This window comes from Arthrobacter agilis, assembly GCF_006494655.1.
Classification (GTDB): domain Bacteria; phylum Actinomycetota; class Actinomycetes; order Actinomycetales; family Micrococcaceae; genus Arthrobacter_D; species Arthrobacter_D agilis.
This window is the reverse complement of the sequence record NZ_VHIM01000005.1, coordinates 1-56,946: the sequence shown is the minus strand read 5'-3', so window position 1 is coordinate 56,946 and position 56,946 is coordinate 1. Positions and strand designations below refer to the sequence as shown.

The following is a 56,946-nucleotide window of genomic DNA, read 5'->3' as shown; positions in this document are numbered from 1 at the left end:
CGACGCCGCCCGCAGGGTGGGTGCCTCGCTCGTCTACACGAGCGCACCGAAGGCGTCGACGTCGGCGCTCGTCCTCGCACCCGAGCACAAGGCCACCGAGGGGCTGCTCGAGGGCTCGGGCCTTACCTACACCGTGCTGCGCAACAACTGGTACACGGAGAACTACGACGACACCATCCGCCAGGCCACGGCCACCGGCACCATCCTGACGAGCGCCGGGAGCGGCCGGGTGGCCAGCGCCACGCGGCGCGACTACGCCGAGGCCGCCGCCGTCGTCCTGCTGTCCGACGAGTACGCGGGCGAGATCCTCGAGCTCGGCGGCGATGAACCGTGGTCGGTCGACGAGCTCGCGACGGCCGTTGCCGACGTCTACGGGAACAACGTCACGGTGAACCAGGTCTCCACCGACGAGCACGTGGCCGCGCTCAAGGGCTTCGGACTCGACGAGGACACGGCGGGGTTCGTTGCCGCCATCGACGCGAACATCTCCGACGGCCTCCTCGCCGAGAGCGACGGAACCCTGTCGCGCATCATCGGCCGCCCGACCACACCGCTCACGCAGTACGTCGGCGAGCTGCTCGGGCAGTAGCGACGGCGGCCCGAAGGAGGACGACGTGCCGAGCGACCAGGACCTCACGGTGGGACAGCTCGCCGCGCGCAGCGGCATGACGGTCTCGGCCCTGCACTTCTACGAGCGGCAGGGCCTCATCCGTAGCGAGCGCACGTCGGGCAACCAGCGCCGGTACGACCGCTCGGTCCTCCGCCGCGTCGCCGTCATCCGGGCGGCCCAGCGCGCAGGGATCCCGCTCGCGACCGTCGCGACGGCCTTCGGGGAACTGCCGACGGACGGCGTTCCCGACCAGGAGGACTGGCAGCGGCTCTCGGCGGCCTGGCGGCAGGAGATCGAGCAGAGGATCGCCCAGCTGGAGCATCTGCGTGACCGCCTGGGCGGCTGCATCGGCTGCGGTTGCCTGTCGCTGGCCACCTGCGGTTTCGTCAACCCGAACGACGACGCCGGGCGCCGGGGTGTTCCGTCAACCCTCCTCGAGCCGTGATCGCCAGATTTGACCTCAACCAATGTTGAGGTTCTAGCGTGGAGCATATGACAGCTTCGATGGACCACGTGGTGCCGACCGCCGACCTCTTCAAGGACGCCTTCCGCGCCCACCCGGCGGGGATCGCGGTCATCACAGCCCTCGGCGCCGGGGGCCCGGTGGGACTGACGGCGTCCTCGGTCACCTCGGTCTCGGCCGATCCACCGGTCCTCGCGTTCTCGGTCTCGACGGCGTCGGCGTCCGCAGCCGTCCTGGTCGATGCCGGGACGCTGGTCGTCCACCTGCTCGGAGCCGACCAGCTCGGCATCGCCCGGCTTTTCGCGACGCGCGGCGCGGACCGCTTCGGGCCCGCCACGGCCTGGCATGCCCTGCCCACCGGCGAACCGCTGCTGACGGAGGCCCCCTGGGCGCTGCGCTGCCACATCCTGCACCGCCTGCCCGTGGGCGGCTCGATGATCCTTGCCGCGGAGGTGCTGTCCATCGAGCAGGCAGGGGACGACGCCGGGATCGCGCCGCTCGTCTACCACAACCGTTCCTACCATCGGCTGGATGATCAGTCGCTGATGGACTGATCCATCGCACGACCACCGGAACACCACCCAGCACCACCACCAGGAGGATGACGTGAGCGAATACGTACTGCCGGATCTTGACTACGACTACGCGGCCCTGGAGCCGCACATCTCGGGCCGGATCATGGAGCTGCATCACTCCAAGCACCAGGCCACCTACGTCAAGGGCGCCAATGACGCCCTGGCGCAGCTCGCCGAGGCCCGGGAGAAGGGGTCGTTCGCGACCATCCCGAAGCTCTCCAAGGACCTCGCGTTCCATGTGGGTGGTGTGGTCAACCACAGCATCTTCTGGAAGAACATGTCTCCCGAGGGCGGCGACAAGCCCGAGGGTGAGCTCGCGGCGGCCCTGGCGGATGCGTTCGGGTCCTTCGACGCGTTCCAGGCCCACTTCACGGCGGCGGCGACGTCCCTGCAGGGCTCCGGGTGGGCTGTGCTGGCGTACGAGCCGCTGGGGAAGAACATCGTGATCGAGCAGCTCTACGACCAGCAGGGCAACGTGCCTGTGGGGACCATTCCGCTGCTGATGCTGGACATGTGGGAGCACGCCTTCTACCTGGACTACGTGAACGTGAAGCCCGACTACGTCAAGGCGTGGTGGAAGCTGGTGAACTGGGCCGATGTCCAGTCCCGCTTCCAGGCGGCGACCAGCGGGGCCAGCACCCTCATCACCCCCGGCCACTAGCACCACCGCCGCACACCGGCAGCACTGATCGAGGCCCGTCCACCTGCTGGTGGGCGGGCCTTCATGCGCGGCACCGCGATGCCCGGCCCGGATGGCGATACTGCAGACCGGAGGCTCTGCAAATAGTTGCCTCCGCAACCAACGGCGTAGACTGGACCGTCATCGATGAGCAGGAGGGTACGTTGCGCGGAGTCATGAGGCGGCTGGGCTCCTTCACCGCCGTCGGCACCGTGGCGTTCATCGTGGACATCTCGGTCTTCAACATCCTGTCCTCCGGTTTCGGGGTGGGGCCCATCACCTCGAAGGTGGTGTCCGTGATCCTGGCCACCGGCGTCTCGTGGGTCGGCAGCCGCTACCTCACCTTCCGGCAGTTCGGCGGCCGGCCCAAGCACCAGGAAGCCATCCTGTTCGGGCTCACCAATCTCGTGGGCCTCGGGATCGCCGCCGCCTGCCTCGTGGTCTCGCACTACATCCTGGGGCTGACCAGCCCCCTCGCGAACAACATCTCGGCCAATGTGGTCGGCGTGCTTCTCGGGAACGTCTTCCGCTATGTCGCCTACCGGTACTTCGTCTTCCGCCCGGGAGGGGTGGGCGAAGACCTCCGCCCCGCGTAAGATGTCCAGAGGATCGTCAGGCTACTTCGCACTGATCCGTCGCCACCCTGCTTCCCGCCGAAAAGACCCCGCCATGCGCGCCTCCCACGCCCTCACAGCCCTGGCCCTCAGCGGCGGACTCCTGCTCCCGACAGCGGCCGCCGCCGTCGCGCAGCCCACCGAACCCGCCCTCCGGACGGGCGGACCGGCAGTGCCCCCGCCCGCCGCGGCGCTGAAGGACCCGGGGCAACCGGTCGCCCCGCCGGTACAATCCCCGGCGCCGGTCACCGACCCGACTCCACCCGTCGATCCTGCCGTCCCGGTCGTACCCGACCCCGCAGTCCCGCCGGTCGTACCCGACCCCGCACCCGCACCGTCGGATTCCACGAGCCCGGTGCCCGCCCCGTCGGCGTCGCCTGCCGCCCCGGAGGCGGACTCCGAGCCGGCCCCGAGCGACACCGTGCCCTCGCCCTCGCCCTCCCCCTCCGGTGACGCCGAGTCGACCCCGGCGCCGTCACCCTCGGAGACGTCCCCGGCCGGCCCGGCACCCGCGAGGGGCGCCGGCGGAGCCGCCCCGGCGGTCGACGGCGCCGGTATCGGCGGCCAGGGCGCGGGAAGCCGCGGCTCCGGAGGCACCGGCATCCCCGGTCCGAGGTCCATCGACACGAGTTCCGACACCAGCGCGGTGACGCCGTCCCCGGCCGCGACGACGTCGTCGTCACCCGGACCCGTCGCGGAGATCGAGGCCAGCGCCGGCACGAGCAACGGCACCGCGGTGCGGTACGTCGCCGCGGGCGTGCTCAGCCTCGTGGCCGTCGCGCTGGCGCTGGCCATCGCCGTCGTCGCGCAGCCCCGCCGGTCCCGCCGCACGCACTAGGGGCGTTCCGCCCACTGATCCGGCGCCCGTGCCGGAGCATTTGGTCCTCCGGGCCGGCACCGGCACATCCCCTCGTCGGCCCGCGTAGTACCGCACGGAAGTCGAGTGTCGGCCGTGATTTTCGGGTAGTCCAGAGCCCGATTCGAGAAGTCCCCACCTGCAAGAGTTGAGTTCGACCTGGTTTTACTTCCTGCGCGCCGTGGCGCACGAACAGTGCTGGTCCACGGAGGCCCAGGTGCCGTCCGCAGTGCTGCCGCTCCTCATCAGGTCATCTCATCCGCACTACGCACGAGGAACACTCTTGACCACGAAAATCTTCCGGCGCAGGAGCCACACGGCCCTCGCCCTCACGTCGAGCGCCCTCGCTCTCGCCGTCACCATCGGCGCGGGCCTCCCGGCCGTCGCAGCACCGCCCACCGACTCACCCTCCCGCTCGGAGAACAACAACGGCGCCGGCCGCGGCGCCCAGCAGGACGCCCGCGAGAAAGCCCTGCGGAACGGTTCCGGCAGGAAGACCACCGTCGCTCCCGTCGACGGTGCCTGGATGAACACCAAGCTCTCCTCCGATGAGCGCGCAGACCTCCTCCTGGGGCAGATGACGCTCGAGGAGAAGGTGTCCCGCCTGCACGGCGAGTTCAGCGGCGAGACCGCGTTCTACATCGCACCCCTGGAGCGCCTCGGCATCCCCGCGCTGCTCCTCACCGATGCCGGAGCCGGTGTCCGCGTCACGAACCAGGCGACCAACGGCGGTATGGCCACGGCCCTCCCGGCACCGCTCGCGCTCGGCGCCACCTGGGACACGGACCTCGCCGCGAAGTACGGCGACATCCTCGGAGCGGAGACGCGCGCCTCGGGCCAGAACGGGCTGCTCGGCCCGACGGGTGACCTCGTCCGCGACGCCCGCTGGGGCCGCGCGTTCGAGAGTCTCGGCGAGGATCCCCGCCTGACCTCGAAGCTCCTCGCTGCCGAGGTCGAGGCCGTCCAGGCGCACGACGTCGTCGCCACCGTCAAGCACCCAGCTGCGTACGCGCAGGAAGAGTCCCGCCTGAACGGCGGCAATGTCGAGGTCAGCGAACGCGCGCTCCGCGAGGTGTACCTCGCGCCCATCGAGGCCGCCATCAAGGCCGGCGTCGGTTCCGCCATGTGCTCCTTCAACAAGGTCAACAACGTCTACGCCTGCGAGAGCTCCGAGGTCTTCGAGATCCTCAAGGAGGACTACGGCTTCAAGGGCTTCATCCAGACCGACTACGCAGCGAACCACAGCACCGTCGACGCCGCCAATGCCGGCCTCGACGTCGAATTCCCCGCCGCAGCGTTCTTCGGTCAGCCGCTCATCGACGCCGTCAACCGCGGCGAGGTCAGCATGGCCACCATCGACGACAAGGTGCACCGCATCCTGCGCACCATGTTCGAGTTCGGCAGCTTCGACACCCCGGTCGCGGTCACCCCGATCGACACGGCGGCAGGCATGGCCGTGGCGCAGGAAGTGTCCGAGCAGTCGGTCGTCCTGCTCAAGAACCAGGCCGCGGCCGGATCGGCATCGAAGGCACTGCCGCTCGACACCTCCGCCCTCTCCTCGGTCGCCGTGATCGGCCCGGAAGCCGACGCCCTCGCGACCGGAGGCGGCAGCTCGGTGGTCAAGCCCACGAACGTCTCCACGCCGCTGGACGCCATCACGGCGCGAGCCGGTGACGGCATCGAGGTCACCTACGCGGAGGGCACCGATCCCGTGGGCCCGGCCCACTCCCTCAGCGGAGCAGCCGTGCCGTCCTCCGTACTCGCTCCCGCGGGTCAGCCGACGGCCACCGGCATCACGGCCGAGTACTGGTTCAACGGCGCCGACACGGCGGGCACGCCCACCGTCACCCGCGTCGAGGACCAGATCGCCATGAGTGCCGGGTTCCTCGCCCTCGACGGACTGTACGGCTCGAACGTGCCGAAGATCCCGGGCTACCCGTTCGGCGGACCGCTGACCGCACGCTGGTCCGGCACCATCACGGCACCTGCCACCGGCGAGTACACCCTCTCGCTGACCGGCTTCGGCACCGCACGCCTGTTCCTCGACGGTGAAGAGGTCATCGATGCCTCCGACCCCCACGCAGTCCGGACGGACTCCAGCCTCGCCCTGCAACTCGAGGCAGGCGAAGCCCACGACCTGCGCGTCGAGTACGCCAACAACGGGAGCGATCCCGACCAGGAATCCGCTGCCGATCTCGTGATGACCTGGGAGCACCCCGAGGACGTCGTGACGCCGGCGGTGGCCGATGCCGTCGCCGCGGCCAAGGCGTCGGATGTCGCCGTCGTCTTCGCCCGTGACTACGTGGGCGAAGGCCGCGACAAGAACACGCTGACCCTGGCCAACGAGCAGGACGACCTCATCGAGGCCGTCTCCGCCGCGAACCCGCGCACCGTCGTCGTCCTGAACACCACCGGCTCGGTGAACATGCCGTGGCTGGGCGGTGTCCCGTCCGTCGTCGCCGGCTGGTACGGCGGACAGGAGCAGGGCGCTGCGATCGCCCGCGTGCTCTTCGGCGACGTCAACCCCTCGGGCAAGCTCCCCGTGACGTTCGCGACCGATGACGCCTCGACGCCGACCGCGGACCCCGCCCTCTTCCCGGGCCTGAACCGCTCGACGGTCTTCGCCGACGACGTCAACATCGGTTACCGCGGGTTCCTCGCCGCGGGTATCACCCCGCAGTTCTCCTTCGGTCACGGCCTGAGCTACACCGACTTCGGGTACTCGAAGCTCAAGGTGAGCTCCTCGGGCAAGCCCGTGAAGAACGGCGGCACGGCGAACGTCAAGGTGACCGTCGACGTCGCCAACACCGGCGCCCGTGCCGGTAAGGAGACCGTGCAGGTCTACGTCGGTGCGCTCCCGACGACGGCGGTCGCCACGCCGTCACGGCAGCTCGCCGGTTTCGCGAAGGTGGACATCGCGGCGGGCAAGACCGCCAAGGTCTCGGTCGACCTCGACCCGCGCGCCTTCTCCTACTGGGACTCGGAGACCGACGCCTGGGTGACGCCGACCGGTGACGTGCCGGTCTACGTCGGGACGTCCTCCGCGGACGCCACCCTGAAGGGGACCGTCACCATCCGCTGATCGCCCTCGTGGAACACAGGAAGAGCCGGGACATCCGTCCCGGCTCTTCCTGTGTCGCTATGAAGGGTCAGCGGACCTGGAGGGTCAGCATGCCCTTCGAGTTGGACTGCACGACCTCGATCTTCGTTCCCGAACCGGCGACGACGACGGACCCCTGCGGATTCGTGGCGTCGTAGTAGGCGTTCGGGTTCGTGTCATCGAACACCGGCACGCCCGGCCGTGACGGCGCGGTGAGCGTCGTCATGCCGGCAGCGGTCTCGCGGTGCAGGGACAGCACATCCGTAGCCTGTTTGCCGAAGGTCGCATCGAAGCTCTGGATACGGTTGCGCACCACGGTGCCGTCGGACCAGGTGAGCGCCGCGGGATGGGCATCCACGGGCAGGGCAAGGCCCGCACCGGGGTGCTGGCGCGTGTTGTTGTTGCGCTGGGCCGTGTTCCAGTAGGTGATGCTCAGGCCGTCCTGGTACGGGTAGTGCTCCACCGTGTCCGGCGCCGTGGCCGCCCAGCCGAAGTTGTACGGGCCCTCGGCGAGTGTGGCGTCGTACCCGGCGTAGACCCGGTTCTCGGCGATGTAGAAACGGTTGTTCCCCGCGGCGTCCTTCGGCAGGTTCACGACGACGGCCTGCGGCGCCTTCGTGGCGTGGAAGGACGGGCCGATCTTGTGGGTCGACTTCACGCCGGCGGTGGCGACGTCGTAATCCAGCCAGCCGAGCTGCAGCTTCTCCCAGGCACCCATGTGGTTGGGCTTGGTGCCGATCGCACCGTCTCCGTGGCCGAGCCACGAGCCCGAGCTCATGAGGGTCCAGAAGCCTGTGCCGTTCTCGCCGCCGCTCGTGTCGTACAGGTCGGGCAGTCCCAGATCGTGCCCGTACTCGTGGGCGAAGACGCCCAGGCCGCCGTTCTCGGGCTCCGTGGTGTAATCACGGATCCAGACCTTCGAGTCGCCGATCTTGATGCCACCGTAGGGGTTCGCTGCGGGTCCGGAGGTCCCGCGACCCGCCTGGCCCACGGCCCAGCGGTGCGACCAGATGGCCGACGACGCCGCGCCTGCCTCCTCGCCCTCGCCCGCGTGGATCGCCTGGAAGTGGTCGATGTACCCGTCGGGCTCGTTGAAGTCGCCGTCGTTGTCGTAGTCGTAGCGGTCCCACTGGTCGAACGTGGCCAGGTAGGCGTCGATCTCGGCGGCTGTCTTGCCCGCGGCGATCTGGGAGTCGTACCAGGCGTCCGCGGTGTCCTGTACGAAGCGGGTCATGTCCGCCTGGCTCTCGGTCTCGCCGTAGCTGGCCGACGAGTACGGGACGGTCACCCAGTCGCTGACGTCACCGTCCACCGTGTAGCGGCCGCTCGACATCTCCTCGTAGACACCCTTGAGTGACTCGTCCTCCTCGCTGAAGAACATGTCGAGGTAGTGGTCGCGGTCGAAGGTGTCGGACCAGTAGGTGGAGTTGTCCACGGCCCGGTTCGGTTCCTGGATGGTGTTGTGCGTGGGGCCGGCAGGGGCGGTGGGGAAGCGGGGGTCCGGCGTGGTTCCGAAGTCGACGAGGAAGGACAGGATCTGGTCGCTGTCCTGCAGGCCGTACTGGGCCCACTGGCCCGGAGCCACCTTGACCGCCTTGGAGCCGTTGCGGTCCTCGACCTTCGCCTCGCCGGAGATCACCTGCTCCACGGCCTGCTGGTTGAGGTCGCGGCGTTCCTCTGCGGCGGGATCCGAGCGGTCGTCGAGTGTGGCCGCTGCACCGTCGGCGCCCGGCGAGGCAGTCAGGGAGGATGCGGTCGGGTCGGCGGTCGGCGAGTCCGCCGCCGTGCCGGGGGTGGCCTGCGCGCTCACGGGGGCGAGCACGACGGCGCTGGTCACGGCGAGCGCCAGAGCGCACCGCAGCCCCCGGGTCCGAGAGGTGAATTTCAAGGGGTCTCCTTCGTCAAAATGTCCCAGCTGAGGTGGTACCTGCCCAGGTCAGACGCCTGGGCCGACGAACATGTTGCCTAGGTCACACGTTCTGCAGGGGACGTTAGCACCGGGCTGGGACATTGTGGGAGCCCGTCGCGGCCGGAGAGCCGGCAATCGGTGCGACTCTGGCGCACGGAGGAGCCGCGGTCTATAGTGCGCCGCTCACACGAACCCTGCCAGCACCCCGGCAGCCTCGCCGAGCGCCTCCGAGCGCGTGGTCGCATGGACGGAGAGACGGATGCGGCTGTCCCCATGGCGGGTCGCGGTGATGCCGGCGGCCGCCAGCGCCGCGTGTGCCTCCTCCGCGCGTCCCCGCACCCCGGCGACCACGATCCCTGCCCGCTCGGCGCGGTCCCGGGGCGAGAGGACGGGCACCCCGGCGTCGTCGAGCTGCGTGATCAGCGCCTGTGCATGCGTCGAGACGAGGCCCTCGATCGCTGCCACGCCCACGGACTCCATCAGTTCGAGGGCCTCGGCGAAGGCGCCGGTGGCGTAGGGCGAGAGGTTGGAGATGGAGAAGCGCCCCGCACCGGGCAGGGGTGCATGCTCCTCGCCGTCGTACCGGTAGGCATCGGCGACACCCGTCCAGCCGGTCAGCACGGGCTCGAGCCGCGCCAGGGCCTGCTCCGACATCGCGATCCCGGCCACTCCCCACGCGCCCCGCACCCACTTCTGTGCACCGGAGATCAGGACGTCCGCCGGCGCCCACGCCGCGTCGACGACGCCGAAGGCCTGGATGCCGTCGACCACGAGGAGCCGATCCGGGCCGATCACCTCACGAATGCCGGCGAGGTCAGCCCGGTAGCCGGTGCGGAAGTCGACTGCGCTCACGCTCACGGCCACGGTGTCGTCCCCGAGCGAGCGGGCGACGGCGTCCGGCGTCATCTGCGTGCCGGGCTCGCCGATCAGGGCGATCCGGGCGCGCCCGGCCTCGGCCGTCCGCAGCCAGGGGTAGTGGTTGGAGGGGAACTCCCCGGCGCCGACCAGCACCGTACCCCGGGCAAGTCCGAAGGCCACCTGGAACAGCCCCAGGGACGTACTCCCGGTCAACCCCACCCGGTCGAGGGGAAAGCCGGTGAGTCGCGAGAAGGCGGACCTGGCCCGCAGCTCCTCGCCCTGCAGGTGGGCCATCGCGTCGGAGGAGGCATGCCCGGCCGTGTGCAGGAGGTCCGCCAGCCGGTCCGCGACCCTGCTCGACGGCGGCCCGAAGCTGGCGAAGTTCAGGTAGCCGGGAGGCTCGGAGAAGGCGCTCTGGTAGCTGGCGAAAGCGGCGGTGTCATCGGTCCCCGTAGTGTCCATGCCGCCCACCTTACGGTCCGGGCGCCAGCGCCTGGGCGCCCGATTCCGGCGGACGGCCGCACCACGCCCCACCGGTGTGATGCATCGTACGTGCCGTTTATTTTGAGTTACTCATAATAAGAATTAGCCTGATAGGACGGCAGGTCGCGGTACGACGCCTGGTTCACCACCTTCCGCGCCCGACCGCCGCCAACGAACTTCACCGCTTCCGAGTGGTGCCACCGACCGAAGGATGCCTCCATGACGATCATCGATCGCCCCACCATCACCCGACGCCCCACCACCTCCCCACAGCCCGGACGAACCACTGGGGCCGACGCCGCACGACGGTCGGCGGGCACCTACGTGACCACCCCGACGCCACGGCCGGACACCGAGGGCGCCTACGTGACGAGCTCCGCCGACGAACGCGCCGGACGCGTCAGCGCGCTCCGCCGCGGCACCTATGTGTCCACCGCGACGTTCGCCCCTCAGCTCGGCGGGTACTACACCTACTCCGGCTGACGCCCGGCAGGCGGTCGGCCCATCAGCATCGCCAGAGCCTCATCGGAGCGTCGCTGCGCCTCGAGATCATGGGCGCCGCCGCTGACGAGCAGTTCGTCCGCGCCGGTCCGGTGCTGCAGGTCCGCCAGGCCCCGTTCCACCTCCAGCGCAGTCCCGTGGATCGATGAGGCGAGCGACGCCTCCACGAGATCGGCCTCCCGCTTGGTAAGCGGGAGGCCGGTCTCAGCCTCGAGCGGCGGGAACGAGCCTTTCGTCCGCGAGGCAGCCAGTGCACGTGCTTCCGGCATCAGCAGGTGGCGGGCGTCCGCCGCCGTTGCCGCCACCGCGACGTTCAGGGAGGCGACCACGTACGGCCGCTCCCACCAGCGGGAGGGACGGAAGTCGGCGCGATAGCGCTCCAGCGCGCCGTCGGGATCCTGCAGCAGCACGGGCCCGCCGACGACGACGGCGAGCCCGGCGCGCGCCGCGGCCGCCAGGCCGCGCCCCGTGGCCAGCACGAACACCGGCGTCGTGCCGCGGTCCTGCGGGCGGGCCGTGACAGGCGCGGAGCCGTCGAGGAACGCGAGCAGGTCGGCGAGGTCCCGGTCGAAGCGCCGGGCATCCTCGTGCCCTGTCCGCAGGGCCGCCCGGACGGCCTGCGTGAACCCGAGGGAGCGGCCCAGGCCGAGGTCGAAGCGCCCTTCGGACAGCGCCGCCAGGGTTGCCGCCTGCTCGGCGACCACGAGGGGCTGATGGTTCGGGAGCATGATGCCTCCGGTCCCCACGCGGATCGTCGTCGTCCGCGCTGCCACCGCCGCGGCCAGCACGGCGGGCGCGGACCCGGCGATGCCCGGGACCCCGTGGTGCTCAGCAACCCAGAACCGACGGTAACCGAGCCGTTCGGCCTGCTCGGCGCGCCCCAGGACGTGCTCGAGGGTCTGCGCCTCGCTCGAGCCGCTCCGCGACTGGGCGCGGTCGAGGATGGACACGGCGGCGAAGGGAAGGGGCATGCCTGCGGGAACCGTCTGCGCGGCCGTCCCATTCCTCGACGAGGATCTCGCCCTCCTGCCGGCCTGACCGGGGCCCCGGCCGCAGGGACCCGCTCGCCGGAGCGATAGTGACGGTGGCACGCGGCAGGATGGGCCCTTGCCCCCGGCCGCGTTTCCGAGCCGGAGGTCCGTCGCCGAAAGGATTCCCGCCATGATGGGCGCCCACCATGCCGCCTGCGGCGCCGCCGCCTGGATCGCCGTCACGACACGCGTCGACCTGCACGCCGGGCCGCACCTCCCCGTCCTTCCGGAGACCGTGACCCTCGGTCTCGGGCTGCTGGAGGTGAGCCCGGTGGGGGTGGTCACCGGCGCGCTTGTCACCGCGGGGGCAGCCCTGCTGCCCGACGCCGATCATCGCAGCGCCACGATTGCCCACTCCCTTCCGCCGCTGTCCAATGTCTTCTGCTCGGCGGTCGGTGCGGTCTCCGGCGGACACCGCAAGGGAACGCACTCGTTGCTCGGGGTCATCGCCTTCGTCGGATGCGCGTTCGTCGCCGGACTGTGGACGGTGGAGACACAGCAGTTCGGCACCGTCTATCCGGGGGCGGGGCTGCTGACCGTGCTGCTCGTCTCCTTCGCCGCGAAGGCGCTGAAGATCATTCCCGACAACCTGCGCAAATCCCCGTGGGCCGTCGGCCTCACCGCCGGCGCGTTCATCACGGCCTTCGCCCCGGAGGAGCAGTTCTGGTTCCCGCTGGCCGTGGGGATCGGCGTCGTGGTCCACATCCTCGGCGATCTGCTGACCACGGGTGGCTGCAACCCGGTGTATCCGCTGCGCATCAGGCGCCCGCGCCGTCTCGCCGGGGTCCCGATCCTCGCGCAGGTCTGGCGGCCCAACGGCAACCTCGCCCTGCCGCTGCTGGGGAACGCGGGCTCCCTGCGCGAGTGGTGCCTCCTGGTTCCCGTCTCCCTCTACGCCGTCGGCGGCCTCGCCTGGGCGGTGGCCCGTTTCGACGACGGCGGCGGGGCGCTCCTGCGCGCCGCCGGGCTTCCCTGACCCATCGGTCGACAGGCCCCGAAAACAGCTGGAAACACGACCGGGCTACGCTCGGGTGCACGACCGGAACCGGAGGAGCCATGGAACGCAACGGACTGTTCTTCGACCCCCTGCAGGGCGAGGGATCGACACATCTCGACGCGCCACCGCAGGGGACTATGCCCCCACGGGAGGGGTCGGAGGCGCGGGCCGAGGCCGAACCCTCGCGCCACGCCACGGTACGACGCGACCGGCCGGCTCCGGAGGAGCTCGGGGCACAGCGACGGCGGGAACTCGACCGGGTCCAGGAGGACCTGCGGCTGATGGCGCAGGGGCGTCCCCCGGCGGGGGTGCGCCGCCGCGCCGCTGATCGTCGCGGCTAGCAGCCGTCCGGTCCGCAGGCCGGACCGTCGGCCGAGGGCGTCAGCGACACCAGCGGGTGGGCCTCCTGCCACGCCTGGTCGAGGGCCTGACGGAACAGCTCGGAGGGCTGGGCCCCCGAGATACCGTACTTCCGGTCGATGACGAAGAACGGGACGCCCTGCACACCGATCGTGCGGGCTTCCTCGATGTCCCGGCGCACATCGTCGGCGAACCGGTCCCCTGCCACGGTTGCCCGGATCTCCTCCTCGTCCAGTCCGATCCCGGTGCCGAGGGAGACGAGGATGTCGACGTCGGACGTGTCGAGGCCCTGCTCGAAGTGGGCCGACATGATGGCCTCCTTGGCCGCGCCACCCCGCCCGTGGGAGGACGCCAGGTGCAGGAAGCGGTGCGCTGTGAAACTGTTGCCCACCACGATGCGGTCGAAGTCGAAGTCGAGCCCTTCGCCCGCCGCCTGCTGGGCGAGGTGTTCCCACATCTGGCGGACCTGGTCCGGATCGATGCCCTTGCGCTCGGCGAGGTACTGCTGCTCCGTGCCGTCGTAGTGGTCCGGAAGGCCCGGATCCAGCTGATAGCTCTTCCACGTCACCTCGACGCCGTCCTTGTGCGGGAAGTCCGCGAGGGCTTTCTCGAAGCGGCGCTTGCCCACGAAACACCACGGGCACTTCACATCTGACCAGATCTCAATCTTCATGTCCGGCACAACGGCGGTGGGCTCGGGCCCTATTCCCTGGGGAACAGGGCCCGGGACCGTGCGGCTACCGCCGGTTGAGCAGATTGCGGATCATGCCGCCTGCCTTGCCGGAGGGCATCGGCGTGCCGCGCCGCCCGCCGGATGCACCTCCGGTGCGGCCCGTCGTCGTGCCCCTGCCGGATCGGCCGAGGTAGCGGCTGGCCGCGTTCTTGACCATGCTGCTGATTCCCATGGGATCTCCTTCGATCGTCCTGTTCGCACCCGGAAGATCAGGTGGCTTAGTAGTTTACCCGTCGGCGGTTCCGGGGACCAGCGCCCAGGTGCCCGGAACCGCCGGCCGCTGCGGGCGTACGGTGGACGGATGAGCGTACCTCTCCAGTCCAGGGTCACCTTCGATGGTCGCTTCGCGCGGGAGCTTCCCGAACTGGCGGTCGCGTGGCAGGCGGACGCCGCCCCCGCGCCGCGCCTCCTCGCCCTCAACGAGTCGCTCGCGGAGCACCTCGGCTTCGACGTCGCGTTCCTCCGCTCCGCCGAGGGGCTCGCCTTCCTCACGGGCAACGCCGTACCCGAGGGTGCGACGCCGGTGGCGCAGGCCTACTCCGGCCACCAGTTCGGCAGCTTCAACCCGCGCCTCGGCGACGGCCGCGCGCTGCTCCTCGGCGAGATCACCGACGCCGACGGGAACGTCCGCGACGTCCACCTGAAAGGCTCCGGCCGCACGCCGTTCGCCCGCGGTGGTGACGGGCTCGCCGTCGTCGGGCCCATGCTCCGCGAGTACGTCATCAGCGAGGCCATGGAAGCCCTGGGCATCCCCACCACGCGGTCCCTCGCCGTCGTCGCCACGGGGCGCGACGTACAGCGCGAGACCGTGCTGCCCGGTGCGCTCCTCACCCGCGTCGCCCGCAGCCACCTGCGCGTCGGCAGTTTCCAGTACGCCGCGGCGAGCGGCGACCAGGACCTCCTCCGGCGGCTCGCCGGCCACGCCATCGACCGCCACTACCCGTCCGCGGTCGACGCCGACAACCCGTATCTCGCGCTCTTCTCATCGGTCGTGACGGCGCAGGCCACCCTCGTGGCGCAGTGGATGCTCACAGGTTTCATCCACGGCGTGATGAACACGGACAACATGACCATCTCCGGCGAGACCATCGACTACGGGCCCTGCGCCTTCATGGACGTGTTCGACTACGCCGCCGTCTACAGCTCCATCGACCACGCGGGACGCTACGCCTACGCCAACCAGCCCCTGATCGCCGAGTGGAACCTCGCGCGCCTCGCCGAAGCTCTTCTCCCGCTCATCGGCGAGGACCAGGACGCAGCGGTGGCGGCCGCCGTCGCCGCCCTCGAGGAGTTCCGCCCCCGGTACAGCGGTGTGTGGCTCGCCGGGATGAAGGCCAAGCTCGGACTGCCCGACGGGGTCGCCGACGGGGTCGCGTCCCCGCTCGCCAACGACGTGCTCACCCTGCTGCAGGAGAACCATGTGGACTACTCCACCTTCTTCCGGGGACTCTCCTCGGCGGCCCGCGGTGACGCGCGGCCCGCCCGGGACAGGGTGCTCGACGTCGCCGCGTTCGACGCCTGGGCGGAACGCTGGCTCGCGCTGCACCCCGATGCCGACGCGATGGACGCCGTGAACCCGGTCTACATCCCGCGGAACCATCTGGTCGAGGAAGCGCTCGGGTCCGCGACCGGCGGCGACCTCGAGCCGCTGGACCGGCTCGTCGACGTGCTGCGCCGACCGTTCGACGAACGCCCCGGGCTCGAGCGCTATGCGGCCGGACCGCCGGAGGACTTCGGCGCGTACACCACCTACTGCGGCACGTGAGCGAGGCGGGAGGCCGGGCCGGCTAGCCATCCATCAGCAGGCTGAGTAGCGTTGAAGGCCCTTGGGGAGGGTCCGGCCGTCGTGGCGTCCCACCCCTGAGACGACCTGACAGGACCTGACACAGGAGGTGGCCGCCCGCATGGCATCCGCAGAGAACACCCCGGAGGACGGGACCTACACCGTCCCGCAGACCGAGACCCCCGAGGGGCGGAAGACCATCCGGAAGGCCATCGGCGCATCCGCCGTCGGCAACGCCACCGAGTGGTTCGACTACGGCGTCTACGCCGTCGTCGTCGGTTACATCACCGCGAACTTCTTTCCCGGCGGCGACGAGGGCTCGGGGACCATCTGGGCTCTCGCCACCTTCGCGGTCTCCTTCCTCGTCCGACCGCTGGGGGGATTCGTCTGGGGCCCCCTCGGGGACCGGTTGGGGCGGCGGAAGGTCCTGGCCCTCACCATCATGCTGATGGCCGGGGCCACCTTCTGCATCGGGCTGCTGCCCACCTTCAGCCAGATCGGCTACTGGGCCCCGGCGCTGCTGGTGTTCCTGCGCCTGGTGCAGGGCTTCTCCACGGGCGGCGAGTACGGCGGCGCGGCCACCTTCATGGCGGAGTACTCCCCCGACAGGAAGCGGGGCTTCTTCGGGAGCTTCCTCGAATTCGGCACGATCTTCGGATTCGCGCTCGGCACCGCAATCACCCTCTTCCTGCAGCTCATCCTCGGCGAGCAGACCATGAACGAGTGGGGTTGGCGCCTGCCGTTCCTCATCGCGGGGCCCATGGGCCTGATCGGCCTCTACCTACGCTCCAAGCTCGAGGACACGCCGGTCTTCCGTGAGTTCGAGGACGACGCCGAGGCCCAGGGTGCCGGTTCGAAGCTGAAGGACCTCGTCTCGCAGTACTGGCGTCCCATGCTCGCCATGGCCGGGCTCGTGATCGCCCTGAACGTGGCCAACTACACCCTGCTCAGCTACATGCCCACCTACCTCGAGACACGGATCGGCCTGAGCGCGGACGGTTCCCTGACGCTGATCCTCGTCGGGCAGCTCGTCATGATGTGCCTCATCCCGTTCGCGGGCAGGCTCTCCGACAGGGTGGGCCGCAAGCCCATGTGGTGGACCTCCATGGGCGGGCTGTTCGTCGCGGCCATCCCGATGTACCTGCTGATGGGCACCGGGTTCGTCGGTGCGCTGATCGGGTTCGCGGTCCTCGGGGTGCTGTACGTCCTGCAGCTGGCCACCATCTCCGCGACCTTCCCCGCCATGTTCCCCACCCAGGTGCGGTTCGCGGGATTCGCGATCACCTACAACCTGGCGACGGCGGTCTTCGGCGGCACGGCCCCGCTTGTGAACGACGCCCTGATCGCCGCCACGGGCAACCTCCTGGTGCCGGCGTTCTACATGATGGCGGCCTGCCTGGTCGGGATGGCGGCTCTGCCGTTCGCGCGGGAGACCGCAGGCGAATCCATCCGGGGCACCGATCTGCCCGGGGAGCCCACCGCTGCGGAGCGCGCAACCAGCCGCTGAGACCCGCTGGTGAACGACGCCTCGGTGTTCCGCGTCAGGATGCCGCGTTGATCTCCAGCTCCGCCTCCACTGCCAGGTTCCGCAGCAGGCGCAGGTCGAGCGTGGAGAGGGTGCGCGGCGCCGTGTCGAGGATGCACATGCTGCCGATGAACCATCCGCCCGGACCGCGCAGCGGCACGCCGGCGTAGAAGCGGATGAAGGGAGCCTGCACCACGAAGGCATTGGACCGGAACCGGGGATGCTCAAGGGTGTCGGTGACGATCAGGTCGGTCTCACCCTCGATGGCCACCGAGCAGAAGGAGGCGTCCCGGGGGATGACGCGGGTCAGCGATCCCATCACCGACTTCAGGTACTGGTGGTCATCCGCCACGAGGGAGATGCTCGCCGCGCTCACCCCGAAGAGCGCACGGGCGCGGCGCGTGAGCCGGTCGAAGCGTTCCTCGTCCCCCGACTCCATCAGCCCGGTTCGGTCGAGTGAGCGGAGCCGCTGGAGTTCCGCCTCCCGCAGGGGGCGCGGGAGGCGGCGGTTCCCGGCCCGTGCGGGTGCCGTGAGCAGTGCCATGTCGTGTCCCCCTCGCGCTGTCGGTCGTGCGGATCGTGCCCCTTCAATGATCGCTCGGCTGTGTGGCAGTCATCCTGCTTTTCATGCACCATCAGCACAGGATTGGGGCAGGATTTCATGCTGGGGGCCGCCGCTGCCGTGCCGACGGTCGGGACGCCGTCCCGCGGCGTCTCACGCCGGCGCCTCGCGCCGTGAGCAGACGCGCGCGGACGTGGGCTCGTGCAGCTAGCGGATTCCGGCCCGACGGCGGCGGTCGTGATCAGACCGCAGGTCGCGGTTGAGGCGACGGTCGCCGTGGTACAGGATCGCTTCCCAGTCCGCCTCGGCCGCCGTCTTCGGGATGACCTTCGACTCCTCGACCTTCTTCACCCGTGGCGCAACGTACAGCCAGTTCAGGACGCCGAGCCACATGTCCACCACCGAGTTGCTGATGCCGATGTAGGCGCGGATGGCTCCTGCCGCGAGCATCGCATTCAGCCCGGCGAAGACGGCGTTGCCCCAGTTCTGCACCATCACGTCCCGTGCGAGGGTCAGCAGCGAGAACGCCACGATCAGATACGGGATCAGGACGTACAGTCCGGGAGCCGCCGTGCGGTCCTTCACCTTGGGCGTCCGGACGAACGGGATCTTCTCCCCCGTGAAGGCCTGCTGGATGGACTTCAGCACCCCGGCGAGGTTGACCGGCAGCAGCACCAGGTTGAAGCCGTAGATCCGGAAGATGTCCGAGAAGCGGTGCCCGCAGTCGCGGAGGTCGCTGCCCATCGCCAGGAAGTACGGCGCGGCGGCGAGGAAGACCACGGGGCTCAGCAGCCTGCTGTCGTAGGGGTAGGCGAGGAGGAACAGCAGCCCGAAGCTGGCCCAGGCGATGGATGCCATGTAGTTGACCCGCAGCAGCACCTCCCGGAACAGCACCTGCTCGCGCAGGTGGCGCCGTCGTCGTAGCTGGTTCCACAGTTTCGGCAGGATCAGCAGGCCGCCGTTGGCCCAGCGCCGGCGCTGGACCACGAGGGAGCCGAAGTCCGGCGGCGTGGCGCTGTAGCTCAGGCGCTCCGGGTAGTTCATGAGCGTCCAGCCGTGCGTCCCGAGATCCACGCTCGATTCGGTGTCCTCGATGACGGTGCGGTCCTGGATGTAGGTCTTGATCTCGAAGCCGCCCACGTTCTCGACCTCGACGATGTCCTCCACCGCCGTCTTCCGGATGACGGCGTTGGCACCCACCCAGAACGTGGCGCCGTAGTAGGTCATGCCCTGGTGCAGGATGTGCTGGATGTCCGTGGACGCCCCGGCCACGCGTTCGATGCGCGTCGGCGCTCCACGGAAGGACGAGTACGGGGTCTGCGTGACCGCGATGCGCTCGTTGCCGGGCGATTCCAGGAGGTGCACGAGCCGCACGCAGTAGTCGCGCAGCAGCAGGGAATCGGCGTCGAGCGTGAGCAGGTAGGTGGAGTCGGGGACGTCCAGGACGTCGTCGCCGTCGGCCGTCTCGCCGTCGGCCAAGGGGCGCAGCACCGTGCCGGTGGCGACCTGCTCCTTCCGCCAGCGCTGGCCCATGAGGGAGATGTAGGCGTTGAGGTTCATGGCCTTGTTCGCCTCGTGGGAGAGGGACGCGTACGCCTTGCGCTCGAAGGTCTCGAGCCGTGTGTTGAAGATGCGGACCAGCCGCACGTACAGCTCCCGCACGCGGTCCGGTTCCGGGCACTGCTCCTGGACCAGTGCGGCGTCGAGCGCGTACATGGTCAGGCGCAGCTCACGGGCCAGCCCCATGATGACCAGATCCACGAAGAACTCGTCCACGTGGTCCTCCACGCGTTCCGTGTCCGCCATGTCCTCGAGCCAGACCGCGGCCGACTCGTAGGCCGCGATGAGCGGGGGAAGATCGGCGCACGACGGCGGGGCGTCCGCGCCACGCCCGGCGAGCGCCTCCTCGAACGCGGCCAGCGCGGCGGTGGCGCGGGTGGACGGCTCGAGCAGGGCCGACTCGATCTCGAGGCTCAGGGCGCGCGTGGCATCGAGGCGCTGCCGGATCACGGGATCCTTCGGGTGCGGTGGATCATCCAGGAGCAGCACCACGCGGATGTTGGGGAACTCCTGCAGCGCCGCGGACCACAGGGTGGCGCGGACCACGGCGGGCTCCTCCGCGTAGGAGGGGACCAGGACCGTGATGGCCTCGTGGTGGTCGGCGAAGTGGCGGTCCAGCTCACCGCGCGGCACCCGGCGGTGGTCCCGGAACCGGTAGAGCGCCCCCTGGCGGGCCAGCAGGTACATCAGCGCCGAGAAGGTCAGGAACGTGACGACGATCAGGTACGACGTCGCCTCGAGCTGGAACCGGAAGCCGGCGTTGGGGTTGTTGGCGAACTCCCGCACGATCGTCGTGATGATGTAGGTCAGCCAGGCGAGCACCGTCGTGACGATGGCGATCCGGCCCAGGGCGATCTTCCGTGACGACGGCGTCGGGTGCACGATCGAGAGCGGTTCCGACCTCCGCTCCGCCCCCCACTGGCGACGACGCGCCGGGCCGGTGCCGGCGGGGCTCTCCGCGGTCAGGACGTTCCCCGATCGGGCACCCTGCGCGGAGGTCGATGCGGAGTCCTCCGTCGCAGGCGACGGACGATCGGAGCGGTTGCCGTCGGACGACGGCACAGTGGTGCGGTTCTTGGACATATCTACCCCAGCAGTTGGCGGAGGACGCCCGTGAGCATCCATCCGTGAGACCCGATTGTGCCCACTACGCCCTGCGTCCGACATGATGCAGCCGCGCGAACCGTATGTGACGCCGATAACAGTATCATTTAAGGTTCAAGCAGCTGAGCGCCCTTCTCACGCGCTGTTCCCTCGACTGCTGTCACGATGATCTGGGGTTCCTGTGTCTACTCGTTTTCCCGGCCGGAGGCTGTCCTTCGTCCGCCTGTCCCTGCTGTCCGCCGTTGTCGCAGCCGTCGCGATCGGCGGCCTCTCCGGCTTCAACCGCTGGGAGGACGCCCGCGTCGCCGAGAGCACGGGGGCGTTCTTCGCCGGGTACGTGGACGTGACCGCGACGCCGTCGTACGCCTTCGAGGATCCCGCCGTGAAGACGGGCGGCAGCGTGGTGCTGTCCTTCATCGTCGCGGCGAAGACCGACCCGTGCGAGCCCTCCTGGGGAACCTACTACGGGCTGGACGAGGCCGAGGCGGCACTCGATCTGGACCGCCGCGTGGCACGCATGGCGCAGAACGGCGGCGAGGTCATCGTGTCCTTCGGCGGGCTCCTCAACGACGAACTCGCCACCTCCTGCACCGATCCGGAGGACCTGGCGGACGCGTACGCCGACGTCATCGACCGGTACGAGCTCTCCACCGTGGACCTCGACATCGAGGGAGAGAACCTGCGCGACACCGCCGCCGGGAAGCGCCGCGCCGAGGCGATGGCGACGCTGCAGGCCGAGCGCGCCGATTCCGACACTCCGCTCAACGTGTGGCTGACACTTCCCGTGGCCCCCACCGGGATGACCGCCGAGGGCACTGCAGCCGTCGCGCAGTTCCTCGAGGCCGGCGTCGACCTCGCCGGGGTGAACGTCATGACCATGGACTACGGTGCCAGCCGGCCCGAGGGGACGGACATGCTGACGGCCTCGCAGAACGCCGCCGACGCCACGCACCGCCAGTTGCAGGTGCTGTACCAGCGGGCGGGCATCGAGATCGGCCCGCAGGCCGCCTGGCGGAAGATCGGCCTCACGCCGATGATCGGGCAGAACGACGTCAAGGGCGAGGTGTTCACGCTCGACGACGCCAAGGCCTTCAACACCTTCGCGACCGAGCGCGGGGCCGGCCGGATGTCCCTGTGGTCGCTGAACCGCGACGGCACCTGCAGCGAGAACTACGCGGACACCACCGTGGTCTCGGACGCCTGCAGCGGCATCGACCAGCAGGGGCTGCTGTTCGCGCCCCTGCTCGGCGAGGGCTTCGACGGCCGCGCCGCGACGCTCTCCGACGAACCCGTGGTCGAGGAGACACCGGAGGCCCTCGTCGAGGACGATCCGAAGACGAGCCCCTACCCGATCTGGTCCGACGTCGGCACCTACCGCGAGGACGACCGCGTGGTGTGGCAGGGCAACGTGTACGTCGCGAAGTACTGGACGCAGGGCGATCTGCCGAACGATCCGGTGCTGCAGGCGGAGGAGACACCGTGGACGCTCCTCGGCCCGGTGCTGCCGAACGAGCGGCCCGTCCCCGCGGTCACCGCGCCGGCCGGCCTGTACCCGGTATGGGATGCGAAGGCGGTCTACGAGCGCGGCGACCGCATCCTCGTCGACGGCAAGGTGTTCGAGGCGAAGTGGTGGAGCCAGAGCGACAGCCCCGAGGCCGCCGTCCAGGGCTCCGACGCCTCACCCTGGCAGAAGCTCGACGACGCCGCCGTGCTGAAAATCGTCGAGCAGGAATCGGAGGAGGGCTGACACGGGCCTGCCGCGTCGCCTCCCGTACGGGTGGCGGCGCGGCAGGCCCGGGCACGGTTCGATGGAGGGGCCTAGCTGGTCGCGTCCTCCAGCAGCTCCGTCAGGGACGTGAGGGGTACGGGCCTCGGCCGGGCCGCCGTACTCCGCACCGGGACCGAGGCTCCCTGCTCGGCCGAGCGCAGGAGGGACTCCATGACGTCGAGCACGTGAAAGGCGAGCGTCCCGTTGGCGCGGTGCTCCTCACCGGGTGACGCCAGCGCCATGTCCGCGAGCCCGTATCCCCTGCCGGCGTCGATATAGCCCGCCGAGCTGGGGACGGCGTCCCACCCGACCTCCCGGTTCCCCAGAGCGCAGATCGACACCTCGCCCTCGAAGTAGTTGGGGTCCGGGACGGTGAGGCTTGCGAGTTCCCCGTGGATCTCGATGTTCGAGGATCTCGTCTGCACGGCGTCGAAGCTCATGATCAGCGTGGAGAGCGCACCGGACTCGTGCACCAGCACACCCGTGACGTGGGTGTCGATCGTGACGGGCACGGTCTCGCCCTCCCGCGGACCGCTGCCGATGGTCCGCTCCGCGCGCGTGTGGCTCGCCGCGCCGATCACCGAGGAGACCGGTCCCAGCAGGGTGACCAGGGCGCTCACGTAGTAGGGGCCCATGTCCAGGAGCGGTCCGCCCCCGGGAACGTAGTAGAAGTCCGGGTTGGGGTGCCACCGTTCGTGCCCCGGCGTCACCATGGTGGCGCTCGCCGAGATGGGCCGGCCGATCATGCCGGTGTCGATGGCGTGGCGGGCCGTCTGGATCCCCGTCCCCAGCACGGTGTCGGGCGCGCAGCCCACCCGGACGCCGGCTTTCTCCGCGGCGTCGAGGACGGTGCGGGCCTCGTCGGTGGTCATGGCGAGGGGCTTCTCCCCGTACACGTTCTTGCCCGCCGCGATGGCCCGCAGCGCGATCTCCGCGTGCGCCGCCGGGATGGTCAGGTTCAGGACCGTGTCCACCTCCGGATCCGCCAGCAGCTCGTCGACGGTCAGTGCCCGCACACCCTCCTGCTCGGCGGCCACCGCCTCCGCGCGGGCGAGATCGAGATCGGCCACCGCCCGGAGGGTCACGGACGGCAGGTGGGGCAGGGTCTTCAGGTACTGGGCCACGATCGCTCCGCAGCCGATGATTCCGATGTTCAGCGGCTCGCCCACAGCAAACCCCTTTCGATGATGGTGCGGACGTTCGGGTCATCGAGGATCTCGACGCGGTGTCCCGGGGTCGAGACGAAGATCCGTCCCTCACCCCACTGGCGGGTCCAGATGGCCGGGGAGGTCACCGGCCGGTTCCAGGGGTCCCACTCGCGGACGGCCTGGGTGGTGGTCGCGAGGACGTCGATGTAGTCGTCCGCGAGCACCCAGTACTGTTCTGTCACCAGGTCGAAATCGCCGATCCCGCGGGTGATCGGATGCTCGGCCGCGGCCGGCAGCATCGTGACGCGGTACGGCACGTAGTTGTCGGACTGCTCCCCCGTCCGCTCGTCCGGGTGCTTGCCCGGATGGCACGCGAACTGCCCGCCGATCAGGTGCAGGTAGTCGGACTCGTTGCGGTAGGAATCGGCGATGCCGCCGTGCCAGCCCGCCAGTCCCGTGCCCGCTTCGATGGCGGAGCGGAGGCCGGCGAACTCGTCCTTCTCGATGGTGTTCATGGTGTTGCACTGGAGGATCAGGTCCACGGACGCCATGTAGTCGGCGTCCGCGTAGATCTTCGGGGACTCCTCGACGCGGACGCTGTATCCGTTGTCGCGGAGGAACGGGATGAAACGGTCCGTCGCCTCGATGGGCTGGTGTCCGTCCCACCCGCCTCGGACGACGAGGGCTTCCTTCGTGGTCATGGTGCCTCTTTCCTGGGGGTGGAATCGTTGGTCGGGGGTGCTGAGGAGAACGCGGCGTCGAAGGACGCCGCGGGCGGCGCGATGGTCGACAGGTGCCGCACGAGGGCCAGCGCCCGGGGCGCGCCCGTCAGCCGGTCCATCCCGGCGTCCTCCCACTCGATACTCGTGGGGCCGGCATAGCCGATGGAGTTCAGCATGCGGAAGATCGGCTCCCACGGCACGTCGCCGTGCCCGGCGGTGACGAAGTCCCAGCCGCGGCGCGGATCGCCCCACGCGAGGTGCGAGCCGAGGCGGCCGTTCCTGCCGTTCAGGTTCCGCACCGATTCCTTCACGTGGACGTGGAAGATGTGCGGCGCGAAGTCCTGCAGGAACATCACCGGGTCGAGGTCCTGCCACATGAAGTGGGACGGATCGAAGTTCAGGCCGAAGCCGGGGCGGTCCCGCATCACCTCCAGGGTGCGCTGCGCCGTCCAGTAGTCGTAGGCGATCTCGGAGGGGTGCACCTCGAGCGCGAACCGGACCCCTTCGGCATCGAACACGTCCATGATCGGATTCCACCGCGCGGCGAAGTCCTCGTACCCACGCGTGATCATGTCCTCGGAGGCCGGCGGGAACATCGCCACGTACTTCCAGATGGAGGAGCCGGTGAAGCCCGTGACCGTCGTCGCGCCGAGCCTGGCCGCCGCCCGTGCGGCATCCTTCACGACGTCGGCGGCCCGCTGCCGGACACCCTCGGCGTCGCCGTCGCCCCAGACCTCGGGCGCGAGGATTCCCTGGTGGCGCTCGTCGATCGGGTCGTCGCAGACGACCTGGCCGGTGAGGTGGATCGCGATGGCATGGACCGCGAGGTCGTTCTCCGCGAGGATGCGGAGCCGGTCCTGGACGTAGGCGTCGTCATGGGCGGCCCGAACCGGGTCCAGGTGGTCGCCCCAGCAGGCGATCTCGAGTCCGTCGTACCCCCACTCCCCTGCCAGGCGTGCCACCTCCTCGAACGGGAGGTCCGCCCACTGGCCGGTGAACAGCGTCACGGGGCGGGCTGCGATGCCGCCTCCACCGTTGATGGCGTCAGACATGCTGCCACCCCGCGTCCTCCGCGGAACTGCGCTCGACGGCGCGCAGGACCTTCTGCACCTGCAGCGCGTCCTCGAAGGAGGGCGACGGCGTCCGCGCGTCGGCGATCGCCTGGACGAGATCCACCACCTGGTGCGTGAAGCCGTGCTCGTACCCGAGGCCGTGCCCCGCGGGCCACCAGTTGCCGGTGTAGGGGTGCACGGGTTCGGTCACGTTGATGGTGCTGAAGCCGGCCGTCTCCTGCGGCTGGGTGCCGTCGTAGAACTCGAGCGAGTTCATGTGCTCGAAGTCGAAGGCGAGCGAGCCGAGCGTCCCGTTGACCTCCAGCCGCATGGAGTTCTTCCTGCCGAGCGCGAAGCGGGTGGCCTCGAAGGCCCCGATCGCGCCGCCGTCGAACCGCGCGCTGAAGATCGCAGCGTCGTCCACCGTGACCTGCCCCATCCCGGAGTCGGCGGCGCCCGACCCGCCCAGCCCCGACCGCGCGCCGCTCAGCGGACGCTCGTGGACGAAGGTGTTCAGCAGCCCGGACACCCCGGAGATCTGGAGCCCGGTGACGTACTGCGCCGCGTCGATGCTGTGCGCACCGATGTCACCGAGTGCGCCGGAGCCGGACTTCTCGCGGTCGAGCCGCCACGTCATGGGCGAGGTCTCGTCCGAGAGCCAGTCCTGCAGGTACTGGGCACGCACGTGCCGGACGGTCCCGAGGCGCCCCTGCTCGACGAGCCGGCGTGCCAGCGTCAGGGCCGGGGTGCGGCGGTAGGAGAAGCCGCACATCGCGAACACGCCCCTCGCCTCGGCCTCCCGGGCGGCCGCCGTCATCCGCTCGGCCTCCTCGACCGAGTTGGCGAGCGGCTTCTCGCAGAGCACGTGCTTCCCGGCCTCGAGGGCCGCGATCGCGATCTCGGCGTGAGTATTCCCCGGAGTGCAGATGTCGATCAGGTCGACGTCGTCGCGTTCGATCAGTGCTCGCCAGTCCGTTTCGGTATCCCGCCAGCCGAAGGTGTCGGCCGCCGTCTTCACGGCGGCCGCATCGCGCCCGGCGAGGACGGCGAGCTCCGGCTGGAGCGGCAGGTCGAAGAAGCGTGGAGCGGTGCGCCACGCGTGGGAGTGCATGGCACCCATGAAGGCGTAGCCGACCATCCCGACGCGCAGGGCGGCTGGTGACGTGGAGGTCATGAAGCGGGACCTTCCTTTCGTTCTACTTGTTGAAGCCCGCGGTGAGGCCGCTGACGAGCTGGCGGCGTGCCAGCGCGTAGAGGACCACCAGGGGGAGGGTGGAGAGGACGACGGCGGCGAGCACCGCCGGGATGTTGACCGTGAACTCGTCCTGGAAGGCCCAGAGCGAGAGCGGGAGGACCCGCTTGTCGGGGCTCTGGGTGAGGATCAGCGGGAAGAGGAAGCCGTTCCACACGTTCAGGGCGTTGTAGATGGCGATGGTGACCACCGCCGGCCGGACCAGGGGCAGCGCCAGGCGCCACATCATGGTGAACTCCGAGCAGCCGTCCAGCCGCATCGATTCGAACAGCTCCCGGGGGACGTCCCGCAGGAAGTTGGACAGGATCAGCACGGAGATGGGGATGGCGAAGGCGATCGACGGCAGGATCAGCGCCAGCAGGGTGTCGTACAGGCTGGCCCTGGTGATCATGAAGTAGATCGGGATGATGGTCGCCTGCAGCGGGATGGCGAGTCCCAGCAGGAACAGCGTGTGGGCCGACGCGATGATCCGGCCACGGCCCCTCACCACGGCGTACGCCGCCATGAAGGACACGGCCACCGCGGGGATCACGCTCCCGAGGGTCACGATCACACTGTTCACGAAGTACTGGACGAAGTCAGCTTCCAGAACGGTCCGGTAGTTCGCCAGCGTCGGGTCCGTGGGCGGTGCCAGCGGATTCGAGCCGAAGAATCCCGACTGGTTCTTCAGGCTCGTGATGACCACGTAGTAGACGGGAAGGATGATGAGGACGAGCCAGACCCACCCGCCCAGGCCGCCGAGGACGTTGGGGGTCTGCCGTCCCGATCCCTTGCCCGCTGCCTGCTCCTGCCGGGCACCCCCGGTACCGCGGGACGTTCCGGTTTCCGTGACCAAGGCCATGGCTATGCTCCTTCCAACTGGCTTGCGCTGCGGTTCCTGCCGCCGAGCCGCTGCAGGATGAGGGCCAGGCCCAGCCCGATCACCACGAGGATCACCCCGAGGGCACTTGCCGCGCCCATGTCATTGGCCCGGAAGCCCGTGAGGTACATGTGCAGCGGGAGGAGCCTGGTCGCGTAGCCGGGGCCGCCTGCCGTGAGGATGAAGATCAGGTCGAAGTAGGCCAGCGAGCCCAGCACCATCAGGGTGGAGGACGTGATGATGGTGTATTTGAGCTGGGGCAGCGTGATGTGGAAGAACTGCTGCATCCGGCCGGCGCCGTCGATCTGCGCCGCCTCGTAGAACGAGGCCGGGATCTGCCGCACGCCACCCTGGTAGATGAGCGTGTGGAAGGGCACGAACTGCCAGGCGATCACGAAGATGACCACGAAGAGCACCAGATCGGGATTGCCCAGCCAGTTCTGCGCCAGCGCCGGGATGCCGAGGCCCGGACCCATCCCGAAGTTGGGATCCAGCAGCGCCTTGAAGGCGATCGCCACGGCGGCGGAGGAGAGCAGCAGCGGCACGAAGTACAGCACCGCCAGCACCGCCCGGTACCGCTGGCCTCCTGCTGTGAAGACTCCCAGCAGGAGGCTGATCGGTACCTGGACCAGGAGCGAGAACACCATGATCTTCAGCGTGACGACGAGCGCGTTCATCGTCACGCTGTCCGTGAGCGCGGTCTGCCAGCTCTCGAGCCCGGCCCAGGTGATGGCGCCGAGGCCGTTCCAGTTGGTGAAGCTGAGGAAGACCACCCCGAGGAGGGGCACGACGGCGAAGGTCACGAAGAAGACGAGGGCCGGCACCACCATCCAGGCCGAGGGGCCTTCGGTGCGCGCCCCCCGAGCCTTCATCATGGGTTTGGGCTTCAGGACGGTACTCATTCGCCGAGGGTTGCGTTCATGTTCTCGGCGAACTGCTCGGGCGTGATCTGGCCGATGAAGATCTGGTCGAGGTTGGCCAGCATCGCGTCGCCCTGGGCGGGGCTCAGCGCCTGGTCCCAGGAGAGCTGGAAGCTGGGCGCGTCCTGGGCCAGGCCGTAGACGAACTCCACGAAGTCCTTGTCCTCGGAGGCCGCGAGCTGGTCCTCGATGCCGTTGACGGCGGGGACGGCGCCGGAATCGATCATGGCCTGCGTGTACTCCTCGCTGAAGAGTCCGTCCTTCAGGTAGTTCAGCGCCGCGTCCCTCTGCTCGTCGGTGGCATCGGTGGACAGCGACCACATGTTCGCCGGGTTCCCGACGACGTTCTCGGGATCGCCCTCGCCACCCTCCACGGCGGGGAAGGGGACGAACCCGACGGCGTCCGACTCGACGAACTCCGGGGCGTCGTTCTTGAGGTTCTGGTAGACCCAGCCGCCGTGGAGCATCATCGCCGCACGGTCCGTGTAGAGCAGCGCGCTGTCGGCTCCGGCGTCGGCCGCGATCGAGGAGAAGCCGTTCACGAACCCGTCGGCGTCCACCAGTTCCTGGATCTTGGTGAGTGCCTCGATGACCGCGGGATCGGACCAGGCGTCCTCCTCGCCGTCGAGGATGGACTGGAAGACCTCGGGACCGCCGATCCTGTCCACGAGGTAGGAGAGCCACATCAGGTTGGGCCACTTGGACTGCCCGGCGAGCGCGAAGGGCGCTATCCCGGCGTCGTTGAACTGCGGCACCAGGGCCATGAGCTCCTCCCAGGTCTCGGGGGGCTCGGCGCCGATCTGCTCGAAGAGCTCCTTGTTGTAGTAGAGCACCACGGGCTGCATGTTGTTGTTCGGCAGGGCGTAGGTCTTCCCGTCGATCACGCCGTTCTCGAGGACGGAGGGGATGTAGCGGTCCTTCACGTCGGGGTTGTCCGCGAGGAACTGGTCCAGCTCGCTGACGTGGCCGGCGTCCACGTAGGACTTCAGGACCCCGCCGCCCCAGCCGTAGATGAACGTGGGCCCCTCGCCGGCGCCGACGGCGGTGCGGACCTTGGTCTTGTAGGCGTCGTTCGCGAAGAATTCCTGGTTGATCGAGTCGTCCGGGTTCTCCTCGTTCCAGCGCTCGACGGACGAGCGGAAGATGTCCTCGCTGCTGCCCGTCAGGGCCCACATCGAGGGGGATTCCGTGTTGGCCGTGGGATCCGACGGTCCACTGGAACCGCAGGCGGATAGGCTGAGCGCCAGGGTGATGGCGGAGGCTGCGGAGATGAGGCTGGTTCTGGTTCGCATGGTCATCAGTTCTTCCGTTACGTCGACTCAGCCGGAGCAGGACGGCTGGCTGAGGTGGGCAGGTCAACTCCGCGGCTACGCGGTCGCTGACCGCCACGCTGCGGAAGGTGTTCGAAAAGTTTTCGATAACAACAAACTAACAAGAGTAAAGTAACCTGCATCACACCGGGAGGTCAATGCTGCGCAGTACCGGTCGGATAACGAACATGCTGCAGCAGGTCAGGCCAACCCGGCGCGGAAGAACGTATTGCTGGGCCATCAGGACTGCGGAAGGATGTCGAAACATTGTCGGAGACGGAGATACGGGCGCGGGCCACCCTCGCGTCGGTCGCAGCCCTGGCCGGAGTGTCCATCCCCACGGTCTCGAAGGTGATCAACGCGCGGGAGGATGTTGCGCCGGCCACCCGGAAGCGTGTCCTGGACGCACTTCGGCAGTCCGACTACCGGCCGCCCGGCCAGCGCCATGCCCTGGCGCCGTCGCCCTCCACCCTGATCGACGTCGCCGTGGACAGCGTGACCACGGCGTACTACGCCGAGGTCATGGACGGCATCCTCGAGAGCGCCGAGGGCAGCGGTGCGGAGATCGTCCTGTCGAAGACCGGACACACGCATCTCCCGGCGGTCGAGCGCGCAGAGAAGATGCAGGCGCAGGGGCGCCGCGGGCTGCTGCTCGTCACCTCCCGCTGGACACCCCGGGAGATCAGGGAGGTGAAGCAGCGCGGCATCGCCGTCGTCGTGATCGATCCCATCAATCCGCCCGGCCCGGGGGTGGCGAGCGTGGGCGCCACCAACTGGTCCGGCGGGAAGGCGGCCACCGAACATCTCCTCGGACTGGGACACACGCGCATCGCCTTCATCGGTGGGCCCGCCAGCGCGGAGTGCAGCCAGGACCGCGAGCACGGCTACGTCGCTGCGCTCCTCGAGCGGGGCCTCGGGGTGTCGGAGGACTACGTCCTGGCCGGCACGTTCGACTCCGAGACGGGGCGGCGGGGCCTGGATCGGCTCCTGGGCCTGGCCGAGCCGCCCCAGGCCATCTTCGCCTCCTCCGACAGCATCGCGGTGGGGGTGCTCGCCGAGGCCCACGCACGCGGCGTGGCAGTGCCGCGTGACTTGAGCGTAGTGGGCTTCGACGGCACCTACCCGAGCGAGCAGACGTCCCCCCAGCTCACCACCGTGGCACAGCCGCTCCGCGACATGGGCCGGACGGCGGTCCGCGCACTCCTGCGCGAGATCGGCGGCGAGAAACCAGATTCCATGCGGGTCGAGCTCGCCACCCACCTCATCGTCCGTTCCTCGACCGCCCCGCCGTCGGGCGCTGCTTCCTGACGCGGCGCCGTGACGACGCCGCTTCCTGACGCCGCGACGCGACGCAACGCGACGCGACGCGACGACGCTGCTTCCTGACGACGTCGCGACGTCGCCGTGACGGGCCGCCTGCGCGTCAGGCCTCCGGGAGCTTCGCCTTCAGGATCTCGCGGATGTAGTCGCGGTTCATGGCGGTGACACTCAGGCCGTCTCCGCCGTAGTGCTCCACGCACATGGGTCCGTCGAAGCCGCTCTCCACCGCCATGCCGATGGCCTCGCGGTAATTGATGAAGCCGAGGGCCAGCGGGGCCGGCGCCGAGGCATAGGAGCCCGTCGCGGGGTCGTAGTCCCGGAAGTAGTTCTTGAGCTGCCAGTAGTTGGTGTGCGGCAGCATCTTGGTCAGCATCTCCCGCCAGTCCTCCACCTCTCGATGCAGCCGCACGATGTTGCCGATGTCGGGGCAGAGCCCCACGTTGGGCAGGTCCACGGCGGTGACCAGCTGCACGGAGCTGTCCGCCGTGCCGAGGAACGTGCCCTCGTACATCTCCAGGGAGATGCTGACGCCCCGCGCTGCGGCGTACTCGCCGAGGTCGCGGAACCGGGTGGCTGCCTTGTCCCGGTTCTCCTGGGTATCGGCGTCCTCCGCGCCCTCTGCCAGCCAGAACCAGGTGGCCTCCTTCTGCGCGTCCGTGAACGGATCGTGGAGCCCGAGGCAGACCATCGGTGCTTCGAGATCGGCGGCTGCGTCGATGGTCCGCTTCGTGTAGGCGATGTTGCGCTGCGCCTGGTCCTCGTCCGGGGTGATCACGCTCTTGCGGGTGACGGCGATGTCGCTGAAGGCGAGATCGTAGGAGCGGGCCACCGCCAGCAGGTCCTTGCGGCCGTCGCTGTCGAGGTCCGCCGGGCGCACCCAGGAGTCGGTGAGGTCCACGTGGTCGAACCCCGCGGAGCGCACTTCGCGGAGGGTCTGCTTCCAGGCCTCGGCGCCCGCCGTCGTGCGGTCCCGTCCGTCGGCGGTGACGCCGGTGAAATTGAGCAGGGCGGCGCCGATCGGCCAGGTCTCGGGTGTGGGGGTCATGGTGTTCTCCTCGGGGTCGGTGGCGGGAGGGCCGTAGTGGGGTGCGGGCGGTGGAGGACGCGGCGGGCGTCGGGCGACCGGCGTCTCAGGCTGCGAGTGCGTAGACGATCCAGGCCAGGGCGAAGGCCATGAACCCGATCGCCGTGGCGATGACGCTCCAGGTCTTCAGGGTGGTCAGCGTGTCGAAGCCGCAGAACTTCCCGATCAGCCAGAAACCGGAATCGTTGACGTGCGAGAACGTGATGGAGCCCGCGGAGATCGCGACCACGATGGCCGCCAGCGCGATGCCCGAGAGACCAAGCTCCACCACGGCCGGCGCCATGATGGACCCGGCAGTGGTGGCAGCGACCGTCGCCGAACCCTGCGCCACCCGGAAGGCGACGGCGACGAGGAAGCCGGCGAGGATCACGGGCAGCCCCATGGCGTTGAGGCCTCCTGCGATCGTGGAGCCGATGCCGGTCTCCGTGAGGACACGACCGAAGGCGCCACCGGCACCGGTGATGAGGATGATCGAGCACACGGGAGCCAGGGAGTTGTCCACCAGGTCCTCGAGGGCGCCTCCCACCTTGCCGCTCCCCCGACGGGGCCGGATGTAGAGCAGGAACATCGCGAACAGCGTCGCGATGAGCAGGGCAACCGGCGTGTTGCCGATCAGCCGGGAGATCTGGAAGAGCCCGTTCTCCGCGTCGACCGCTCCGTCCGCCTCGAGGGTGGTGAACAGGGTGTTGAAGAAGATGAGGACCAGGGGCAGCAGCAGAACGAAGATGATGGTCCAGAAACCCGGTCGGGGCGTGTCCTCGTCGAGGTTCGCCTGGCCCAGCAGGTTCGGCACGGGCATGTTCGGGTAGCGCTTGGCGATGATCAGGCTCAGCCGATACCCGGCGAGGTACCAGGTGGGCAGCCCCACCAGGAGGGCGATCAGCACCACCATGCCGACATCGGCGCCCATCACGGTGGCGGCCGCCGTCGGGCCCGGGTGGGGCGGCGTCAGCGCGTGCATCATCAGGAAGGCGCCGATGGACGGCAGGACGTACAGCATGAAGGATCCGCCGAGACGGCGGGCGACCGTGTAGATGATGGGCAGCATCACGATGAAGCCCGCATCGAGGAAGATCGGGAAGGCGTAGAAGAGCGAGGCGACGGCCAGCGCGAGCGGTGCGCGTTTCTCGCCGAACCGGCGGAGCATGGCGTCCGCGAGCACCTGCGCGCCACCGGAGATCTCGACGAGCCGGCCGAGCACCGCGCCGAATCCGACGAGCAGGGCCACGTTGCCCACGGTGGTACTGAAACCTGCGATCACCACGCCGATCACGTCACCCACCCCGATACCTGCGGCGAGCGCCGTGAGGACGCTGATGATGATCAGGGCGAAGAACGCGTGGACGCGCAGCTTGATGATGAGCAGCAGGAGGGCGGCGATCGCCAGGACGGCGATCAGCAGGAGCGCCCAGGTGGGCCGCTCCGCGAGCACGAGGGCGTCGGCCGTGGCCGCCGGCACATGGATCTGCATAATGTGAGCACCTTTGATCGCATCGGTGGGCCAGCGCAGCGGGTGCGGAAGCCCTTCTCCGGAGGGGAATGGGCACCACCCTATAGGATATTGGCGACCGCGACAGGAAAATCGTCCCGTCGTCGGGAGCGGCGGACTTTCGGTTGACACCCCCTGCGCGTGGCGTAGATCCTATAGGAATACGGTTCACGTTTTGCCCGCCCTTTGAGGCACGGGCACGAGGTCACCAGACCCCCACAGCACATCAGAGGAGATGCGGCTCATGGCCCAACGTTCAGTGGCAGTTGTCGGTTCGGGATACATGGGTGGAGGCATCGCGCAGGTGCTGGCCCTCGGCGGCGCGCAGGTGGCCCTCGCCGACGTGTCGCAGGAGATCGCCGAGAAGAACCTCGAACGCCTGCTCGGCGAGGCGGAGCGCTTCGTTGCCGACGGGTTGTTTCCCGAGGACGCCGTGCAGCGGCTCCGTGACAACCTGCGGGCAGCCCCGAGCATCGAGGACGCCGTCGCTGATGCCTCCTACATCGAGGAGGCCGTGCCGGAGGTCATCGACATCAAGCACAGCACCCTGCGCCGCATCAGTGACGCAGCGCCCGCCGACGCGGTGATCGGCTCCAACACCTCCACCATCCTCATCGCGACACTGGCCGAGGCGGTCGAGAACCCGGGGCGGTTCCTCGGCGTGCACTTCTCCAACCCCGCGCCCTTCATCCCCGGCGTCGAGGTCATCCCGCACGCCGGAACGACATCGGAGACCATCGAGGTGGCGCGCGGGATCGTGGAGCTGACGGGCAAGAAGGCCGCCGTCGTCAAGGACGTGACCGGGTTCGTCCTCAACCGCCTCCAGTACGCGCTGTTCCACGAGGCGGCGCAGGTCGTCGAGGAGGGCATCGCCTCGGCGGAGGACGTGGACACCCTCGTGCGGACCACGTTCGGCTTCCGCCTGCCGTTCTTCGGCCCCTTCGCCATCGCCGACATGGCCGGGCTGGACGTCTACGCCTTCTGCTACGCGTCCCTGCAGACCTCCTTTCCCGAGCGCTTCGCCACGCCGCAGATCCTCCAGGACCTCGTGGACGCCGGGAAGCTGGGCACCAAGTCGGGCGAAGGGTTCCTCGACATCCCGGCCGAGCGGACGGACGAGCTCGTGGCGTACCGCAACAAGGCCTACGTCGCGATGGCCGGACTGCTCAAGGATCTCGGTCCCAGCCCCGTGGAGGAGTCCACAGCGGAGGACGGCCTGGGCTCGACCACCAGCTGAGGCCGCCCCGCCCGACGCCCCCGATCAGACCACGCCTGGAGAGCCGGACCCATGACCTACCTTGTGAATGATCCCGAGCAGTTCGCCACCGACGCCCTGCGGGGCTACGCCGCGGCGCATCCCGAGCACGTGGTGCTGGCGCACGGCGGGGTGGTGCGCTCCACCGAGACCCCGCAGGGCCAGCCGGCCCTGGTGATCGGTGGCGGTTCGGGGCACTACCCGGCCTTCGCGGGGTGGATCGGCCCGGGTATGGGCCACGGGGCGCCGTGCGGCAACATCTTCTCCTCGCCGTCGGCCTCGCAGGTGTACTCGGTATCGCGTTCGGCCGAGAACGGGGGCGGTGTGATCCTGGGCTTCGGCAACTACGCCGGTGACGTGCTGCACTTCGGGCAGGCCGCGGAGAAGCTCCGGGCGGAGGGCGTGGACGTCAGGATCATCCGGGTGTCCGACGACATCGCCTCCGGTCCTGCCGAGGACCACCGTGACCGGCGCGGTGTCGCCGGTGACCTCGTGGTGTTCAAGATCGCGGGCGCGGCCATCGAGGCCGGAGCCGACATCGACGAGGCCGAGCGCGTGGCCTGGAAGGCGAACGACGCCACGCGGTCCTTCGGCGTCGCGTTCGAGGGGTGCACGCTTCCCGGCGCGGACGGGGCGCTCTTCCACGTGCCCGACGGCGAGATGGCCATTGGGCTGGGGATCCACGGGGAACCGGGCATCCGCGAGGTTCCGCTCGGGACGGGCAGCGAGGTCGCGGACCTGCTCCTCGACGGCGTGCTGGAGGAGGAACCGGAGCGTTCCGACGGCGGCTACCAGGGGCGCGTGGGCGTCGTCCTGAACGGCCTCGGCAGCGTCAAGTACGAGGAACTCTTCCTCGCCTACGGCCGCCTGGCCGAGCGGTTCGCCGAGAAGGGACTCACCGTGGTGGCACCCGAGGTGGGCGAGCACGTCACCAGCCTCGACATGGCCGGCCTGTCGCTCACGGTCGTCTTCCTCGACGACGAGCTCGAACAGTTCTGGCTCGCGCCGGCCGACACTCCCGCGTTCCGCCGCGGAGCTCCGGACTCGACCGAGCGCACGCAACGAACGTCCGTCCACACCCCCGGCGAGGAAGCCATTCCGGAGTCCTCCCCCGAGTCCCGGGAGGTCGCGCAGTCCATCGTGGAGGCCCTCGAGGTCCTGCGGGCCACGGCGTCCGAGCACCAGGAGTACTTCGGGAAGCTCGACGCCGTCGCCGGCGACGGCGACCACGGGCAGGGCATGGCCTTCGGGACGCGCGGAGCGGCGGAGGCCGCCCGGGCGGCTCTCGACAAGGGCGCCGGTGCCCGGACCGTCCTGCTCCATGCCGGTGACGCGTGGGCGGAGGAGGCCGGCGGTACGTCCGGCGCCCTGTGGGGCGCTGCCCTCACCGCCGCGGGCAGCGTATTCGACGACGCCCGCGGCACCACGCCCGACGACGTCGTCCGGGCGCTGCTCACCGGCACCGACGCGATACGTCGCCTCGGTGGCGCCGAGCCCGGCGACAAGACCATGGTCGACGCCATCGTTCCCTTCCGCGAGGCACTCGAGACCGAGTTCCAGGCGTCCTCCGATGCAGCGGAGTCGACCGGCAGGGCGGCCGCCGTGGCCCGCGAGGCCGCCGACGCGACCGCGGACATCACCGCGCGCCTCGGCCGTTCGAGGGTGCTGGGTGAGAAGAGTGTCGGCACACCCGATCCGGGTGCCATCTCCTTCTCCCTGCTGATGGCGGCCCTGGCGGACCACTTCGGTGCGGCCGGCGCGAAGCAGCAGCCGTGACCATCTGGGTCGGCACCAGCTGGAAGATGAACAAGACCCTCGATGAGGCCCGCGACTATGCGCGGGGACTGGTCGCGGGCCTCTCGGGACAGGAGCTCGGCGACGTCCAGCCCTTCGTCATTCCGCCCGCGACGGCGATCGCCGCCGTCGCCGGGATCCTCGCCGACGACAGCAGGGTGCTGGTCGGCGCCCAGAACGCCCACTGGGAGGATGCGGGAGCCTGGACCGGCGAGCTCTCCGTCCCGCAGGTCGCCGACGCCGGCGCACGCCTGGTCGAGATCGGCCACTCCGAGCGGCGAGAGCACTTCGGCGAGACGGACCGGACGGTGCGCCTCAAGGTGGCCGCCACCCTGCGCCACGGACTCACTCCCCTGCTCTGCATCGGCGAACCGGGCGATGTGAAGGACCGCGGCCGCTCCACCCCCTACATCCTCGAGCAGGCATCCCGCGCGCTCGAGGGGCTCGACGACGACCAGCGGGCCCGGGTCCTGATCGCCTACGAACCCATCTGGGCGATCGGCGAGCACGGGCGGCCCGCCACCGTCGAGGAGCTGGCGGAACCGTTCGCCGCGCTCGGGCAGGAGTACGGCGGAGGCGTGGCGGGCCTGCTGTACGGCGGGTCGGTCAGCCTCGACAACGCAACCGACCTGCTGGGTATCGACCACGTCGACGGACTGTTCGTCGGACGCACCGCCTGGGAGCTGGACGGCTATCTTCAGCTGCTCCGCCGAGCCACCGGCTCCTGATCAGCACCACCTGCCATCCACAGAAGGAAGAGGAAGAGGACATGAGCGAGAAGAAAATGCGCATCGTGATCGGTAGCGATGAAGCCGGGCTGGACTACAAGGAGGTCCTGCTCAAGGACCTCGAGGCGGACGAGCGCGTGGAGAGCGTGGTGGACGTCGGCATCTCCCGCTCGGAGAACACCGACTACCCGCACATCGCCGTGGACGCAGCCCGGAAGGTGGAGAGCGGGGAGGCGGACCGTGCCCTGCTGATCTGCGGCACCGGCCTCGGCGTGGCCATCTCGGCCAACAAGGTGGCCGGCGTCCGCGCCGTGACCGCCCATGATTCCTACTCCGTGGAGCGCTCCGTGCTGAGCAACAACGCGCAGGTGCTCTGCATGGGTCAGCGCGTGATCGGCGTGGAGCTCGCCCGCCGCCTCGCGAAGGAGTGGCTCGGCTACACCTTCGATACCTCCAGCGCGTCGGCAGCGAAGGTGGACGCGATCAGCGGGTACGAGAAGCACTGACGCCGGCGCGGGGCCGCCGTCCGCGGCCCCGCCATCTCTCCATCCCGCGTCATGGAGCTGCCCGCTCCCTCCCCGGACGCCCGCGCCTCACTCCCCGTCGGGGAGGATCACCGTCACGCCGGCTGCATCGAGGGCTGCAGCGAGTCCCGATGACGGCGCCCGGTCCGTGATCAGGTAGTCGGCACCCTCGAGCGGGACGATCTGCGCGAAGAGCCTGCGATCGAGCTTGGTCGAGTCGGCGAGGATGGCGGTGCGCTCGGCCCGGCTGATCATCTCGGCCATCATTGCGGCGTCCCCGAGGTTCGAGGTCGAGAATCCTGACGCGTCCACAGCACCGACGGCGATCAGCGCCATGTCGCAGCGGATGTCCATTTCCGGCGTGCTTCCGCTCATGCCGAGGGTCACCGGGCCCGTCGTCGCCTGGGTCAGCGTCCGCACGGCCCCACCGAACATATAGAGGTCACGGAACACGGACGGCGAGATTTCCGCCGGGATCCGGAGGTTGTTCGTGGCGATCGTCAGGTTGCGGTGGTTACGGAGCGCCCTGGCGACGGCCAGACTCGTGGTCCCCGCGTTGATCATCAGCACCGATCCGTCGGCCACGAGATCGACGGCCGCGTGGGCGATCGCCTCCTTCTCCGCCGTCTGCATGCTGAGCCGCACATCGATCTCCCGGTCCCGGCCTGCCCGCTCCGAGGTGCTGACGGCACCACCGTGCGTCCGGATCAGGACGTTCTCACGGTCCAGTTGGTCGAGGTCGCGCCGGATCGTGTCGATGGAGACTGCGAAGTGGGCGGCAAGATCGGCCACCGTCACCCGGCCCACCTCGTCAACATAGGCGGCGAGGTCCGCCTTCCGCCCGGCCGGTAACTGGCGGACGCGCTGCAATTCCTGCGATGTCATGCCCTCATCTGTAACACACGACGGTTCATGCGGCCGAAGAAACAGCATGAAACAGCAATTAATTGCGCTTTCGACGAGCACAAATTGACGTCGGTTGCTGTTTGGCGCGTCTTTTTCTCGTCGAGCTCTTGACGGACCCTTGTGATCGCGCGCACAATCGTGGAGAAAGCAGCAAGAAAAAGCATAATCCAGCGAAAGATCGCACATCTCAACGAGGAGACCTGATGTCCACCCATCGGCGCATGCGTCACCGCGCAACCCTGTTCACCGGCATTGCCACCACCGCCGTCTCGATTCTCGCACTCACGGCGTGCGGGTCGGGCAGCTCCGGCTCCGGGTCCGACGCCGCCGATGGCGACGTCACCATCGAGTTCGCCCAGTGGTGGGAGCCCGAGCTCCCCGACGGCGAGTTCCGTGCCCTGATCGACACCTTCGAGGAGGAGAACCCGGGCATCACCGTGGACCTCGTCAGCGGCCCCTACGCCTCCACGAAGGAGCAGCTGTTCGCCGGCGCGGCCTCCGGGACCATGCCCGACGTCGTCGGCCTGGACGGCGCCTGGGTCAGCGACTTCGCGGAGCAGGGCGTCATCGCCGACCTCACTCCCCTCCTCGAGGAGGCCGGGTTCGACGACAGCCAGCTGGTGAGCCAGGTGAAGGTCGACGACAGCACCTACATGGTCCCGGTCGTGAACTTCGTCTACCCCATGTTCACCAACGACGAGCTGCTGGCCGAGGCCGGCGTGGACGCTCCCCCCGAGACGCGCTCCGAATTCGCCGACGCTGCCAAGAGCATCTCGGACCTCGACGGCGACGCCGCCGGGTGGGTGCTCCCCCTGTCCCTCGAAGCGCCGAACGGCGTCCAGAACGATGTGATGTCGTGGGCGTGGGCCTCCGGTGGCACCATGCTCGACGACGGTCAGCCGGATCTCACGAACGATGACGTCACGTCGGCCGTCGAGTTCATCGGCGGCATGTGGGACGACGACGTGATTGCTCCCGGCAGCTTCACCATGAAGGAGCAGGACAAGGTCGAGGAGTTCACCAACGGGCGGGTCGGCATGATGATCGACTCCCTCGCCCACATCAATCTCATCCGGGAGAGCAACCCGGATCTGGCTTTCTCCATCTCCGCCGTCCCCGCTGCCGACGACTACACCGGCGAGCGCGGCATCCCCTACGCCTCCTGGGGGATCGGCATCTCGGAGAACTCCGAGAACAAGGACGCCGCCGCCAAGCTGGTCTCCTTCCTGATGAGCGAGGAGACGAACTCGGAGCTCTCGACCATGGCGAACGCCTTCCCCGGGAACACCGAATCCGTTCCCGCCTTCGTCGAGGACGACGACCTCTTCAAGGACGCCTTCGACATCTACCAGGCGGGCTACCCGGCCAACGAGTTCGTCGGCCTGCCCGTGGCGGAGGAATTGATGCGGCAGCTCGGGGCCCAGCTGCAATCCGCCTTCGACGGTCAGCAGTCCCTCTCCGAGGCGCTCGAGAAGGCGCAGACGGAGTGGGAGGGCGAGTTCTAGGTCCTCCTTTCCAAATCGGGTCGGGTGCCGCGCCCCACGCGGCACCCGACCCCCTAGCAAGGTCGTCACCCCATGAGCCTCCGCACCCTGACCCCTCCCGACCCCGAGACCCTCGTCACCGGGGCACTACCCAGGAAGCGCCGTCGTCTACGCCGTGCCGGTGAGTCCTACGGTTTCCTCGCCCCCACCCTGATCCTGCTGTTCGTCCTCATGATCGTGCCGATCGTGATGGTCATCGGCTACTCCTTCCAGGACAACGTGATCCTGAGGTCGTCCTCAGAGTTCACCGGGACCGCCAACTACGTCACCGTGCTGACGGACCCGGCGTTCTGGAAGGCCACCGGCAACACCGTCTTCTTCTCCACCGTCAGCGTCGCGGTCCACCTGGTGCTCGGCCTCACCTTCGCCCTGCTGCTGAACAGCCCGCTGATCAGCGTCACCTCCCGGGCTGTCTTCCGGGCCCTGTACGCCCTGCCCTGGCTGTTCACCGCCGCCGTCATCGCCGTCCTGTGGCGCATGGTCCTCTCCCCCAACGGCATCGTGAACTTCCTGCTGAACACGGACGTGGAGTGGCTCGCCGATCCGCAGCTCGCGCTCGGCACGGTGACCTTCATCAACATCTGGGCGGGTTACCCCTTCTTCATGGTCAGCCTCCTGGCAGGCCTGCAGGGTATTCCGCAGGACCTCCACGAGGCGGCGAGCATCGACGGCGCCAGCCAGGTGCAGCGCTTCTGGAACGTGACCATCCCCCAGCTGCGACCCATCATCATCAGCCTCCTGCTGCTCGACCTGATCTGGACGTCCCAGCAGTTCGCGCTGATCTGGCTGACCACGGGTGGAGGGCCCATCGACGTCACCGAGATGCTCAGCACCTACACCTACAAGCTGGCCTTCGCGAACTACGACTTCTCGCTCGCGGCCACCGCCGCGGTGCTGATCCTGCTGATGTCGCTGGTCCTGGCCGTCCTCTACGTGCGTCACCAGAAAGCGAGGGATTGACATGACGATGACCACGCAACGCCGCACACGCCTGGCGAAATCCGGTGTCCTGGCAGGCCTGCTCCTCGGGGCGGTGTTCGCCGCGGGCCCCGTGCTCTGGATGCTGTCCAGCTCCTTCAAGTCCAACACGGAGATCTTCGAGCTGCCGCCCAGGCTCATCACGGGTTCGTTCTCGTTCGATGCGTACACCGCGATCCTCACGAACTCCGAGACCCTCCGGTTCTTCTTCAACAGCTACCTGGTGGCCGGAGCCGTCACCATCCTGACGCTCCTGGTGGCCATCCACGCCGCCTACGCGTTCAGCCGGTTCGAGTTCCGCGGCAAGCGGGTCCTGAACGTCGTCATCATCAGCGTGCAAGCCGTCCCGCCCATCACCCTGCTGATCCCGTACTTCGGTCTGGTGGTGGCCCTCGGCCTCTACAACACCTACCCGGGCCTCATCTTCACCTACATGGTCTTCACGCTGCCCTACGCCATCATCATGATGACCGGCTACATGAACACCCTGCCCCGTGAGCTCGACGAGGCCGTGCGGGTCGACGGCGCCGGTTCCCTCACCGCCCTGTGGCGCGTCCTCGTCCCCATCTCCGTGCCGGGCATCGTCTCGGTGGGCATCTACACCTTCATGATCGCCTGGAACGAGTACCTCTTCGCCCTCACGCTCACCCGCACCACGGAGATGCGCACCGTTCCGATCGGCATCCAGTTGCTCATGGGCCAGCACTCGTACGAGTGGAACCAGATCATGGCGATGAGCATTCTCGGCTCCATCCCCGTGCTGATCCTCTTCCTGGTCCTGCAGCGCTTCTTCATCAGCGGCCTGACCGCGGGCTCCGTCAAGAGCTGACCCCACACCACCCTTCGCACGTCATCAATCCAAGGAGAATCACAGTGCTGTACACCGGTAAGTCCATCCTCGATATCGCCAACGAACACAACTTCGCCATTCCCGCGTTCAACATCAGCGACTGGGCCATGTTCAACGGCGTCATGGACATCAGCGAGGAGAAGGAGGCCCCGGTCATCATCGCCATCCACCCGGACGAGGTCTCCCATATCACCACCGACCTCGTGGCCGCCATGCGCAGCCGTGCCCACCGATCCAGTGTCCCCGTGGCGATCCACTGGGACCACGGCGGAACGTACGAGCAGATGATCACCGCCATCCAGGCCGGCTTCACCTCGGTCATGATCGATGCCTCGCTGCTCCCCTTCGACGAGAACGTGTCCCTGACCCGCAAGGTCGTCGAGGCAGCACACGCCGTCGGTATCCAGGTCGAGGGCGAGCTCGGCACCATCGGCGCCAATGACAGCTACGGGGAATCCGGCGCCGCCGAGATCATCTACACCAACACCGACGACGCCGTCCGGTTCGTCCAGGAGACCGGCGTGGACAGCCTGGCGATCGCCATCGGTACCTCGCACGGCCTGTACCCGGCCGAGAAGAACCCCGAGCTGCGCCACGACCTCCTCGAGGAGATCAAGGCGGCCGTCCGGATTCCCCTCGTGCTGCACGGCGGGTCTGCGAACCCGGACAGCGAACTGGCCCGCGCCGTGAGCCTCGGCATCAACAAGATCAACATCTCCAGCGACATCAAGGTCTCCTACCACAACGCCATGCGGCGCATCCTGGGCACGGACGAGCGGCTGCGGGAGCCGAACGCCATCCAGCCCGAGGCCATCGCGGCCCTCAAGGTCACGGCCGCGGAGAAGATCGACCTGTTCGGCGCGGACGGCAAGGCGAAGCTGTACTGAGCACACTGCCGGGCGCATGCTGACACAGGCTGGCGCAGGGCCGACCAACGGACGGGAAAGGATCGGTGCGATGGGAAGAACGCTCGTCCTCGGACTCGGCGGGACGGTGGACTACGAGGTGCGGTGGGACGCGAGGGTCATCGGCTCGCTGGCTGCCCGGTTCGGCATCCGGCGCCGGGAGCTCACCACGACGGCGCCGATCGTGGACGAGCGCTCGCTCGTGGTCACCATCCTCGCCTTCGTGGTCGACGGCGCCGGCGGCGAGCGCTTCGTCGCCTCGTCCGATGTGGTGAAGCGGTTCGCGGACCGCTTCACCACCGAGATCACCCTCGGCGGCACCGGGGTGCGCGCCGGGATCGCGCTCGACAGGCTCGGCATCCCGAGCGTTCAGCACCTCGTCAGCATGGACGATCATGTGCGGCGCCTCATGCCGCCGTCCATCTCCTGGGTCAGTTCGGCCGCCGAGGACACCCTCGACCCGCATCTGATCGTGCAGTACCCGGCGGGCACCGTCATCCGGTTCGACGACGGCGAGATCGTCTCGCCGTCGTCGAACCGCCTGATCTTCGCCAACGATCCGCCGAACCGCCGCATGGCTATCTCGCCGGAGCTCGGGGAAGCCCTGACCGACGCGGGCGCCTTCCTCGTCTCGGGCTTCAACACCATGCAGGACGAGATACTGCTCGAACGGCGCCTCACCGACCTCGATGCGGCGCTGGTGCAACTGCCTGCCGATGCACTTCTCTACTACGAGGACGCTGGCTTCTACGTCCGCCGGTTCGCCCGGCGGATCTGGGCGCACCTGCTGCCACGCATCGATGTGTACGGCATGAACGAGGACGAACTGCAGGAGTACGTCGACCGGCCGGTCGATCTGCTGGACGCCTCCGATGTCGCCGCGGCTCTTCTCGCGGTGCAACGGCTCATCCCGGTGCCGGCACTGCTGGTCCACACGCAGCACTGGGCCATCGCCGTCGGCCCGGCCGCCGCGCGGCACCGAACGGCCCTGACCAGCGCCGTGCAGATGGCGGCAACACGATTCCGGCTCGGCGACGCCTTTACAGCAGCCGATTTCGAGGCGACAGCGCTCCTCCCGCGCAGCGCCCGGGGCGAGGACGTCGTGGCGGGCGTGGAACGGAAGATCGCCGGCTCGGTCGGAGTCCCCGCCTTCCGCATCGACACGGCGATGCCGACGACCATCGGACTGGGTGACAGCTTCGTGGGAGGTTTCCTCGTGGTCCATGCGCCCGTCCGCGAGCCGCAGCCATGATCGAACGCCTCCACTCCAACCGCCCACCCGAGCGCTTCTACCGCGGTGGGTCGCGGATCTCGTCCTTCCGTGGCGAGGCGTCCGATGCCGCGTTCGAGCCGGAGGACTGGATCGGCTCCACCACCACCATTTTCGGGGAGCAGGAGCTCGGCCTCACGCGTCTGGCCGACAGGACGCTCCTGCGGGACGCCGTCGCCGCCGACCCCGCGTACTGGCTCGGTACGGACCACGCGGCGCGCTGGGACGGGGATGTGCGGCTCCTGGTGAAACTGCTCGACGCCGGCCAGCGACTACCGGTCCACGCGCATCCCGACGACGCCTTTGCGGTGCAGCACCTCGGGCACAGCCACGGCAAGGCCGAGGCCTGGTACATACTGAGCGGCGGAACGGTGCATCTCGGGCTGACGCGGGACGTCGGCGAGGCCGACCTCGCCCGCCTCGTGGAAGCACAGGACGTCGACGTGCTGCTGGGCCTGCTGCACGAGGTGCCGGTGACCCCCGGCAACGTCGTCCTCGTTCCGCCGGGCGTCCTCCATGCGATCGGCGAGGGCGTGCTGCTGCTCGAGCTGCAGCAACCGGAGGACCTGTCGATCCTGCTGGAATGGCGGGACTTCGCGCTCGACGGCGCGGCCCACGGGCATCTCGGCCTCGGCTTCGAGCTGGCGCTGACGGCTGTCGATCGACGTGCACTCCCGCGCGAAGCGCTCGGCAGGCTGGTACGCGCCGCACCGCCGTCGGGCTCCGCCTTCCCGCCCGAGGCGGACGCGTTCTTCCGCCTCGAACGCGTGCCCGTGGACGGTCCGGTCAGGCTCGATCCGGGCTTCGCCGTGCTGGTGGTCACCGGGGGTCCGCTGGCCCTGTCCGGCCGGCCGGCTCCGTCAGGGAGTACCTGGCTGGTGCCCGCCGGGGCGGGCCCGCTGGAGCTCGACGGCGCCGGAGAGGTCCTGGTGGCGCGGCCTCCCCGCGCCTGAGGACCAGGGAGGAGCCCGCCGTCCTGCCCTATGGATCGCTGCGGCTGACGGCCGCGCCGGACGGGCTCGCAAGGCTCAGCCGGCTTGGTATTTCCTGATAGGTAGCTGGGAGCCCCGATGCAAGTAGCGGGGACGGCGGATGGCGTACGTACCACTGTGTCGCGCCCGAGCGTGGCTCCCTACCTTTGGGGAGGCGGCGACGTAGCTGCCCTTACTCACTCAGGAGCATCCGTGCGCACTCGTCTCGCCGCAACCCCGACCCGCCGCCTCGCCATCGCCGTCCTGCTGCCCGGGCTACTCGGTGGTGCACTGTTCATCGCCCCGCAGGCCTCGGCCGCCACCAGCCCCACGTCGGGCATGTGCAACGGTGTGGTCAACCAGCTCGCTCACCGCGGGACGGTGCAGGAGAACCTCCTCAAGGCCGCCGCGAAGAAGAATGCCGACGTCATCACGAAGCTGCAGGCGGACAAGATCGCGTTGCAGGCGAACGCCACCACGCTGAAGGCCCAGATCGCCGAGGCGAACACGGCGCTTGCCGCCCTCGACGCCGAGGAGGCACGCCTCGCCGCAGCCGCCACCGAGACCCAGAACGCCCTGGAGACGCTGGCCGGACAGCAGGCAGACGTCACCCGCGCCATCGCCACCACGACCAATCAGCTCGCGACTCTGACGTCGCAGCAGGCGATCGCCGTCGAGGCCCTCGCGCCGGTGCAGGCGCAGCTGGCCGACGCCGAAGCGGCGGCGGCCGACCTCCGGCAGCAGGCCACGGCAGCAACCGCCGCGGTGGACGCCCAGCGGAACACCGTACGGATCGCGAGCGAGGAGCTCCTCGGCCTCGAAGCCACTGCAGCCCAGGCCGCGGGAGAGGTCGCGAGCCAGAACGAGATGATCGCGACGGCGAAGAGCGACGTGGCAGACCTGACCGTCGCGGCACAGCAGGCCTCCGACGCCGTCACCGCAGCCCAGAAAGCCGTCACGGACGGCGAGGACCGCCTGGGACAACTCGTCGCTGCCGGCACCACGGCTCAGGCGGATCTCGACGCGCTCCGCGCGGGCATTGACGAGGCCGGAGACACCCTCACGGCACGGCAGGCCGACGCCGAGGCTGCAGCCGCGGCTGTCACCGCGAAGAACACGGCCATCACGGACGCCCAGTCCGAACTGGCCACCCGCCAGGCAGCAGCCACACGCGCTGCCGACGCCGTCGCGGCGCAGGAGACCGCCGTCTCCGCAGGCGAAGCAACCCTCGTGCAACTCCGCACAGCTGCCACGACGGCCTCCGACGCTGTCACGGCGAACACCACGCTCCAGACCACGGTCGCCGCCCGGATCACGCAGCTCGAGAAGGACATCGCGACGAAGAGCAGCGAGGTGGCGGCGAAGCAGGCCGCGCTGACGGCGGCACAGAACGAGCTGGCGGCGCTGGCAACGGAGAAGACGAAGCTGCAGAGCGAGATCGCGTCGCTGACAAAGGAGATCGACGCCATCAAGGGCAATACGCCGCGCAAGCGCGAGCTCGAGGCCGCCGTGACGCAGAAAACCACGGAGCTGGCGACGGTGAACACCAAGATCACGGACAAGAGCGCCCAGATCTCGGGTCTGCAGGGTGACCTGAACGGCCTCAAGACGCAGGTGGATACGCTCAATGGGCAGTTGCTGGCGAAGCAGGGCGAGAGCTCGGCCCTCCAGCGCGAAGCCGCGCCGCTGCAGGCGACGCTGACCACCGCCAACGCGACCCTCGCTTCCAAGGAAGCCGACGTCGCAGCGCTGAAGTCCCAGGTGCCGGCCCTGCAGACCGCGCTGACCGATGCGCGGGCTCTGGTTGCCACCCAGCAGGGCGAGGTCTCCCTGCTGCAGGATCAGCTGCCGGCTCTCGTCACCGCGGCTGAGAACGCCGGAAGCGCTGTCGTGGCCCAGGAAGCAGTGGTCGCCGGCCTCGTGGCCGAGCTGACCGGCCTGACCGACGGCGTCGCTGCAGCCGAGGCCGCCGTGGTCATGCAGAAGGACGTCCTGAATGGACTGCGCAGCGATCTTTCGGGTGCCGAGGCTCGGCTGGCGTCCGCCACCGACGCGGTGACCGCGAAGACAGCGGAGCTGACCGGCCTGCAGGACCGGCTGCCCGCCCTGCAGGCTGCCGCCGACAGTGCATCCACGGCGCTGTCGGACAAGCAGGCGGAGATCGTCGCGCTCAACACCGAGATGGATCGGCTGGTCGCGGCGCTGGCCACCCTGAACTCGGGTATCGCCGGCAAGGAGTCGGAGATCCTGACGCTGCAGGGCCGCGTCGCTCCGCTCCTCGCGCAATTGGACGGCCTCAACAACGAGATCACGGCCACCGAGACCCAGCTCAAGTCCCTGCAGGCCCAGCTGACGACCATCGACCAGCAGGTGACGTCCGCGCAGAACGTCCTCCGCGAGCTCGAAGGGCAGAAGAAGTCGAACAAGGACGCGATCGCCGCGCAGAAGGCGACGGTGAAGGCACTCGGGGAGAAGCTCGGCGCGGTCCAGCTGCAGATCAAGGCCATCGACGGGCAGATCCTGCTCGGGGGGTGCGTCGCCTGACGATCGACCGCATGGAGTGAGGAGGGCCCCGGGACGTGGCGTCCCGGGGCCCTCCTGTGCGCTCAGCGAGTGACGGTGTTCGAACATCCTTGGGCAATCTGGCGCAGAACCTGACTGGGAACCGCGGACCCCGAGGATACGCTTTTCAGGACCCTCCGCACCGCCAGAAAAGATCCATGACACCTCCCCGCCTTCGCGCCCTCCTTCCTGCTGCCTTCCTCACCGCGGCCATCGCCTCGTCGACGCTCACCGGCTGCACCCCTCCAGCCGAGACCGCCGCGGCGTCGAGTGACACGGGCGCCACCGACGCCGCGTTCGTGTCCGGGACCGTGGTGCGGGTCATCGACGGCGACACGCTCGTCATCGCCTTCGACGGCGAGGACCAGACCGTCCGTCTGCTGAATGTGGACACCCCGGAGACCAAGCACCCGGACAAGCCCGTCGAGTGCCTCGGCGTGGAGGCGACGGAGAAGCTCGAAGACCTGACGCCGCCGGGCACCGCCGTCGCCCTGGATTTCGACGTCGAACGCACCGATCGGTACGGCCGTGTGCTCGCCGCCGTGTTCGTCGAGGACAGCACCCTGGTCAACGCGGAGCTTGCCCGGGTGGGACTCGGCGTGCCGGTCCTGATCGAGCCGAACAGGAAGTACTACGACGACGTCCAGGCCGCCTACAGCGAGGCGACGGCCGACGGCGTCGGCCTCCTGGACCCTGCGGTGGGCTGCACCCTGCCTTCCGAGGCGGCCGAGGCCCTGCAGACCCTGGCCTCCGCCACCGCGGCGCCGGTGGGGGACTCGGCAGCATCGGCCTCGGCGACGGCAGCGGGGATTCTCGCCGCACTGACGGTGGCGAAGGCCGTCCGCGAAGGGATCGGGGCCGGAAAGGACTCGGTGCGCGTGCTCGCGCTGGGCGCTGCCGGCACCACGGCGCTGCTGGCAGACCTCGACAGGACGATCACGAAGGGCGAGCAGACCCTCACCACGACGACCGCCAAGGGCAAAGCACTGCGCGACGCCGAAGCGGCGGCTCAGCGCAAGAAGGCGGAGGCCGACGCCGCCGCGAAGGCAGCTGCGGAGGCTGCTCGGGTGGCCGCCGAGGCAGAGGCCGCCAGGGTGGCTGAAGCAGCCCGCGTCGAAGCCGATCGGGTGGCAGCCGACGCGGCGGCGCGCGTCGAGGCGGATCGGCTCGCTGCAGAGGCGAATGCGCGGGCGGAGGCCGATCGTCTCGCGGCGGAAGCGGCGGAAAGGGATCGGATCGCGAACCTTCCACCCGTTCCCGCGCCCTACGTCCCGCCGGCACCGCCTGCGCCCGCTCCCCCCGCCGCGGACAACCCCTACCCGGGCTACAACGGCCCCCGGTGCTATGCGCCCGGCGGAAAGACCTGGCGCCCCTGCTGATTCCGGCCGGTTGTACCCCGCGCGCGTAGCTTCGTGCTCGCGCTTCAGCGGCACGAGGCGTGTCGGGAGGCAACACGCCGCGGATTCGACGCTCCTTCGGTAAAACGCGTGCACGACGCCGCACCCAGGGACACTCCATCTGCCGCCGGCCCGCGCCGAGAACCTCCGGCCTACCGGGCCGCGGCGAGCAGCTGCGGCACGACGCCGAGGTGCAGCACGTCCGCCCGGGCGGACTCCACCGCGGCGTGGACGGCGCCGGTGGCGACGGAGCCCGCACCGAGGGATGAGAGGACGAGCTCCGGGACCGCGAGGTCCACCTCGGCCGGCAGGAGGGCTCGCGCCACCTCGGCCACCTGGTCGAGGTCCTCGGCAACGGCCCCGGCCACGATCACGCGCGACGGATCGTAGAGGCTCCCGAACACCGCCGTGATGCGGGCCATAAGTTCGCCGCCGCGTTCCACGATGCTGCGGGACCATGCATCGCCCGACCTCGCCAAGTCGAGCGCCGCACGGCCGGTGAGCTGATCCTCGGGGAGGCCCACGAGCGGGTGGCCCGGCGGGAGCTCCCCCGCGGCGGCGGCCTCGCGTACCCACTCCGTGAGCCGCGATCCCATGCCGTTGGCGCTCCCGACGTCGAGCACCTTGCCGAATGCCGCCATCTCGCCGGCTCCGCCGTGGGCGCCGCGCAGCAGCCGCCCGTCCATCACCACGCCTGCGCCGAACCGGTCCCCCGCGAGGAGAACGACATAGTCTCGGCAGCCCGTTGCCGCACCCACCGCGCCCTCGGCGATCGCGGCGAGCGAGGCGTCGTTCTCGAGCCGGACGATCGGCACCCAATCCTCGAGCATCGAGCGGAGGTCTGGGTTCATGCGCTGCCAGAACGCGTCGCGATGACTCGGCGAGTTCCCGTGCGCATCGACCGGCGCGGGGATGCCCAGGCAGGCGGCCAGCACGCCCTGTCGTGTCTGTCCGGCAGCGAGCAGAGCGGAGTCGATGGCGGTGAGGACGGCGTCGCGCCGGGAGGTGGGGCTGTCGTCGGAGCCGTCGATCTCGCGCATCTCGGTGGCGATGGGGTTTCCGCGCAGGTCGGCGATGGTGGTGGTCAGGTGGGATCGGCCCGCGTGCATCCCGACCACGACGGCGGCATCCGATCGCAGGTCGAAACGGCGGGACGGGCGCCCCTTCCGGTACTCACCGACGGCGCGGGCGTTGGGAAGTTCGCGCAGCAGGCCGATGTCGATCAGCTCGTCGAGGGCGTCGATCGTGGTGGTCCGGGTGAGGCCGGTCGCTGCCATGGCGTCGGCGCTCACGAAGACGCCGGACTCCCACGCGAAGGCCAGCAGGGCGTCGAGGCTCGCCCGTGGTGGCCCGGTGGTGAGGTGAGTCGTCGTCGACAAGGTACTTGACCCCTTTGTGATCGTGTTGGACCATTATGTCAGCACACTTGATTTAGTCGCTAGATCTAATGGCAGAAATTACTACTCGACGATGAGATCGGTAAGGACAACGACGTGCCCAGAAGCCCACGCCGCGCACCCCGAGCGCTGGCAGCATCCCTCGGCCTCCTCCTGACCGCCTCGGCGCTGGCCGGCTGCGCCGGGAGCGGCGGTCCGGAGACGGTCCGATTCCACCTCAGCAAACCCGAGGCCATCCCCTACTTCAACGAGCTCATCAGCGAGTACAACGCGTCCCAGGACGGCGTCGAGGTGGTCCTCGATTCGTCGTCGAACCTGCAGGCCGGCTTCCTCCGCGGCAACCCGCCGGACCTCGGACTGCTGAACTACAACATGGAGATGGCCCGCTTCATGGAGCGCGGCGCACTCAGCGATCTCTCGGACATGCCCGAGGCCGAGCGCATCCTGCCCGAGGTGCAGGAGCTGGTGGACCAGTACGCCACCTATCCCGGGCGCACCAGCGTGCTGCCCTACTCCGTCATGGCGGCCTCCGTCATCTACAACAAGGAGATCTTCGAGGCGCAGGGGCTGGAGGTCCCGCAGACCTACGAGGAGCTCATCGCGGTGTGTGACGCCCTGACCACAGCCGGGATCACGCCGTTCTACGGCACGTTCCAGGACCCGTGGACCGTGGCGCAGGGCTTCTTCGACTACACGGTGGGCGGGGACGTCGACGTCGCCGGCTTCTACGACGAACTGGACTCCCTCGGCACGGAGGTCGGGCCCGAGTCGGAGGTGTCCTTCGAGAAGACCCTCGCGGAGCCGGTCGGGACCATGCAGGAGCTCATCGAGAAGTACACGAACTCCGATGCCCCGTCCAAGACGTACGGCGACGGCAACCTCGCCTTCGCGCGTGGCGAGGCCGCGATGTACCTGCAGGGGCCGTGGGCGTTCGGCGAGATCGCGAAGACCAGCCCGGATCTGGACCTCGGGACCTTCCCCCTGCCGATGACGGACGACCCGGAGGACCTCCGGGTCCGCGTGAACATCGACCTCGCCGCGTGGATCCCCGAGGCGTCGGGCAGCAAGGAGGGGGCACGTGAGTTCCTCAGCTTCCTCTTCCAGCAGGACGTGATGGACGAGTACAACGCCGCGCAGCTCGGCTACGGCACCACCGTGGACGCGGCCCCGGTCACGGATCCGCGCATTCTCGGCATGAAGGAGTACTACGACACCGCGGACTTCTACCAGGGGCCGTCCCAGGCGATCCCGCAGACCATCCCGGCTGCCAACTACCTGCAGGGCGTGGCCCTCGGCGGGGACGTGGAGAGCGCGCTCAGCACGCTCGACGGCGACTGGGCCCGGCTGGCGCTCCGCCAGTGACCCGCCGACAGGTTCTCCCCAGCCCTCCCCCGCCGAGACGATTCCCCCAGGAGCCGAGCATGACGAAGACGACGGCGGCACCGCCGGCCCGGACCAGCCACGCAGCGAGACCCTCGACAGCGCGTCCGAGGAGACGACCGGGGGTCGAGGGGATCTACTACGCCTTCCTCCTCCCGAGCCTCATCATCTTCACGCTGGCGATCACCCTGCCGGCGCTGATCGGCATCTTCTTCAGCTTCACGAATTCCATCGGCTTCGGTGAGTGGGAGTTCGTGGGCCTGATCAACTACATCGCCATGTTCTCGGACCCCGCGATCGTGCAGAGCTATCTGTTCACCTTCGGGTTCGCCACCTGCACGGTGATCGTCGTGAACATCATCGCGTTCCTGCTGGCCGTCGGCCTGACGGCGAAGATCAAGGTCAAGACGGGCCTGCGCACCATCTTCGTGATCCCCATGGTGGTCTCGGGCATCATCATCGCCTACGTCTTCAACTTCCTGTTCTCCAACTCGCTCCCGACCTTCGGCCAGGCGGTGGGATCGGAGACGCTGAGCAGCAGTATCCTCGCCAATCCGGATCTCGCCTGGATCGCCATCGTGATCGTGACCGCCTGGCAGGCCGTGCCGGGCACGCTCCTGATCTACATCGCCGGGCTCCTCGCCATCCCGGGAGACGTGTACGAGGCAGCGGACCTCGACGGCGCCGGCAAATGGCAGCAGCTCCTGCGGATCACCGTCCCCCTGGTCGCCGGGTACATCTTCATCAACGTGATTCTCGGCTTCAAGAACTTTTTGAACGCCTACGACGTCATCGTGGGCCTCACCGACGGCGGACCCGGCACCGCGACCCGCAGCATCCCCATGACCATCGTCACGGGCTTCACCGGCGGCGACTACGCCTACCAGATGGCGAACGCCACCATGTTCTTCATCATCGTGGTGGTCATCTCCCTCATCCAGCTCCGCCTCACTCGTGGAAGGAACGCCCGCTGATGTCAGTCCAGCCAGCACTCGTCGCCCGGGACATCGACGCCGCCGCCACCGCGGAGGGCAAGGGAACACGACGCCGGTCGCGGCGCGGCTCCGAGGGACGGAGCGGGAACTCCAGCTGGTCCCTGACCATCGTGCTGCTCCTGTGCGCGGTCACCGTGGTCATCCCGCTGTACGTCACCATCTCGATGGCCTTCAAGACGCAGTCGCAGTCGGTGGACGGGAACGCGTTCTCCCTGCCGGCCCCCTTCAGTGTGGAGGGCTTCGTCACTGCCTGGACGCTCACGGATTATCCGCGGGCCTTCCTGGTCTCGATCCTCATCACCGCCGGCTCCGTGGTGGGCACCATCATCCTCGGCGCCCTCGCGTCCTTCGCCATCTCGCGCAACTGGGATCGGCGCCTGTTCCGCTGGTCCTTCTACTACCTGCTCGGGGCCATGTTCATCCCGTTCCCCGTCGTCGCGCTCCCCCAGATCCAGCTCACGGGCCTCGTGGGACTCGATAACCCGCTCGGCGTCACCCTGCTGCACATCATGTTCCAGCTGAGCTTCAGCATCCTGCTGTTCACGGCGTTCCTCCGCTCCATCCCGGCCGAGCTGGAGGAGAGCGCGAGGATCGACGGCGCCTCCACCTGGCAGACCTTCTGGCAGCTGATCTTCCCGCTACTCGCACCCATGAGCGCGACCGTCGGCATCTTCGCGTTCCTCGCCTCGTGGAACGACTTCATGATGCCGTCGCTGATCACCTCGGACCCGTCGCTGCAGACGCTGCCGGTGCTGCAGAACATCTTCCAGACGCAGTTCAGCAGCAACTACAACGTCTCCTTCGCGTCCTACCTGATGGCGATGGCCCCGGCGATCATCGTGTTCCTCTTCACCCAGCGCTGGGTGATGGAGGGCGTGACGCAGGGGGCCGTGAAGGGCTGACGCGCGACGGCGGTCGGGGTCCGACGCCCCTGCCTGCCGACTCGACGCCGCCCGTCCTGCTCTGATACTTCGCCGAGCACTCGTCGCTCTACGCGAGCGGGGGCCGCCCTGACGGACAGCCCCCGCTCGGAGTGCTCAAGTCGAAGTGCTCAGATCACGGACCCGCTAGAACGCCAGTACCAGCCGACCACGGACGCCGCCTGCCTCCAGGCGTCGGTGGGCCTCGGGTGCCTCTTCAGCGGGCAGGACGTCGGCCACGCGAGGGGTCAGCACTCCGTCCTCGACGGCCTGCCGCAAGGAGTCGAGCTTGGCCTGCGAGTGGTACTCGTCGAACACCCAGGCAGCCTCGAAGCGGATGTCGCGGGTCGGCTCGCCTTTCCAGCCGCGCACGGAGATGAAGACTCCGCCGTCCCGCAGGGCCGGGACGACGTCGTCGTGCAGGAGCGCTGTGTCCGCGACGGCGTCGACACCGTCCGGGAAGACCTCCCTGATGCGGCCGGCGAGGCCTTCGCCCCGGTCGAAGATGTGATCGGCGCCGAGGCTCTCGACCAGAGCGCGATCCTTCGGTGCCGCGTCCGCGATGACCGTCAGTCCCTGCTGCTTGGCGAGCTGGACCGTGTAGTTGCCGAGCGTTCCGGCGGCACCAGTGACAGCGATGACCTGCCCCGGTTCCAGAGCGGCGAAATCCAGGATCTGCACGGCTGTGAGCCCGTTCATCGGGATCGTGGCCGCTTCCTCGAGCGTGCTCGACGAGGGGATGCGCGCGATCGAGTCATCGGAGGCCACGAGGTATTCCGCATACGCACCGCCGTGCTCACCGAGCGGAAGGGCGATGGCCATGACCTCGTCCCCGACCGTCCACGCACTGCCGGGGCCGACCTCGTCGATGACACCGGCTGCGTCCATGCCGGGCAGGTAGGGCGGCTCGGACTGGCTCATGTCATAGGCTCCCGTGCGCACATTCGTGTCCGTCGGGCTGACCGCGGCCGCGCTGACCCGGATCCGGACCTCCTTCGCACCTGGGTGCCGCTCGGGAAGGTCGTGGACGGTCAGTGCGTCAGGACCGCCGAATTCGGTGACTCCGATTGCTTTGATAGCGCATCAACTCCAACATCTTGTGTTCGGTGCTGCCGAGGACCGTGCAGTCCCGGCAGGTGGGACAGGAACGAGGGCACAGCATTGCGCTCACCCACCGCTTCGGGTGGTCGCACTCACACCGTGAACCTTGGAACCCGTCTCTCTCCGGAACAGAGGGTGGGCACGAGTAATTCCGCCTGACCCACGCGAAACGTCCCGGCCGCCTTCGAAAAGGCAGCCGGGACGCTCGTCAGTGGCGGCTACTTGGAAGGTCGCGCCGTCGTGCTCGTGGTGTCGTCGACGTCGGTAGCATCCGTGCCATTCTCGGCATCCGCCGCGATGACAGGCTCGCCCTCGACCTGGTCGCGGTCCTTCTTCGCGTCGTCGCCCTTGGTCTTCATGAGGCTGGCGACCGTGGCGACCGTGATGGTGGCCCCGATGAAGAGGAGCGAGAACCAGATGGGAATCTCGGGAACCCAGAGGAGCGGCTCGCCGCCGTTGATGAAGGACAGCTCGTTGACGTGCAGGGCGTGGAACACGAGCTTCACGCCGATGAACGCGAGGATGACGGCGAGGCCCTGCGCCAGGTAGACCAGGCGCTCGAGCAGGCCGCCGATGAGGAAGTACAGCTGGCGCAGGCCCATGAGGGCGAAGGCGTTGGCGGTGAAGACGATATACGCCTCGTTGGTGAGGCCGTAGATCGCGGGGATGGAGTCGACGGCGAAGATCAGGTCCACGAAGCCGATCGCGATGATGGTCAGCAGCATGGGGGTCACCCAGCGCTTGCCGTCCTTCTTCACGGTGAGCTTGTCCTCGTGGTACTCGTCCGTGACGGGCAGGACACGGCGGACGAGCTGCATGAACTTGCCGTCGGCCGGGTTGGCTTCGTGGCTGCCGAACGCCTGCTTGTAGGCGAGGAAGAGCAGCAGGGCGCCGAAGATGTAGAAGATCCAGGAGAAGTTCTCGATCAAACCGGCGCCGATGGCGATGAACGCTCCGCGGAGGATCAGGGCGATGATGATGCCCACCATCAGCACCTTCTGCTGGTACTTCTTCGGCACCGCGAAGCCTGTCATCACGATGAGGAAGACGAACAGGTTGTCGATCGAGAGGGCTTTCTCGGTCAGGTAGCCGGCGAAGTACTCGCCGCCGAACCTCCAGCCGGAGACGACGCCGATCCCGACGCCGAACAGCAGGGCCAGGCCGATGTAGAAGGCCGACCAGCGGGCGGATTCGCCGATGGTCGGTTCGTGGGGTTTGCGCACGTGCGCGAAGAACTCGTAGACGAAGAAGAGGATCGTCACGGCGATGGTGATCAACCAGATGGTCGGGGTGATCTGCATGAGGGGTGCTCCAGAGGGTAGGCGTCGGGCAATGGCGCCAAGGTCTCCTCCGCCCGGACGAACCGGAACCGACGGGCCCGGGATGCTTCAGTGCATCCGTATTGACGGGCCGATCACAGACGGGAGTACTCCCCTTGATACATCGATGCTAACGCATGAAGTGGGGTGCTTGTTCCCACTGCGTCACAGTTCCGACGACGATGGTCGCCCCGCGCGCGCCCGCACGTTTTTCCGGCACCCGCAGGTGAGAGCCACCCGTGTCATCCTGAACAACGTCGGGCGGCCCAGGTGGCTGTGACTGGCGACCGTCGCGCCGTCGTGCCCCTCGTCCGCGTGGTGTCTCGAACCCGCTGAAGCGGTGCCGGCAGACCACGCAGTTCATCCTGGACCACCAGACCGACAAGCCCGAGACCTGGGTCGATAACGCCACCACCGACTGCGACTACGGCCAGTGGCAGAACCGCGCCCTCACCGAGCTAGCTACCAAGCCGCTTATGGTCTGCGGTGCAGTCGCAACCGTCCGCCGAGACCTTCCCCGGCGCCGAATCAATGGAGGCGGGTGCAGTGGCGGGGGTCGGGAGCCGCGATGCTTCTTCGCGGCCGAGTTCCACAGCGAGCACAAACTGCGGACGGTGCTGTGGGGCTGGGTCGGTCAGGAGTTGATCGCCGCGGAGATCTCCCCGCTGACAGGTCGCTGCTCAACCTTGCGCGCAACCGAGCGCGCGCAGGGCCCTCAAGGGCACTCGTCGGCTGTACCTTGACCATTTTTCTAATTTGTGAGGTTTTGCGCGATACATTCGCTCACCTACAATCCGGCTCATCGTAAATAAGAGTGCAGTTGGGGTCTGAAGCCGCCTGATTCGAGGAGGCTGCGGGCGATGTAGTGGGTGAGGTTTCGGAAGCCGAGGGCTGATCCGCGGAGGTGCTCGAGCCGTCCGTTG

At 68.8% G+C, this 56,946-nt stretch carries 49 protein-coding genes (1 of these 49 only partly in view); 29 read left to right on the top strand and 20 right to left on the bottom strand.

Going from position 1 to position 56,946, the window contains the following annotated elements:
* From FJV46_RS09030 to FJV46_RS09000, 7 genes are all read left to right on the top strand, one after another.
* Positions 1 to 589 carry the 3' portion of an SDR family oxidoreductase gene (locus FJV46_RS09030; protein WP_087027667.1) on the top strand. 269 nt of this gene lie to the left of the window's left edge, so 589 of the gene's 858 nt are visible here — the last part of the coding sequence; its start codon lies off the left edge, out of view; its stop codon occupies positions 587 to 589.
* A gap of 25 nt (positions 590 to 614) precedes the next feature.
* Positions 615 to 1,055 (top strand): redox-sensitive transcriptional activator SoxR, encoded by a 441-nt coding sequence (gene soxR, locus FJV46_RS09025; RefSeq protein ID WP_232008549.1) that lies wholly within the window; start codon positions 615 to 617, stop codon positions 1,053 to 1,055.
* 47 nt (positions 1,056 to 1,102) lie between these two features.
* Positions 1,103 to 1,627 carry a flavin reductase family protein gene (locus tag FJV46_RS09020; protein WP_087027665.1) on the top strand — a complete coding sequence of 175 codons (525 nt, stop codon included), beginning with the start codon at positions 1,103 to 1,105 and terminating at the stop codon, positions 1,625 to 1,627.
* A gap of 52 nt (positions 1,628 to 1,679) precedes the next feature.
* Positions 1,680 to 2,309, top strand: a complete 630-nt coding sequence (locus tag FJV46_RS09015) for a superoxide dismutase (protein WP_087027663.1) — start codon at positions 1,680 to 1,682, stop codon at positions 2,307 to 2,309.
* 194 nt (positions 2,310 to 2,503) lie between these two features.
* Positions 2,504 to 2,923 (top strand): GtrA family protein, encoded by a 420-nt coding sequence (locus FJV46_RS09010; RefSeq protein WP_087027661.1) that lies wholly within the window; start codon positions 2,504 to 2,506, stop codon positions 2,921 to 2,923.
* Between the two features lie 73 nt (positions 2,924 to 2,996).
* Positions 2,997 to 3,779 (top strand): hypothetical protein, encoded by a 783-nt coding sequence (locus tag FJV46_RS09005; RefSeq protein WP_087027659.1) that lies wholly within the window; start codon positions 2,997 to 2,999, stop codon positions 3,777 to 3,779.
* A gap of 301 nt (positions 3,780 to 4,080) precedes the next feature.
* Positions 4,081 to 6,879 carry a beta-glucosidase gene (locus FJV46_RS09000; RefSeq protein WP_087027657.1) on the top strand — a complete coding sequence of 933 codons (2,799 nt, stop codon included), beginning with the start codon at positions 4,081 to 4,083 and terminating at the stop codon, positions 6,877 to 6,879.
* Positions 6,880 to 6,946: 67 nt separating this feature from the next.
* Here FJV46_RS09000 and FJV46_RS08995 read toward each other — a convergent pair whose 3' ends face one another.
* Positions 6,947 to 8,785, bottom strand: a complete 1,839-nt coding sequence (locus FJV46_RS08995; RefSeq protein WP_232008548.1) for an immune inhibitor A domain-containing protein — start codon at positions 8,783 to 8,785, stop codon at positions 6,947 to 6,949.
* A 204-nt stretch (positions 8,786 to 8,989) separates the two neighbouring features.
* A complete protein-coding gene (locus FJV46_RS08990; protein ID WP_087027655.1) occupies positions 8,990 to 10,126 on the bottom strand; it encodes an aminotransferase class V-fold PLP-dependent enzyme in 1,137 nt (378 codons plus the stop codon).
* A gap of 240 nt (positions 10,127 to 10,366) precedes the next feature.
* Here FJV46_RS08990 and FJV46_RS08985 point away from each other — a divergent pair, with 240 nt between their 5' ends.
* Positions 10,367 to 10,630 carry a hypothetical protein gene (locus tag FJV46_RS08985; RefSeq protein WP_087027653.1) on the top strand — a complete coding sequence of 88 codons (264 nt, stop codon included), beginning with the start codon at positions 10,367 to 10,369 and terminating at the stop codon, positions 10,628 to 10,630.
* Here the strand turns inward: FJV46_RS08985 and FJV46_RS08980 are convergent.
* A complete protein-coding gene (locus FJV46_RS08980; RefSeq protein ID WP_087027651.1) occupies positions 10,618 to 11,619 on the bottom strand; it encodes an MsnO8 family LLM class oxidoreductase in 1,002 nt (333 codons plus the stop codon). The genes FJV46_RS08985 and FJV46_RS08980 overlap by 13 nt on opposite strands.
* A 190-nt stretch (positions 11,620 to 11,809) precedes the next feature.
* On the opposite strand from FJV46_RS08980, the gene FJV46_RS08975 reads away from it, so the two are divergent.
* Together FJV46_RS08975 and FJV46_RS08970 are read left to right on the top strand one after the other, a co-directional pair.
* Entirely contained in the window at positions 11,810 to 12,655 is an 846-nt protein-coding gene (locus tag FJV46_RS08975) for a metal-dependent hydrolase (protein ID WP_087027649.1), read from the top strand.
* Positions 12,656 to 12,735: 80 nt separating this feature from the next.
* Positions 12,736 to 13,017 (top strand): hypothetical protein, encoded by a 282-nt coding sequence (locus FJV46_RS08970; RefSeq protein WP_087027647.1) that lies wholly within the window; start codon positions 12,736 to 12,738, stop codon positions 13,015 to 13,017.
* On the opposite strand, the gene FJV46_RS08965 is transcribed toward FJV46_RS08970, so the two are convergent.
* Positions 13,014 to 13,709, bottom strand: coding sequence for a DsbA family oxidoreductase (locus FJV46_RS08965; protein WP_087027645.1), 696 nt, complete (start codon positions 13,707 to 13,709; stop codon positions 13,014 to 13,016). The genes FJV46_RS08970 and FJV46_RS08965 overlap by 4 nt on opposite strands.
* A 64-nt stretch (positions 13,710 to 13,773) precedes the next feature.
* Positions 13,774 to 13,941, bottom strand: coding sequence for a hypothetical protein (locus FJV46_RS15225; protein WP_158250095.1), 168 nt, complete (start codon positions 13,939 to 13,941; stop codon positions 13,774 to 13,776).
* 129 nt (positions 13,942 to 14,070) lie between these two features.
* Between FJV46_RS15225 and FJV46_RS08960 the strand changes: the two genes are divergently transcribed.
* Together FJV46_RS08960 and FJV46_RS08955 are read left to right on the top strand one after the other, a co-directional pair.
* Positions 14,071 to 15,534, top strand: a complete 1,464-nt coding sequence (locus tag FJV46_RS08960; protein WP_087027643.1) for a protein adenylyltransferase SelO — start codon at positions 14,071 to 14,073, stop codon at positions 15,532 to 15,534.
* A 139-nt stretch (positions 15,535 to 15,673) separates the two neighbouring features.
* Positions 15,674 to 17,059 carry an MFS transporter gene (locus FJV46_RS08955; RefSeq protein ID WP_087027641.1) on the top strand — a complete coding sequence of 462 codons (1,386 nt, stop codon included), beginning with the start codon at positions 15,674 to 15,676 and terminating at the stop codon, positions 17,057 to 17,059.
* A 34-nt stretch (positions 17,060 to 17,093) separates the two neighbouring features.
* On the opposite strand, the gene FJV46_RS08950 is transcribed toward FJV46_RS08955, so the two are convergent.
* Positions 17,094 to 17,621, bottom strand: coding sequence for a GAF domain-containing protein (locus FJV46_RS08950; RefSeq protein WP_087027639.1), 528 nt, complete (start codon positions 17,619 to 17,621; stop codon positions 17,094 to 17,096).
* Between the two features lie 225 nt (positions 17,622 to 17,846).
* Positions 17,847 to 20,282 carry a glycosyltransferase family 2 protein gene (locus tag FJV46_RS08945; RefSeq protein ID WP_087027638.1) on the bottom strand — a complete coding sequence of 812 codons (2,436 nt, stop codon included), beginning with the start codon at positions 20,280 to 20,282 and terminating at the stop codon, positions 17,847 to 17,849.
* A gap of 202 nt (positions 20,283 to 20,484) precedes the next feature.
* Between FJV46_RS08945 and FJV46_RS08940 the strand changes: the two genes are divergently transcribed.
* Positions 20,485 to 22,050, top strand: a complete 1,566-nt coding sequence (locus FJV46_RS08940) for a chitinase (protein ID WP_087027636.1) — start codon at positions 20,485 to 20,487, stop codon at positions 22,048 to 22,050.
* 71 nt (positions 22,051 to 22,121) lie between these two features.
* Here the strand turns inward: FJV46_RS08940 and FJV46_RS08935 are convergent, their stop codons facing one another.
* From FJV46_RS08935 to FJV46_RS08905, 7 genes are read right to left on the bottom strand one after another with little or no spacing between them, the layout of a single operon-like run.
* Positions 22,122 to 23,240 (bottom strand): Gfo/Idh/MocA family protein, encoded by a 1,119-nt coding sequence (locus FJV46_RS08935; protein ID WP_087027634.1) that lies wholly within the window; start codon positions 23,238 to 23,240, stop codon positions 22,122 to 22,124.
* Positions 23,225 to 23,920 carry a ThuA domain-containing protein gene (locus FJV46_RS08930; RefSeq protein ID WP_087027632.1) on the bottom strand — a complete coding sequence of 232 codons (696 nt, stop codon included), beginning with the start codon at positions 23,918 to 23,920 and terminating at the stop codon, positions 23,225 to 23,227. Before FJV46_RS08930 ends, FJV46_RS08935 begins: the two co-directional genes overlap by 16 nt.
* A complete protein-coding gene (locus FJV46_RS08925) occupies positions 23,917 to 24,993 on the bottom strand; it encodes a sugar phosphate isomerase/epimerase family protein (RefSeq protein ID WP_087027630.1) in 1,077 nt (358 codons plus the stop codon). Before FJV46_RS08925 ends, FJV46_RS08930 begins: the two co-directional genes overlap by 4 nt.
* On the bottom strand, positions 24,986 to 26,167 hold the full coding sequence (locus FJV46_RS08920; protein WP_087027628.1) for a Gfo/Idh/MocA family protein: 1,182 nt from the start codon (positions 26,165 to 26,167) through the stop codon (positions 24,986 to 24,988). The genes FJV46_RS08925 and FJV46_RS08920 overlap by 8 nt, the downstream gene beginning before the upstream one ends.
* A gap of 22 nt (positions 26,168 to 26,189) precedes the next feature.
* Complete coding sequence (locus FJV46_RS08915) at positions 26,190 to 27,086, bottom strand: carbohydrate ABC transporter permease (protein WP_087027626.1); 897 nt, start codon at positions 27,084 to 27,086, stop codon at positions 26,190 to 26,192.
* A 2-nt stretch (positions 27,087 to 27,088) separates the two neighbouring features.
* Complete coding sequence (locus FJV46_RS08910; protein ID WP_232008730.1) at positions 27,089 to 27,979, bottom strand: carbohydrate ABC transporter permease; 891 nt, start codon at positions 27,977 to 27,979, stop codon at positions 27,089 to 27,091.
* Between the two features lie 23 nt (positions 27,980 to 28,002).
* The gene (locus FJV46_RS08905) at positions 28,003 to 29,322 is read right to left on the bottom strand and encodes an extracellular solute-binding protein (protein ID WP_179195201.1); all 1,320 of its coding nucleotides are present in this window, start codon (positions 29,320 to 29,322) and stop codon (positions 28,003 to 28,005) included.
* 279 nt (positions 29,323 to 29,601) lie between these two features.
* Between FJV46_RS08905 and FJV46_RS08900 the strand changes: the two genes are divergently transcribed.
* Positions 29,602 to 30,642, top strand: a complete 1,041-nt coding sequence (locus FJV46_RS08900) for a LacI family DNA-binding transcriptional regulator (RefSeq protein ID WP_232008546.1) — start codon at positions 29,602 to 29,604, stop codon at positions 30,640 to 30,642.
* Between the two features lie 115 nt (positions 30,643 to 30,757).
* On the opposite strand, the gene FJV46_RS08895 is transcribed toward FJV46_RS08900, so the two are convergent.
* Positions 30,758 to 31,699 (bottom strand): sugar phosphate isomerase/epimerase family protein, encoded by a 942-nt coding sequence (locus FJV46_RS08895; protein WP_087027622.1) that lies wholly within the window; start codon positions 31,697 to 31,699, stop codon positions 30,758 to 30,760.
* Positions 31,700 to 31,784: 85 nt separating this feature from the next.
* On the bottom strand, positions 31,785 to 33,209 hold the full coding sequence (locus FJV46_RS08890) for a GntP family permease (RefSeq protein WP_087027620.1): 1,425 nt from the start codon (positions 33,207 to 33,209) through the stop codon (positions 31,785 to 31,787).
* Positions 33,210 to 33,471: 262 nt separating this feature from the next.
* Here FJV46_RS08890 and FJV46_RS08885 point away from each other — a divergent pair, with 262 nt between their 5' ends.
* Genes FJV46_RS08885 through FJV46_RS08870 form a run of 4 tightly spaced genes read left to right on the top strand, consistent with a single transcriptional unit; the run spans position 33,472 to position 37,510 of the window.
* Complete coding sequence (locus FJV46_RS08885; protein ID WP_087028017.1) at positions 33,472 to 34,464, top strand: 3-hydroxyacyl-CoA dehydrogenase family protein; 993 nt, start codon at positions 33,472 to 33,474, stop codon at positions 34,462 to 34,464.
* A gap of 51 nt (positions 34,465 to 34,515) precedes the next feature.
* Positions 34,516 to 36,258: a dihydroxyacetone kinase family protein gene (locus FJV46_RS08880; RefSeq protein WP_087027619.1), complete on the top strand. Its 1,743-nt coding sequence runs from the start codon at positions 34,516 to 34,518 to the stop codon at positions 36,256 to 36,258.
* On the top strand, positions 36,255 to 37,004 hold the full coding sequence (locus FJV46_RS08875) for a triose-phosphate isomerase (RefSeq protein WP_087027617.1): 750 nt from the start codon (positions 36,255 to 36,257) through the stop codon (positions 37,002 to 37,004). Before FJV46_RS08880 ends, FJV46_RS08875 begins: the two co-directional genes overlap by 4 nt.
* Positions 37,005 to 37,045: 41 nt before the next feature.
* Complete coding sequence (locus FJV46_RS08870) at positions 37,046 to 37,510, top strand: ribose-5-phosphate isomerase (RefSeq protein WP_087027615.1); 465 nt, start codon at positions 37,046 to 37,048, stop codon at positions 37,508 to 37,510.
* An 87-nt stretch (positions 37,511 to 37,597) separates the two neighbouring features.
* On the opposite strand, the gene FJV46_RS08865 is transcribed toward FJV46_RS08870, so the two are convergent.
* Positions 37,598 to 38,413, bottom strand: a complete 816-nt coding sequence (locus FJV46_RS08865; protein ID WP_087027613.1) for a DeoR/GlpR family DNA-binding transcription regulator — start codon at positions 38,411 to 38,413, stop codon at positions 37,598 to 37,600.
* Between the two features lie 224 nt (positions 38,414 to 38,637).
* On the opposite strand from FJV46_RS08865, the gene FJV46_RS08860 reads away from it, so the two are divergent.
* From FJV46_RS08860 to FJV46_RS08825, 8 genes are all read left to right on the top strand, one after another.
* Positions 38,638 to 39,939: an ABC transporter substrate-binding protein gene (locus FJV46_RS08860; protein WP_087027610.1), complete on the top strand. Its 1,302-nt coding sequence runs from the start codon at positions 38,638 to 38,640 to the stop codon at positions 39,937 to 39,939.
* A gap of 72 nt (positions 39,940 to 40,011) precedes the next feature.
* Positions 40,012 to 40,938, top strand: a complete 927-nt coding sequence (locus tag FJV46_RS08855) for a carbohydrate ABC transporter permease (protein WP_087025402.1) — start codon at positions 40,012 to 40,014, stop codon at positions 40,936 to 40,938.
* A gap of 1 nt (position 40,939) precedes the next feature.
* A complete protein-coding gene (locus tag FJV46_RS08850; protein WP_087025399.1) occupies positions 40,940 to 41,785 on the top strand; it encodes a carbohydrate ABC transporter permease in 846 nt (281 codons plus the stop codon).
* A gap of 44 nt (positions 41,786 to 41,829) precedes the next feature.
* Positions 41,830 to 42,693, top strand: a complete 864-nt coding sequence (locus tag FJV46_RS08845) for a ketose-bisphosphate aldolase (RefSeq protein WP_087025396.1) — start codon at positions 41,830 to 41,832, stop codon at positions 42,691 to 42,693.
* A 70-nt stretch (positions 42,694 to 42,763) separates the two neighbouring features.
* Positions 42,764 to 43,963 carry an ADP-dependent glucokinase/phosphofructokinase gene (locus FJV46_RS08840; RefSeq protein WP_087025393.1) on the top strand — a complete coding sequence of 400 codons (1,200 nt, stop codon included), beginning with the start codon at positions 42,764 to 42,766 and terminating at the stop codon, positions 43,961 to 43,963.
* A complete protein-coding gene (locus FJV46_RS08835) occupies positions 43,960 to 44,934 on the top strand; it encodes a class I mannose-6-phosphate isomerase (RefSeq protein ID WP_087025391.1) in 975 nt (324 codons plus the stop codon). Before FJV46_RS08840 ends, FJV46_RS08835 begins: the two co-directional genes overlap by 4 nt.
* Before the next feature lie 231 nt (positions 44,935 to 45,165).
* Entirely contained in the window at positions 45,166 to 47,496 is a 2,331-nt protein-coding gene (locus FJV46_RS08830; protein ID WP_087025388.1) for a coiled-coil domain-containing protein, read from the top strand.
* A 176-nt stretch (positions 47,497 to 47,672) separates the two neighbouring features.
* The gene (locus FJV46_RS08825) at positions 47,673 to 48,893 is read left to right on the top strand and encodes a thermonuclease family protein (protein WP_087025385.1); all 1,221 of its coding nucleotides are present in this window, start codon (positions 47,673 to 47,675) and stop codon (positions 48,891 to 48,893) included.
* Between the two features lie 170 nt (positions 48,894 to 49,063).
* Here FJV46_RS08825 and FJV46_RS08820 read toward each other — a convergent pair whose 3' ends face one another.
* Positions 49,064 to 50,290 (bottom strand): ROK family protein, encoded by a 1,227-nt coding sequence (locus FJV46_RS08820; protein ID WP_232008545.1) that lies wholly within the window; start codon positions 50,288 to 50,290, stop codon positions 49,064 to 49,066.
* A gap of 114 nt (positions 50,291 to 50,404) precedes the next feature.
* On the opposite strand from FJV46_RS08820, the gene FJV46_RS08815 reads away from it, so the two are divergent.
* The 3 genes from FJV46_RS08815 to FJV46_RS08805 are packed head-to-tail and all read left to right on the top strand — an operon-like array spanning position 50,405 to position 53,585.
* Positions 50,405 to 51,670 (top strand): ABC transporter substrate-binding protein, encoded by a 1,266-nt coding sequence (locus tag FJV46_RS08815; RefSeq protein ID WP_087025382.1) that lies wholly within the window; start codon positions 50,405 to 50,407, stop codon positions 51,668 to 51,670.
* Positions 51,671 to 51,729: 59 nt separating this feature from the next.
* Positions 51,730 to 52,662 carry a carbohydrate ABC transporter permease gene (locus FJV46_RS08810; RefSeq protein WP_087025379.1) on the top strand — a complete coding sequence of 311 codons (933 nt, stop codon included), beginning with the start codon at positions 51,730 to 51,732 and terminating at the stop codon, positions 52,660 to 52,662.
* Positions 52,662 to 53,585 (top strand): carbohydrate ABC transporter permease, encoded by a 924-nt coding sequence (locus FJV46_RS08805; protein ID WP_087025376.1) that lies wholly within the window; start codon positions 52,662 to 52,664, stop codon positions 53,583 to 53,585. The genes FJV46_RS08810 and FJV46_RS08805 overlap by 1 nt, the downstream gene beginning before the upstream one ends.
* A gap of 165 nt (positions 53,586 to 53,750) precedes the next feature.
* Here the strand turns inward: FJV46_RS08805 and FJV46_RS08800 are convergent, their stop codons facing one another.
* Together FJV46_RS08800 and FJV46_RS08795 are read right to left on the bottom strand one after the other, a co-directional pair.
* Positions 53,751 to 54,638: an NADP-dependent oxidoreductase gene (locus FJV46_RS08800; RefSeq protein WP_232008728.1), complete on the bottom strand. Its 888-nt coding sequence runs from the start codon at positions 54,636 to 54,638 to the stop codon at positions 53,751 to 53,753.
* Between the two features lie 284 nt (positions 54,639 to 54,922).
* Positions 54,923 to 56,005 carry a TerC family protein gene (locus tag FJV46_RS08795; RefSeq protein ID WP_087025371.1) on the bottom strand — a complete coding sequence of 361 codons (1,083 nt, stop codon included), beginning with the start codon at positions 56,003 to 56,005 and terminating at the stop codon, positions 54,923 to 54,925.
* Positions 56,006 to 56,946 lie beyond the last annotated feature (941 nt).

What these genes read in the sequence shown, in the direction of transcription:
- FJV46_RS09010 (WP_087027661.1), top strand. Translation starts at nt 2,504, where the DNA reads ATGAGGCGGCTGGGCTCCTTCACCGCCGTCGGCACCGTGGCGTTCATC.
- FJV46_RS08865 (WP_087027613.1), bottom strand. Translation starts at nt 38,413, where the DNA reads ATGACATCGCAGGAATTGCAGCGCGTCCGCCAGTTACCGGCCGGGCGG.
- FJV46_RS08890 (WP_087027620.1), bottom strand. Translation starts at nt 33,209, where the DNA reads ATGCAGATCCATGTGCCGGCGGCCACGGCCGACGCCCTCGTGCTCGCG.
- FJV46_RS08990 (WP_087027655.1), bottom strand. Translation starts at nt 10,126, where the DNA reads ATGGACACTACGGGGACCGATGACACCGCCGCTTTCGCCAGCTACCAG.
- FJV46_RS08835 (WP_087025391.1), top strand. Translation starts at nt 43,960, where the DNA reads ATGATCGAACGCCTCCACTCCAACCGCCCACCCGAGCGCTTCTACCGC.
- FJV46_RS08975 (WP_087027649.1), top strand. Translation starts at nt 11,810, where the DNA reads ATGATGGGCGCCCACCATGCCGCCTGCGGCGCCGCCGCCTGGATCGCC.
- FJV46_RS08810 (WP_087025379.1), top strand. Translation starts at nt 51,730, where the DNA reads ATGACGAAGACGACGGCGGCACCGCCGGCCCGGACCAGCCACGCAGCG.
- FJV46_RS08825 (WP_087025385.1), top strand. Translation starts at nt 47,673, where the DNA reads ATGACACCTCCCCGCCTTCGCGCCCTCCTTCCTGCTGCCTTCCTCACC.
- FJV46_RS09005 (WP_087027659.1), top strand. Translation starts at nt 2,997, where the DNA reads ATGCGCGCCTCCCACGCCCTCACAGCCCTGGCCCTCAGCGGCGGACTC.
- FJV46_RS08885 (WP_087028017.1), top strand. Translation starts at nt 33,472, where the DNA reads ATGGCCCAACGTTCAGTGGCAGTTGTCGGTTCGGGATACATGGGTGGA.
- FJV46_RS08805 (WP_087025376.1), top strand. Translation starts at nt 52,662, where the DNA reads ATGTCAGTCCAGCCAGCACTCGTCGCCCGGGACATCGACGCCGCCGCC.
- FJV46_RS08895 (WP_087027622.1), bottom strand. Translation starts at nt 31,699, where the DNA reads ATGACCCCCACACCCGAGACCTGGCCGATCGGCGCCGCCCTGCTCAAT.
- FJV46_RS08840 (WP_087025393.1), top strand. Translation starts at nt 42,764, where the DNA reads ATGGGAAGAACGCTCGTCCTCGGACTCGGCGGGACGGTGGACTACGAG.
- FJV46_RS08960 (WP_087027643.1), top strand. Translation starts at nt 14,071, where the DNA reads ATGAGCGTACCTCTCCAGTCCAGGGTCACCTTCGATGGTCGCTTCGCG.
- FJV46_RS08925 (WP_087027630.1), bottom strand. Translation starts at nt 24,993, where the DNA reads ATGTCTGACGCCATCAACGGTGGAGGCGGCATCGCAGCCCGCCCCGTG.
- FJV46_RS08870 (WP_087027615.1), top strand. Translation starts at nt 37,046, where the DNA reads ATGAGCGAGAAGAAAATGCGCATCGTGATCGGTAGCGATGAAGCCGGG.
- FJV46_RS09020 (WP_087027665.1), top strand. Translation starts at nt 1,103, where the DNA reads ATGACAGCTTCGATGGACCACGTGGTGCCGACCGCCGACCTCTTCAAG.
- FJV46_RS08855 (WP_087025402.1), top strand. Translation starts at nt 40,012, where the DNA reads ATGAGCCTCCGCACCCTGACCCCTCCCGACCCCGAGACCCTCGTCACC.
- FJV46_RS08930 (WP_087027632.1), bottom strand. Translation starts at nt 23,920, where the DNA reads ATGACCACGAAGGAAGCCCTCGTCGTCCGAGGCGGGTGGGACGGACAC.
- FJV46_RS08905 (WP_179195201.1), bottom strand. Translation starts at nt 29,322, where the DNA reads ATGACCATGCGAACCAGAACCAGCCTCATCTCCGCAGCCTCCGCCATC.
- FJV46_RS08880 (WP_087027619.1), top strand. Translation starts at nt 34,516, where the DNA reads ATGACCTACCTTGTGAATGATCCCGAGCAGTTCGCCACCGACGCCCTG.
- FJV46_RS08965 (WP_087027645.1), bottom strand. Translation starts at nt 13,709, where the DNA reads ATGAAGATTGAGATCTGGTCAGATGTGAAGTGCCCGTGGTGTTTCGTG.
- FJV46_RS15225 (WP_158250095.1), bottom strand. Translation starts at nt 13,941, where the DNA reads ATGGGAATCAGCAGCATGGTCAAGAACGCGGCCAGCCGCTACCTCGGC.
- FJV46_RS08910 (WP_232008730.1), bottom strand. Translation starts at nt 27,979, where the DNA reads ATGATGAAGGCTCGGGGGGCGCGCACCGAAGGCCCCTCGGCCTGGATG.
- FJV46_RS08915 (WP_087027626.1), bottom strand. Translation starts at nt 27,086, where the DNA reads ATGGCCTTGGTCACGGAAACCGGAACGTCCCGCGGTACCGGGGGTGCC.
- FJV46_RS08980 (WP_087027651.1), bottom strand. Translation starts at nt 11,619, where the DNA reads ATGCCCCTTCCCTTCGCCGCCGTGTCCATCCTCGACCGCGCCCAGTCG.
- FJV46_RS08850 (WP_087025399.1), top strand. Translation starts at nt 40,940, where the DNA reads ATGACGATGACCACGCAACGCCGCACACGCCTGGCGAAATCCGGTGTC.
- FJV46_RS08920 (WP_087027628.1), bottom strand. Translation starts at nt 26,167, where the DNA reads ATGACCTCCACGTCACCAGCCGCCCTGCGCGTCGGGATGGTCGGCTAC.
- FJV46_RS08860 (WP_087027610.1), top strand. Translation starts at nt 38,638, where the DNA reads ATGTCCACCCATCGGCGCATGCGTCACCGCGCAACCCTGTTCACCGGC.
- FJV46_RS08970 (WP_087027647.1), top strand. Translation starts at nt 12,736, where the DNA reads ATGGAACGCAACGGACTGTTCTTCGACCCCCTGCAGGGCGAGGGATCG.
- FJV46_RS08795 (WP_087025371.1), bottom strand. Translation starts at nt 56,005, where the DNA reads ATGCAGATCACCCCGACCATCTGGTTGATCACCATCGCCGTGACGATC.
- FJV46_RS08950 (WP_087027639.1), bottom strand. Translation starts at nt 17,621, where the DNA reads ATGGCACTGCTCACGGCACCCGCACGGGCCGGGAACCGCCGCCTCCCG.
- FJV46_RS08955 (WP_087027641.1), top strand. Translation starts at nt 15,674, where the DNA reads ATGGCATCCGCAGAGAACACCCCGGAGGACGGGACCTACACCGTCCCG.
- FJV46_RS08985 (WP_087027653.1), top strand. Translation starts at nt 10,367, where the DNA reads ATGACGATCATCGATCGCCCCACCATCACCCGACGCCCCACCACCTCC.
- FJV46_RS08945 (WP_087027638.1), bottom strand. Translation starts at nt 20,282, where the DNA reads ATGTCCAAGAACCGCACCACTGTGCCGTCGTCCGACGGCAACCGCTCC.